The sequence below is a fragment of the Roseburia sp. OM02-15 genome, from assembly GCF_003481835.1.
GTDB lineage: Bacteria > Bacillota > Clostridia > Lachnospirales > Lachnospiraceae > Eubacterium_I > Eubacterium_I ramulus_A.
The window spans coordinates 581-58251 of sequence record NZ_QULX01000010.1; the positions used below are offsets into that span (position 1 = coordinate 581).

Consider the following 57671-nt stretch of genomic DNA (forward strand, 5'->3'; position numbering starts at 1 on the left):
TTTGCAATTCATCTCCCACCTGTAGAGGAAGGAGAATTCTTGCTATAATTTGTTAAAAAGGTTCAAAAAAATTAAATTTTTTATCAAAAAAAGCATGCATTACGCACGCTTTTTCTTTACAATGCTTCTTCCGCTATATAAGGAAGAAGAAATACCAATCATCCATATTTATTTCTTTGCAAATGCACCTGCTCCAAGAACCCTCTCTGCATTTTCCACGCGTTCTTTGGTCGGCGGTTTAATACCTTCCAACGGATACGGAATCCCCAGATTTTCCCATTTAAATACACCTAAGGTATGATACGGAAGCACTTCCACCCGCTCCACGTTTTTCAGTGTATGGATAAAATCTGCCAGACGATACAAATACTCATCTTTGTCGTTTCGTTCCGGCACAAGGACATGACGGATCCACACCGGTTTTCCCATATCGGACAACTCCCGCGCCATGGCAAGGATATTGTCGTTTGGCTGACCGGTCAGTTCCAGATGACCTTCCGGATCAATATGCTTGATATCCAGCAGGATCAGATCAGTATACTGCATCAGTTCTTTCCATTTGGAATAGAAAGGTTCTTTTGTGGTAAACGGATTTGCACTGGTATCTAATGTGGTGTGAATTCCCTTTTCCTGGGCCTTGCGGAACAGTTCTGTCACAAAATCAATCTGAAGCAGCGGTTCTCCGCCACTGACAGTAATACCGCCCTTCTGTTTCCAGTAAGTGCGGTATCGACAGGCTTTTTCCAAAAGCTGATCTGCTGTGTACGGCTGCCCGCTCTTCATTTCCCAGGTGTCCGGGTTATGACAGAACTGGCAGCGCATGGCACAGCCGGAAAGGAAAATCACATAACGCACTCCCGGTCCGTCCACGGAGCCGAAGCTTTCCAGGGAGTGAACGTAGCCTGTGATTTTTTCCATATTTTCCTCCTGTTATAAAAAACACCATACGAATTACTCCATGCTTCGCATTCCCGCAATTCTTCCCACCATTCGGATATCGCAGGATTTCATCCTGCTTTTATCCTCATGGTTGGGCGTGTTCCAAAGTATGTTTCCTGCTTTTATGCAAGCATAACGCAGGAAACATACTTTTGTCCACTGGTGTTTTACATATGATCGTGGCAAGTACGTGAGATTACATCCATCTGCTGCTCTCTTGTCAGATCGATGAATTTAACAGCGTATCCTGATACACGGATGGTGAAGTTTGCGTACTCTTCTTTCTCCGGATGCTCCATAGCATCGATCAGTTTCTCTACGCCGAATACGTTTACGTTCAGGTGATGTGCACCCTGATCGAAGTATCCGTCCAGAACATTTACCAGATTATCTACACGCTCAGCCTCATCATGTCCCAGAGCACCCGGGTTGATGGTCTGTGTATTGGAGATACCATCCAGTGCTTCTTCATATGGAAGTTTTGCAACAGAGTTCAGGGATGCTAATAATCCGTTCTGCTCTGCACCGTAAGATGGGTTTGCTCCAGGTGAAAGCGGAGCACCTGCTTTTCTTCCATCCGGAAGAGAACCGGTTGCTTTACCATATACAACGTTGGATGTAATGGTCAGGATAGAAGTTGTCGGCTCAGAATCACGGTAAGTATGGCAGTATTTCAGTTTGCTCATGAATGTGCGCAGTAACCATACAGCGATCTCGTCTGCTCTCTCATCATCGTTTCCGTATTTCGGGAAGTCACCGGTTGTCTCGAAGTCAACTACGATTCCGCTCTCGTCACGGATTGTTTTTACTTTTGCATATTTGATGGCGCTTAAGGAGTCTACGACATGTGAGAATCCTGCGATACCTGTTGCGAATGTACGACGTACATCAGTATCGATCAACGCCATCTCAGCTGCTTCATAATAATATTTATCATGCATGTAATGGATCATGTTCAGGGTACCTACATAGAGGTGAGCCAGCCAGTCCATCATAACATCATATTTCTTCATTACCTCGTCATAATCAAGGTACTCGGATGTGATCGGTGCATATTCCGGAGCAACCTGATCATGAGTTCTCTCATCCACACCACCGTTGATCGCATAAAGCAAGCATTTTGCAAGGTTTGCACGAGCACCGAAGAACTGGATCTCTTTACCTGTCTCTGTTGCGGATACACAGCAGCAGATGGAGTAATCATCGCCCCATACCGGACGCATTACATCATCATTCTCGTACTGGATGGAACTTGTCTCTACGGAAATATGAGCTGCATATTTCTTGAAGTTCTCCGGTAAATGAGACGAATATAATACCGTAAGGTTTGGCTCCGGAGCCGGTCCCATGTTCTCAAGTGTGTGCAGGAAACGGTAGTCTGTTTTTGTAACCTGGTGACGACCGTCCATGCCGATACCTGCTACTTCCAGTGTTGCCCAAACCGGATCGCCGGAGAACAGCTGGTTGTAAGACTCAATTCTTGCAAATTTTACCATACGGAATTTCATTGTCATATGGTCGATCAGTTCCTGTGCCTGCTCCTCTGTCAGAACACCGTTTTTCAGATCTCTCTCAATATAGATATCAAGGAAAGTAGAAACACGTCCAACACTCATAGCTGCACCATTCTGTGTTTTAACAGCTGCAAGGTATCCGAAATATACCCACTGAACTGCCTCTTTTGCATTTTTAGCCGGCTGTGAAATATCATAGCCATAGATTGCAGCCATCTCTTTCATGCCTTTTAATGCACGGATCTGATCTGCGATCTCTTCTCTTAACTGGAAGTCACCACGACGCATACCCTGACGGTTGGTTGCTTCAAAATCTTTCTGTTTGAACTCGATCAGTTTGTCGATACCGTACAGAGCTACTCGACGGTAATCACCAACGATACGTCCACGTCCATAAGTATCCGGAAGACCTGTTAAAATTTTGTTATGTCTTGCGACTTTCATCTCCGGTGTATAAATATCAAATACTGCCTGATTGTGAGTTTTGTGGTATTTTGTAAAAATCTCATGAATTTTTTCGCTTGGCTCATATCCGTACATTCTGCAGGATTCCTCGGCCATCTTAATTCCACCGTACGGCATAAATGCACGTTTCAGCGGTTTATCTGTCTGGAGACCAACAACCTGCTCCAGATCTTTTAATTCCTCATCGATGTAACCCGGACCATAAGCTGTCAGGGAAGTAACAACTTCTGTCTCCATGTCCAGAACGCCGTTTTTTGCACGCTCTGCTTTCTGTAACTCCTGAAGTTTGCCCCACAGACGGTTGGTTGCCTCTGTCGGTCCTGCCAGGAACTCCTCGTCTCCCTCATACTGAGTATAGTTATTCTGGATAAAATCGCGGACATTTACTTCTTCTTTCCACAAACGTCCTTCAAAACCATCCCACTGCTCAAATTCCTTCATGATCGTCCTCACTTTCTGGTTAGCTATTGTTAATCATTTTTTACGACCATAGAATAACAGGTTTGTATACAAAACACAATACCTTTTTGTTAAATTTTTATCACTTTTATGGTTTGTTTCAAGAAAAAAACAACCTGAAGTTTACCTCAAAAAGTAAATTCAGGTTGCTTTTCCTATATTTTCCTATCCCTATATCAATTTTATCCAGTTTTTCTTCTGCTTTTATTGTTATTTAATTAACACTATATTTCATTGCAAGCGAATTCGCGGAAGGGGACGGAAATAAGCGATGCAGGATACCTAGAAAATAGTCCGTGTCTGCGTACATGATTTCAACATCTGCTCGAAACGTACGTCCTCAGAAACTCTTAAAAGTTGTCGTCAATGTAATCTGCGATTGCCTCACCAGCCATACGTCCGGAGTTAATAGCAAATCCCATGGTGTTTCCGCACAGTGTAAAGTTATAGCTGTCACCATAGATTGTGTTTGCATCAGATCCAGCACTGTAAAGTCCCGGAATTGGTTTCAGATTTGCATCCATAACTTCGCCGTATTTGTTGATTCTGACACCGCCGACTGTTCCATAAGCAGCAATGTAGTATTTACCTACCAGGTAGCCACCCTTACCTGTGATTGGATGCAAATACTCATGCTTTTTGTGGAACTGAGAATCGTATCCCTCATCACACATATCATTGTAGTCATCCAGAGTCTCCTCCAGTTTGTCTGCATCAATGCCAAGTTTCTCAGCCAGTTCTTCGATGGAATCTGCGCGGATGAATCCGTCATATCCTTCTTCCTCTGCACGGTCGAACTCAGCGTCAACTGCCAGGAATGCATCTTCCGGATGAACGATATCGAAGATATCCGGACCGTTTTTCTTGTAGTTTTTCAGGATTTTGCCATCCATGATGCAGTATCCGTAATGTCCCGGCTGAAGTGCAAGTGCGTTTCCTGTGTAAGTTGTGTTACCCATCATACCCTCGTTCATGAAACGGTCACCATTCTGGTTGATCAGAAGGTTTGGCTGACGAAGAACTGCGTCTAACAGGAACCAGTTCATGTTGTCTTTTAACTGATAGATCATCTCGATGTTTGCACCGAATTTCTGTGCGCCTGCATCCCACATCATGTTCAGACCGTCACCGGTTGTACCCGGAACGTTGAATGGGAAGTAGTCCTCCCAGAGGTTGTAACCAAAGTTATCTTTGATCATCTCTTTGTTTGTACCGAATCCACCGGTTGCAACTACAACTGCTTTACCGCGTGCTTCGATCTCTTCGCCGTCTTTGTCAACCGCTTTTACACCAACGCATTTTCCGTCTTCCATGATCAGTCCGGTTGCCGGTGTCTCAAGGTAGATTTCTGCGCCAAGCTCTTTTGCTTTCTCTGTCATGGCACGAACCATCGGTCCTGCTGCACGTGGTCCGATGACACCGTTCTCCGGTTTTACGATATGCCATGTTGCCTCAGACTCTCTGAAGTAACGGAATGCACCTGCAAACTCAACACCCATGTCTTCCAGCCACTCGATGGTATCAGCGGATTTGTTGAAGTATGTCTGAACCAGGTCGCTGTCTACACGGTAATGTGTATACTCCATATGTTTGTTCAGAGCTTCGTCTACTGTGATGTCGCAGAATGCTTTTTTCTGGTATTTTGTACCGATTCCAAGCGGTCCCATACCCATGTTTGCTGCTCCACCTGTTGTGTTGGATTTCTCAAATACGATTGCTTTCAGGTCGTTCTCACCTGCTGTGATTGCTGCTGCAAGACCTGCAGGACCTGCTGCTACTACAATTACATCTGCTTCCATTGTTTTCATAATGAAATACCTCCTGTTTTTATAAAAATTAATTTTAGTGACGTTTTTTGAATTTACCGCATTTTGTCAGACGGGTCGGCAGCTTCGGCAGACGACCGGTTGTCTGAATGATGGCATCATTCTCACATGCAGAAATACATTTTCCACACTTGGTACATTCGAATTCATCGATCATGTGAATGTATCCGTTCTTGCCCTCAATGGCGTCAGCCGGACAGACATCCGCACATTCCTCGCAGCCCTCGCAGAGGTCCGGATCGATGTAAATGCTCATAAATGCGGAACATACGTTGTTTGCACATTTTTTCTTCTTGATATGATCTTCGTACTCATTTGCAAAATAGTTCAGGGAACCCATCGCGAAATCGGATGCGGTCTGTCCCATGGTACACGGAGTGGAGAATGTCATTGCCTCTCCGATCTCTGTCATCATATCGGTAAACTCTTTTTTGCCCTGTCCTTCGGTAATTTCTTTTACCATGGTATGAAGCTGGATCAGACCTTCACGGCAGAACGTACATTTTCCACAGCTCTGCTTGCGCTCTGCCAGCAATACTTCCTCTGTCTCATGGATCATACAGCATTTGGAACCGTAAACAGTGATCACACCGTTTCCGATCTGGGTATCTGCTTCGATCACCAGATCCATAGCGGATGCGTCGTACAGTTTTGTACCGATGGCGATGGCTTTCACATCTGCGTCTCCTACCAGATCTGCTACTTTTGTACCAAAAGATACTTTCTGAAGCTCACCCATTTTTCCGTCTTTGCAGACTGCCATGTAAGTGCACGGCTCATAGCTGTCTGTAAAAATATCTGCCAGTGCAGCCATGGTCAAAATATGGTGGAATGCACCGCCGCGGCTTGCTCTGCGGTTGATGATTCCGGTCTGGATCTGGATGCCGTACTCAGCAGCCTGTGCTTCCAGCTCTTTTGCATACTCAGCTTCTTTTGCCGGAATGTACAGATACATTTTCTCTGCATTGACTGCCAGCGCTGCAATCGCCATACCTTCCATTACTTTTTTCGGGTCAGCTTTCAGTACTTCCAGCTGAGCCTCTGCGATATCCGCATTATTTAAACCTGCAACCACGCGAATCGGATTTGTCTGAAATTCACGTTCTGCATTTACCTGATTCCATTTTTCTGCCACTGCTCTGCGCTCTACACCGAATTCGATCAATCCGGAAGCAGCAGTTTTTGCCAGAATATCTTCAACACTCATGTTTTTTGCATTTTCTAAAGCACTCATCTGTCTTACGCCTCCTTCTGATTAGAATACTCGGTCCACAGTCTGGACGGATGGATCTGAAGTCTTAAGTCACACTGCAGGCAGCGGCTTGCCTCGCCGCAGATATCCGCGTCGCAGATACCGTGGTCTACTTCATTGAAGTTGTCCTGTCTCTCTGCTGCCGAAGTTACCTGAGTCTTGGTACGTCCAAAGTAACCAAAGCCTTCTACTTTACCGATCTTCGGATCTGCATGCTGCTTGGGAGCAAGTGTCTCGCTGATGTCTCCATCGCCACCCAGATATTTATCAATTTCAACCGCTGCATCACGGCCGGATGCAATGGCAAGGATGACGGATTTTGTTCCGTATACAACGTCGCCTGCTGCAAATACGCCTTCGGTCTCGGTTGCAAGGGAATTTTCTTTTACTACAATGCTGTTTGCTCTGCCTAAGGTCAGACCTGCTTCTTCTGTCAGATCCGGACGCTGACCTGTTGCAAAAATAACAGTGTCTGCATCAATGTGATGCTCGCTGCCTTCCTCTTTCTCGATGATGGCTCTGCGGTTCTCATCGAAGGTGAAGGATTTTACGTTCATAAAGTCAACACCTGTAACAGCGTCAGTTCCTGTGATACGCTCAAAAGTCTGTGCCGGATGTACGAAGATGCCTTCTTCTTTTGCCTGCTCGATTTCTTCATCGTCTGCAGTCATAACTTCTCTTGCTTCCAGACAGGCCAAATGAATTTCCTCTGCGCCCAGACGTTTTGCAGTTCTCGCACAGTCGAAAGCTACGTTACCACCACCGAGAACGATGATGCGTTTGCCCATTCCGGTCTCCTGACCAAGACTTGCATTACGCAGGAAATCAATATTTAACAGAACACCCGGAAGTTCGCTGCCTTCCATCGGAAGACGGACACCTTTGTGTGCACCGATGGTCATTAAGACTGCATCGTACTCTTTCCGTAATTCAACCGGTTTTTCCACTTTTGTATTTGTCTCGATGACTACGCCCTGATCCTCGATCACTTTTGCTTCCTGTGCAACGATCTCACGCGGGAGTCGGTAGGACGGGATTCCGTAGGACATCATACCGCCAACGGTCGGAAGTGCCTCTTTTACGGTAACGGCGTGTCCCTGTTTTCTCAGGTAATATGCTGCGGTCAGACCTGCAGGGCCTCCACCGACAACACATACTTTCTTGCCGGTATCCGGAAGCTGTTTTCCTTTGCCTTTCCAGTAACGGCCAGTGTCATGCTCTGCCGCATAACGTTTGATGTCGCGGATGGACATTGCCTCGCTGACTTCTTTTCGTTTGCACTCCAGCTCACATGCATGGCTGCAGACATGTCCCAGTGCGTTCGGGAACGGTACTTTTTCACGGATGACCGCTACGGCTGCATCATAATCGCCCTCTTTTACAAAACGGATGTAACGCGGGATATCAGTATGCGCCGGACAGGCGGTACGGCACGGAACCAGTGCCTCTTCTTTTTTCAGGTTGGTTGTCAGAAGCTGTAATTTATCACGGATGGAACCGGTCGGACAGACTTCTGCACAGGCAGTACAGAAACGACAGTCTTCGTCTTTCAGTAATTTGCCATGTAAGGTTCCTACATATGTCTCAAGGTCTTTTTTGTTATACTGTAATACACCTACACCTCTCAGATTGTTGCAGGCACGTACACAGCGGCCACACAGTACACAACGGTTCATGTCGTGGATGAGCAGCGGGTTGCCCTCTTCCATCTTGATACCTTTGATACGGGTACGCATACGCGCGTTGTTTGCACCGATGTACTGGATCAATGTCTGAAGCTCACAGTTTCCGTATTTCGGACATGTGGAGCAATCTTCCGGATGTCCTGCAAGCAGCAGCTCCAGTGCTAATGTACGGAGTTTGTTGATCCGCTCACTTGTGGTATGTACGACCATGCCATCCTGAGCACGCAGGGTACAGGATGTGGTTACGCCTTCCTGACCTTCTACTTCTACAATACACATGCGGCAGGAACCATTTTCCGGCAGATCCGGATGATGGCAGAGATGCGGAATATAAATTCCGGCTTCCAGCGCACATTCCAATACATTTTTATTCTCCGGCACTTCCAAACGTGTGCCGTCAATCGTAATGACTGCCATGTTTTTCTCCCTTCTGTTCTTCTTCATTCAACAGTTGTCGTTCTGATTTTCTTTCTGTTTTGTTCTCATTTTTCAGGAACGTCACACATTCCTGATGTTTTGTTCAAGAATGCTCCGGCATTCTTGTTGCGAGGTGCACGTCATGCAATTGCATGACATACTTCAACTGCGCACCTCTGTAATCCTGCCGGAGGCTATATCAGATGGGGGATTGGCTCCCACCACTGATACTAGCTTGTTTCTCACCACCTATAGAGGTGGGAGTCATCTCCCATCTGATATATTTTTGACGTGCACGGTACTGTTATGGTACACTGTCGTTATAATCACTGATAAAATTATAACATGCAGACCACCGGAAAGCTTCCGACAACTGTTGAAAATCTGCTATCCTGTTTTCTTTATTTTCAACAAATGTCGAATAAAAAAATCGGTATCCATACACAGGGAGATGCTTATGATCACCTTACAGACTTTACTTGAAAAACTACAGGAAACATATTCCTGCAGCATAAAAAATGGCTATGATACCAATCGTTTTATCAGTCGTGTAGATGTGCTTCAGATTGATACGATTCTTGATGAAAATACGCTGTATCTGTGTCCGCCAGAAGTGGCTTCTAATCCCGAAATGCTGTGCAGATATGCTGCTTTACAGACACAGTTTGCACAGATGGAAAAAGATCCGATGCTGTCTCCGGTTATTATGATGGAAATGCCTGACAGCGGTTGTTCAGATCATGAATCTATCTGCAGCGTTTCATCAGAAGATACAGTTTCATCAAAAAATATGGATTCATCAAAGCATATAGATACCGCTTTTATGGAAAGCTCTATCCTTTTTGTGACGCATATGCCGGATATTTCAGAATTGTTTTCCTTTTTGAATCACCGGCTGAACTTTGAATTCCGCTTGCAGCAGGAGATCAACGACCTTTACCACCTGCTTTACAGCGGTCGCGGACTGGAAGATCTGATTATCCGTGCAGAATCCTTTCTGCACCGCCCCATGTCCGTTCTGGATGCCAGCTACAGTCTGATCGCGATCTCTCCGCTGATGCATCAACTGCCCTTTGGTATGGAAAAAAATAAAGAAGGAACGTTTTTAAGTTCTCAGGAAGTAGAAAGTCTGCGCCGTCTGCAGATTGAGCACCAGATCTACCAGAACAATCAGGCATTTTTTATTCAGACAGAGGATCATCCGGATACAAACTGGATTTTCTGTGCCATCCGCATCCAGCATGTTATGACCGGTTATGTGGCACTTTGTCTGCCGGATCAGGCGGATGCCAGCGAACACGAACTGCGCCTGATCACCGCTTTTTCTGATATCTGTGCCATTGAAATGCAGAAACATGAGTTTTTTGTGCAGAATACCGGTTTGCAATATGAAACGTTTCTGACAGAACTTTTAGAAGGACGTTTTAACGATGTCAATGTCATTGAAGCCAGACTGAAACTCTTAAACCGCCACTTTGGAAAATTTTTCTGTCTGGCGATCCTGTACTGCCCTCATCCGCATAACAGTGATCTGTTTAACAAACGGCAGATGGCAGCACTGCGGCAGGTCTATCCAAATGCCATGTCCGTAGTTTATAAAAATAACATTATCCTGCTGATCAATCAGGATACGCCGGTGCAGTTAAATGAAAAACTAACGGATCCATTGGAGCGGTTTGCACAGCGCAATCAACTGAAAGTCAGTCTGAGCCAGCCTTTTGCTGATGTACTGAAAATCCGGATTTTTTACAATCAGGCACTTCATACACTGGAATTGTCAGATTTGCAGACACCGGATCAGTATCTGTATTACAGCACGGATGCGCTGCCGGAATATCTGTTTTCCAACTGTGATTATCAGGGACTTGAAGTGGGGATCCACTATCACATTTTTCAGCTTCAGGATTATGATAAAACGTATCATACGGATTTTATTGAGACGCTGCGGGCATATCTGGATCACGATCGGAATGCAGCGAAAACGGCGGAATTTCTGCATATTCACCGCAGTACGTTCTTTTATCGGGTAAAAAAAATAGAAGAGCTGCTGGAGATTTCACTCACAGACAGTCATCTTCTGTTTTTGTATGAGTTGTCCTTCAAGATCTGGGATTATTTGTGTAAGTGATGAAGTCTTTTGTGTCAGAAATTTAGGTTATGGAAAATTTCTTATGTGGCTATGATTTAAGTTATGAAAAAATCCACAGATATGATCACGCGGGCTAAGACGCCCCTCTTAGATAATATCTGTGGATTTTTTATTTCAGTTTTTTTACCACTCTAATAATTTTGCCAGACGCAGCAATGTCAGACGGTTTCTGACATATGGACTGCTCTGCAAAGTCAGCTCTACGGTATCTTTATCAATACCAAGTGCTGAAACCTCATGCATGCATCCTGCATCATGCAGTTTTGCATACATATCATCCGCATCCGGAAGGTCATCGATCAGATCTTCGATCTGTGGAAGCTGTTCTTCTAACTGCTCTAAATCAATATCCTCTAACGGATTCGGTGTATTTTCTGCCAGAATTCCTTCTAACAGTCCTTTTTTTCCAAATGTATGTTCCAACAGACTCATTTCAAGTCCTTTGGCGGTTTCTGATTTGACCGTTACTCTTTTATGGCGGATCGCATGTGCCAGACGTTTGTAATAGTCTGTGATGATCAGCAGACCAATTCCAACCTGCTCACCATGCAACGCCTTTGTATTTTCATTTAATACATTCAGATCCCACATATGGGATACCATATGTTCTGCTCCAGATACCGGGCGTGGGCTGTCTACCATCTGCATACACAGTCCGGACAGGATCAGTGCATACATCAGTTTTTCGATCGCCTCTCTGTCTCCGAAACGGATATCATCCAGTACGCGGCTTACATCCCTCAGTGCTTTTTCCAGCAGATCACATACTTCCTCACAGATATATTCGTCTGTGATCAGATGCGCGATCTTCCAGTCCAGAATCGAAATATATTTTCCAAGAAAATCTGATACTCCGGATGCCGTCAGTCTGGACGGTGCTGCTGCAAAAATATCAGTATCCGCAAGAATCCAGCGTGGTGAAACACCTGCAACGGTTTTCTTTAATCCGTCCAGTGTCAATGCTGCCACATTTGCCGCAAATCCATCCACACTTGCTGCTGTCGGCACCGATACAAACGGAATATCATACTCGGTTGCCGCATAGCGGGTCAGATCATGAATGGTTCCTGCTCCGATTGCCACCAGCACATCTACTGACACACTGCTTAAGCCTCTGTCACAATAATCCAGCTGCTTCATCACTTTGTCCACACCACGGTTATCTGCCTGAAGTCCTTTCGGATTCAGCTCAATGACCGGATAATCTTTAAATTCTTCCTCTAAAAACGGTTCCGCCGCCGCCCTCGTATTGCTGTCACATATAAATACCGGATTCTGAAATGCTTCCAGAATGTCTGTCAGTTCTCTGACTGCTCCGGATTCGATGCTGATCTTCCCAACGTCAATATTATGTGCTTTTCCGCAGGCGCACGGCTCTCTTAACTGCCCAAGGTCTACGTCCATCTATCTATCTCCTTCACTTTTTTACCTGTGTTCATCTCGCTAAAGCAATTTCAACTCAAATAAGAAAATCTGCTGCATTTCGCTACCTGTAGAAGCAGACATAACAGCTTAAACAGAGATGAATACACAATTATCTCTTATTCTCTCATATCTTTGTGCAGAACACAAGTAAAAAGTGAAACTTTTATCCGCGAAGTCAGGCATGATAATTTTCCATCAACTTTGTCACCACTTCATTTTTTTCAGACCAAACCGCAATAATGTCAATCCCACGCTCTCCCGGAAGCGGAATGCTATTCAATTCTTTACTTCCCTGTATGATATTTTCAGAAAGAAAACAATACCCTCTTCCAAGTTTTACATAACTAATCTGCGTTCCGATATTATCCACGACTTCAATAATCCCCTCATCCAGATGCAGCAATTCCATGGTGTCTAACGTATGTTGAAACATCCCCGGGCTCTGACTTTTTTTCACCAGAATGCATGTCTCATCCTGAAAATCTTCCCAGGAAAGCTTCTCTTTTTGACCAACCTGCAATTTTTCAGAATAAATCAAAGCACCTTTTCTCCATGCGATTTTCTTTATTAAAAATCCCGGTCTGGTCTGCCAGGACGGTTCCAACGTCAGCCACAGATCAATTTTTCCTTTTTCAAGATACTCCTGTCCCTCCAGAAAATTGCATTTGTGAATCACCAGCTTCTGATTTGACGCAGCATTCTTCAAATATTCATAAACCGTTGGAAGGAAATCATCTGCATATGCGCCATCAAAACAGCCCATATTTAGCAACGGTTTCTGTGCGCGACCTGCCAGTACCGCATTTTTCTTGGCATTTTCCAATTCTTTTAAAATATTCTGCAAATCCTTCTGAAACTGCATACCAGCCTGTGTCAGCACCACCCCGCGTGCCTGACGTTCAAACAGCGGCAGACCGATTTCCTGTTCCAAAAGGGTGATCTGTTTACTCAGAGCAGGTTGTGAAATATAGAGTGATTTTGCAGCCGCAGTAATATTTCCATGCTCTGCCACACGCAAAAAATACGTAATCTGTTCCAACCTCATAACTACTTCCTCCCTTTAAAACACAAGTCTACACTGTTTTCTTTTCAGACGCAATAATCCCGGGGAAATTAAATCCCCGGGACTATTGTATTTATCCTAAGTTCAAGAATGCTCCGGCATTCATGATCTCTCTGATCGATTAGTCTGCTGTCTTATAAGTTCTGTAAGAGAACAGTGCATCAGGACTAGCCATGTTCATCTTATTTCTGGCAGGTGTCAACTCAAAGGAAATTGTGCCTGCCGCCATGTTGTAATCTGTAAATACCGGACGACATCCCTGTTTCAACTCGATAGAGGAAAACTGCGGATCTCTCAATGTACTGGCAGCTACAGCTGGAATATTATCAATTGCACCATGTAATCCCCAGCCAATTGTCACAGATGTATCACTGTCATACTGTACGCTTCCACAATGACTGGTAATATGATATTTACCATTTTTGCTTGTTAAATCTGTACCGTTGATCGCATTGTAAACCTTAGCAGTTCCGCTTGTTTCATTAATACTTACTTCAATGGTACGTGTACGTGTCGCATAAGCATTTGGTCCTAATGCAACGCTGACAAAAGGTGCTGTACCAGTCTGATTATCAAATACGCTGATCTGTGTATTTCCGCTGATCATACCTTTCGCATTTTTGTTTGTGTAACGTGCAAAATGCTGTCCGAATGTCAGAGCTTTAAAGTCTTTACCATTATCATCCTTACGGTCAGTGGTATATCCTTCATATCCTTTCAGAGTAGAAGCCTTGCCACCAAGAATCCAGTCGATCGCGCCTGTATCAAAATCAAACTGGTAAACTGCACTCTGATCACGCATGGAAACAAGAATCTTGTCTGTATTGCCGTTTGCATCTAATGTATAGTCCACACTGTTTACATGAACATAATCTTTTACGCCTGCCGCAAAGTTATGATCCGCATGATCTTTCTGACCAACAGATGCATATGCACCATCCAATGTACTCTCATCATAATTGATAGACTCTACAGCAGAATCATATAATAACGGATAATCACCTGTGTTGATCTCTTTGATTACTTTTCCGTCTTTCACTTCCTGAATGATTCCCACCCATACATAAGCAGTATTTCCACCGTCAAGACCTTTTACAGTCTCCGGAAGGTTGTCTGCCAGTACCGGTGTATAGCTGAGGTTGATGTAATGATTTTTTCCAAGTACGACAAACTCATGCTGATCCAGATATCCCTGACCATGATAGTGTTTTTCGTCACTGTTTGCTTTTAAAGTAGCCTGATCAATATCTACATAATTATCATCCATTACAAGATAATAACCACTTGAGAAGCCACCCATAGCATTTCTGAATGTCGGCTCAAGCTCGATGAATGCAGTATAGTAACGGCTTCCATCAACAGCATCCTGCGCTGCAAAGTTCTCTGCCATATTTTCAGCATCACCGCTACGATCATCTACTGTTACTTCATACTGCGGAATATAGCGATAATATACTAATTCTCCATCTGTATTTACACGAAGGAAGAAATGATCCAGTGCAAATGTGTATACACCTGCATCAGAGGCTTTCACACCTGTTCCTGTAATGTCCATTCCCGGAAGCAGCTCATTTACAGTATGTACACGATACTTTTTACCATCTTCCATGGTTACTGTGATAACTTCATCTTCTGGAGTATCTGCTTTGATAGCAGCCGGTGTAAAGGATACGTTTCCATCAACCACCTCAAGATCACCTGTTTTATCACTTACGGCAGATGCTACTTTGTTGTCGCCTGTTGCTGTCAGATTGATCTTGTCTCCGGCAACTAATGCATTCAGATAGTAATCACCTTCGGATGTTTTAGATGCTGTCAGTACAACGCCAGAAGCACCATTCTCGTCTGCTGCTGCGATATCAATGTTTGCAGCTTCCGGATTTACCGGATAGTTGTTCATCTGAGCGGCAATTTTCTCTGAATAATCAAAATACTGTGCGGTATTCTGTTTTGCATTCAGGTAATCAATGTCTGCTACAAGGTTATCATTGACTTTGCTGTTTTCAATGACATATCCTTTGCCTTCTGCATCCATGTAAGCACCGTTATAATGGAATGTTACTTTACCGTTTTCGATCATCCACTGACCGTTTTTGTTGCTTGCAAGTCCGTTATAGCCAAAGTCTACTTTTCCGCCTGCCAGATACCACCAGCCATTTTCATTTTTTTCTACGCTGTTGCAGTCAAAGTTTACTTTTCCGTTCTCGATTCTCCACCAGCCGTTTTCGTTTTTCGCGATTCCGGTGTAACCAAAATCTACTTTTCCGTTGATAATCTTCCACCAGCCGTTCTGGTTTTTCGCTACGGTGTTTGCAGAGAAGTCTACTTTACCGTTGCGGATCAGCCACCAGCCGTTCTGATTCTTTGCTACGGTGTTTGCCGTGAAGTCTACTTTACCATTGCGGATCAGCCACCAGCCATTCTGATTTTTTGCTACTGTATTTGCAGAAAAATCAACTTTTCCGTTCTTTACATACCACCAGCCATTTTCGTTTTTTACTACGTCTGTACCACTTGTTACTTTCTGTCCATTTTTGTAATACTGCCAGTTACCTGCTGAAATTCTTTTCAGTCCGGTATAACCTGCTGCCTGAGCCGTTGTTGTCAGAGCAGAAGGTGCTGCCACACCTGTAAAAGTAAGGCAGGCAGCCACTGCGATCAATGCAGCCATTACTTTTTTCTTTTTCATAGAAAAAATCCTCCTTCTTCATTGCCGAACCCCTATGTCCGATGGCTTTATTATACGGTGTTCACACTTTCTTCACAAATACAGAAAAGCTATCCATCCATAACCGCAAGTTATGGATGGATAGCTTTTCTCTTCATCTTATAATTCAAGAATGCTCCGGCATTCTTGTTGCGAGGTGCGCGTCATGCAATTGCATGACATACTTCAACTGCGCACCTCTGTAATCCTGCCGGAGGCTATATCAGATGGGGGATTGGCTCCCATCTGATATATCAAATCACTTTTTTACTTTCTTCTTAGCCCCAGACTTCTTCTGCGATCTCTTTTACTAATTTCAATTTCGCCCACTGTTCTTCTTCTGTCAGTTTATTACCAATCTCACAGGAAGCAAATCCGCACTGCGGACTCAGATACAATCTCTCCAGCGGAATGTATTTTGCCGCCTCATAGATTCGGTCAATAACTTCTTCTTTGCACTCAAGTTTCGGTGATTTTGTAGTAATCAGTCCAAGAACCACTTTTTTCACACCGGATACTTTTGCTAACGGTGCAAAACCGCCGGAACGCTCATCATCAAACTCCAGATAATAGGCATTTGCATTTTCCTCACCAAAAAGGATTTCTGCCACCGGATCATAAGCGCCGCTGCTTGCATAGGTGGAGTGGAAATTGCCGCGGCATACGTGCGTATTGATTACAAGATCTTTCGGTGCATTTGCAATGACACGGTTATTGATGTCTTTGTACACTTTCTGGATTTCTTTCAATCCTTCCTGTGTCGTGCCATACATTAAATGACCTGTCTTATCTGCAAACATCCCCCAGGTACAATCATCCAGCTGCACATTGCGGCAGCCTGCTGCATACAGATCATCGATCACTTTGCCATAACCTGCAACGATATCATTTACCAGTTCTTCGTCTGAATCATAATATTTCTCTGTCTCCTCACGGTTAAACGGCATGGTAAACTGTGCCAAAAACTGTGCCGGAGACGGAATGGTCTGTTTTGCAATTGTCTTCTCATCCTCAAACTGTTTTACAAAACGGAAATGGTCTACAAATGGATGTTCACCGGATAAACCAACTTTTCCAGTGAGGTAGGTATCATCGATCATCGCCGACTCTCCGTGGAATGGCAGACCGGTTTTGGTCGGTACATGTCCGATTCCGTCAAATCCCCACATAAAATCCAGATGCCAGGTTGCACGGCGGAACTCTCCGTCTGTGATCACATGATAGCCAAGCTCTTTGATCTTCCCGATCAGTTCTGTGATAGCTTCATCCTCTACTACTTTCAACTCTGCATATGGGATTTTTCCCTCATCAAACTGTCTTCTCGCCTGTTTTAATTTTTCCGGACGCAGGAAACTTCCCACATAATCATATCGAAACGGTGTCTGTACATTGCTCATCGTTATTTCCTCCAAACTCATGATTTTTATTTTCGTTGCACTTGATGGTCTTTATTATAAGTTTGAAGATCGGTTTTGTATAATACATGAAAATGCAGGTTTGTTATAGTTTTAAGCTATGGCGAACCTGCATTCACTAAATTGATCCCCTTTTTATTAATATTCAAGAATGCTCCGGCATTCTTGTTGCGAGGTGCGCGTCATGCAATTGCATGACATACTTCAACTGCGCACCTCTGTAATCCTGCCGGAGGCTATATCAGATGGGGGATTGGCTCCCACCACTGATACTAGCTTGTTTCTCACCACCTATAGAGGTGGGAGTCATCTCCCATCTGATATATTGCAGGAAGCTGACACAGATTTTTATCAAATTTGAAAAAAGAACATTAATGTTATCCCATGTACCATTTACTATGCAGAAACTTCTTTCAATCTTTCAGATATTCCTTTAAAAACGCTAAGTAGGTTTCTCCAAGTCTGCTGCGCATTCCCCTTCGATGCGTCAAATATCCAATCTGCATCTCACTTTCATCCTGAAGCGGAACCGCAATAATATCTTCTCCATTCAGATTCCGGTCGATCACACCACTGCAGACGGTATATCCGTTCAATCCGATCAGCAAATTAAAAAGCGTCGCCCGGTCACGGACACGAATGTTTTTCTTCCGCTCCGTCGTGGAAAAAATTTCTTCCGAAAAATAAAAAGAATTGTGTTCTCCCTGCTCAAAGGAAAGATACGGATACGCTTCCAGTTCTTCGTTCGTAATGATCGTATGATCTGCTAGCGGATGTCTCCTGCTGATAAACACATGCGGTCTCGCCGTAAACAGTGGGTGAAATTCCAGATCATTGGCTTTCATCAGTTTTCGGAGTACTTTCTCATTAAATTCGTTCAAAAACAGAATGCCGATCTCGCTTTTCATTTTTGCCACATCTTCAATGATCTCGTAAGTCTGCGTTTCACGTAAACTAAAATCATACTCTTCCTGACCGTATTGCTGGATCAGATCGACAAATGCATTGACCGCAAAGGAATAATGCTGCGTGGACACACAAAACTGCTTTTTTCCTCCGCTTCCATTTTTGTACTTGTCTTCCAGAATCGCCGCCTGCTCCAACACCTGTCTGGCATAGCCAAGGAAATCTTCTCCTTCCTTGGAAATATCAATGCCTTTATTTGTCCTGTGGAAAATTTCTACGTTCATTTCTTTTTCCAGATCATGGATGGCATTGGTCAGACTCGGCTGTGAAATGTAAAGTTTTTTCGCGGCTTCCGTGATGGTTCCTGTCTCTGCCACGGTAATCACATATTTTAATTGTTGCAGTGTCATATGTATCTTCCTCCATAATCGTCTCTCGGAACTATCTAACTGCCCTCGTAAGGTTGCAGGATTTCTCTACACATTCAAGTCTCACGTGCGTTCGACTCGAATACAGAACAAGTGTTCTATTTTGCTTTTTATATTTATTTTTGCAATTCATCTCCCACCTGTAAAGGAAGGAGAATTCTTGCTATAATTTGTTAAAAGAAAATTGAGGGGGCTAATCTCTAAAATCAATCGCATCCTTTGAAAAGCCAGCCCTTACCATAGTTCCTTCTCCTACTTCGGACTGTACCTGAATCGTATGCCCCAGTTTTTGCAACACTTCCCTGCACAGATACAGTCCAATTCCTGTGGAACGTTTGTCCTCATGTCCATTAAATCCGGTATAACCTTTTTCAAACACCCGTGGAATATCTTCACTGCGGATACCAATGCCCGTATCCCGGATTTCCAGCCAGATGTGCTGTGGTTCTTCCTGCACTTCAATGGAGATTTCACCCTCCGGCGTATATTTCACAGCGTTAGACAATAACTGCTCTAATACAAACGAAAGCCACTTTTCATCAGAGATAACCGTTGCTTCTGTTTTTTCATAATGCATCCGGATTTTGCGGCGGATCATGATTTTCGCATATTTGTGAATCACTTCGCGAATTACTGTATCTAGTGAAATCTGTTTTAAAATATAATCATTTGCGGTGCTGTTGATCCGCTGATACTGCAATGCCATTCCCACATATTCTTCGATACGAAACAGTTCTTCCTCAACATCCGTCAGATTCTGAAGCTGCTTTACATAAAGTTCTTCTGTAATCTCATCCTTTGACTCTGCTTCTTCCAGTTCACTGCGCTCCATCTGCAATAAAAGCTGAAGTCCCGCGATCGGCGTCTTGATCTGATGCACCCATTTCGCGTAATAATCCTTCATCTCGGATTGCTGTCTGGCTGCGGTATTCAACGTCAGTTGACGCTCAATATTCGCATTTTCCACAAGCTGTCCCAGCAGTTCCTCTGTCACATCCTCCGTCTCCGGCAGTTTCATTTCACCGGAAAATGGCTGCTGCAACATATCTTTCAGATACCGCACTTTCCGATCATAACGAATATACGCAATGCATAACGCAAACGCAATAATGCACAAATCCAGTATTCCCGCATAGATCAGATCCCCCTCAGGGTGTCCAATCAAAAACAAATAAAGTACATGCATGCAAAGCATGACAATTGCCAGAATCAACCACTCTATATTTCGTTTGATAAAACTTTTTCCGGTTTTCATCCGATTCGATACCCGATTCCTTTCTTGGTCAGAATGAAGTCATCCAGTCCAACCGAAGATAACTTTTTCCGCAGACGATTGACGTTTACCGACAATGTATTTTCATCTACATAAGCATCGCTTTCCCATAGTTTTTCCATCAGTTCTTCCCGACTGACAATTTTTTCCTTATGTTCCATCAACGTCTGCAAAATCTTCAGTTCATTTTTCGTCAGTTCGATCTGTTGACCGTTCCAGATCAGACTCGCATCCAGCAGTTTCAATACTGCACCTTTATGTTCTAACATACTGCTGCTTCCCGCAAAGTCATAGCTTCTGCGCAGTAACGCCTGAATTTTCGCCGTCAGCACTTCCAGATCAAATGGCTTCGGGATAAAATCATCCCCTCCCATATTCATCGCCATGACGATATTCATATTGTCTGCCACAGAGGACAAAAAAATCACCGGCACTTTCGACACTTTGCGGATTTCCGTGCACCAATAATAGCCATTATAAAAAGGAAGTCGGATGTCCATCAGTACCAGCTGCGGATCAAATGCCGCAAACTCTATCATGATCTGGCTGAGATCTTCTGCCACATGCACCTCAAAATCCCATTTTTCCAGATGCTTTTTTATCATTTTTCCGATGGTCTCATCATCTTCCACACAAAAAATTCGATACATAACTGCTGCCTTTCTGATTTTTTATCTATACATTGCTTTTTCTATCCTATTTGTCTGATACAATCTGCTTCTTGCATATTCATCTACTTCTTGTCATATTAAGAATACTTTTTCCCTATTGTAACAGATTTTTTCTTGCTGTGTGGAAAAATTATGGTATCATAATCTATGATTACAGTGTCAAAAGGTCTGAGTCCACCTGTGCTTGCACAAGGGTGGATGAATGACCTTGGGGCACGCCCCGATATGAGCATAAAAGTGGGATTTTTATCCCACGATATGCGAATAGCGGAAAGGATTGTGGGAGTGCAAAGCACGGAACAATCCGTGTAATCAAAATTTTGGTGTCAAAACACTGTATACAAAACGATATTTACGCCATAGAAAGGATGACAGCACAATGGCAAAGACACATCATCACACAATGGAAAGTCGAAGTAAAACAAAAAACAGCATCAAGCGTCTTTTTTTCTGTCTTCTGGCAATTTTTCTTCAGATTGCCTTTTTTCTGTCTATTGTAAAACGTCTGAATACACAGATGCCATGGATCAATGCCTTAACAAAAATTCTCGTACTGATCCTCATTTTATATATTTACAGCAAAAATAAAACATCTTCCCTGAAAATGCCATGGATCATATTAATTCTGATCATGCCGGTACTCGGTGTCTGTCTGTATCTGATGTTTCAGACAAACAAAGGTACCCGCAATATGCGCAAACGTTATCAGGAAATCGATGCCATTTTGCTGCCGTGTCTGCCGCAAGATCACGATATTTCACATCGCCTGAAAAAACATTATGCACCGGCCGGAAGTATTTCTGACTATCTGTATCGAAATGCCGCTTATCCTGTTTATCAAAATACGGATATTACCTATTACCCGGAAGCTGTACAGGGACTGGAAGCACAACTTGTCGATCTGGCAAAGGCAGAAAAATTCATTTTTATGGAATACCATGCCATTGAAAATGCTGATGCATGGGAAAAAATCCAGGATGTACTGATAGACCGGGTAAAGGCAGGTGTAGAAGTCCGGGTATTCTATGACGATATTGGTTCCATCAGTTTTCTGAATCACGATTTTACCAGACAGCTGGAAGCTCTTGGCATTGCCTGCCGCGTATTTAATCCCTTTGTTCCGGGTGTCAATTTATTTCTGAACAACCGTGATCATCGCAAAATTACGGTCATTGATGGAAAAGTAGGATTTACTGGCGGTTATAATCTTGCAAACGAATATTTTGGATTTTCTCACCCTTATGGAGAATGGAAAGATACCGGCATCCGTCTGGAGGGAGATGCAGTCAGATCTCTGACCATCACTTTTCTGGAAATGTGGAATGCGATTAAAAAGAGTCTGCCAAGCGATCGTTCTTTTGAACCTTATCTGACAGAGTACCAATATAAATCGGTTCAGCACGGATATGTCCAGCCTTATGCTGATAGTCCTCTGGATGATGAGCAGGTGGGAGAAGAAGTCTATATCAGTATGGCAAATAAAGCGGAGCATTACTGCTGGTTTATCACGCCGTATCTGATCCTTACCGATGAAATGTCACACGCTCTGTCTCTGGCTGCAAAACGTGATGTGGATGTCCGCATTATCACACCCGGAATCCCGGATAAAAAGATGGTTTACAGTGTTACCCGCTCTTTTTATCATCAACTGGTGTCCAATGGTGTCCGTATTTTTGAATGGACGCCCGGATTCTGTCATGCGAAAATGAGCATTGCCGATGATCGTATGGCTACCTGTGGTACCATCAATCTGGATTACCGCAGTCTGTATCATCATTTCGAAAATGGCTGTTTTATGGTGGACTGTCCAGCGGTTGATGAGATAAAACGTGATTTCAAACATACATTTTCACAATGCCGTGAAGTGACTGAAAAATACAAAGCCGGGCTCGGTGCGCACCTGCGTCTGGGGCAGTTGATCTTACGGTTATTTGCTCAGTTGATGTAAAATTCACTCAGTTAATTTGCTGCAGTAAGGAAAATATATAGATGCAATTTGATTGCAATTTTTCCATATAAAAACATATTTACAAAAGAGGTTCAATATATTATGCATGTAGGAAAGAAAACACAGAAAAGAGAAAAATCAGCGATGACACTGTCTCTGTACGGCAGTCTCGTCTTTGCCATCGTGGAAATCGGCATGGCTGTTTTCTCCGGTTCTCAGGCGGTTCTTCTGGATGCGGTTTACGACAGCGTGGAATTTTTTATGATGCTTCCATCGATTTTTCTGATTCCGCTGATTTACCGCCCTGCCAATGAACAGCATCCATTTGGTTTTACTCAGGTGGAAACCGGATTCGTGGTGGTCAAAGGTGCCATCATGGCGGCGGTTACCTTTGGGTTGATTTTTAACAATATTCATCTGCTGCTTCATGGTGGACATATCGTATCTTTTAACACGATTTCGGCTTTTGAGCTTTTTGCCTGTGCCCTGAGTCTGACCATGGCAATCTGTCTCTTTTTTAAAAACAAACATATGAGTTCACCGATCGTGAACATTGAATTACAGACCTGGAAGATTGACTGCGTGGTTTCCCTTGGAATGGCGATTGCCTTTTTACTTCCGATCATCGTTCCATTCGCATGGTTCCAACGTCTGACGCCGTATCTGGATCAGATCATCACCATCGTACTGTCCGCATTTATGCTGCCGACACCGATCAAAACGGTAATTACCGGACTTCGTGACCTGATGCTCTGGCCGCCGGAAGCAGAGACCGTAGATGATATTAAAGCCACGGTAGAACCGATTATTGGTGGTTACGGGCACAAAAATCTGTATTACGATATTGTCCGCACCGGACGGAAACTCTGGATTAGTGTATACATTACCTTTGACAGAGACATTATCTCCCTGTCAAAATTCCAGATTCTTCAGACAAAATGCATTGCTGCTCTGGCAGAAAAATATCAGGATTTTTATTTTGAATTACTGCCGGATATTCAGTTAGACAGCGTAGATGAGGAAAAAATCAAGGCTCATACAGAGGAAGGGGATTGATTTTTGAAATGAAATATGAAAACGTTGTAATGGGCACTTTTGTCCGCCGCCACAATCGTTTTGTGGCAGAAGTAATAATCAATGGTTCCTTAGAAACCGTACATGTCAAAAATACCGGTCGCATGGGAGAACTGCTTTTTCCCGATGCAAAGGTAGCTCTGACCTGTTCGGACAATCCGAACCGCAAAACAAAATATGATCTGATCAGTGTATACAAAGAATCCCTGGGCTGGGTGAATATCGACAGTCAGGCTCCGAACAAGGTCGTTGGAGAATGGCTCGCCACTAAGGATTATACATTTATCAAACCGGAATACAAATACGGCGATTCCCGTCTTGATTTTTATATGGAGAAAGGCGAAGAAAAATATCTGATGGAAGTCAAAGGCTGTACGCTGGAAATTAATGGCATCGGATATTTCCCAGATGCGCCAAGTGAACGTGCAGTCCGTCATGTAAAAGAACTGCTCCATGCAAAAAAGCAAGGCTACCATTGTATCCTTGCTTTCGTGATTGCTATGCCGAACGTTTCTGTTGTCCGACCAAATATGTCCACACACCCAGCTTTTGGCGAAGTTCTAGAGGAAGCTCTGAGGAATGGCGTGGATGTGTGGTATCTGACATGTCAAATCACCCCTGACAGTATCTGTATTATTTAAACTGATCCTCATAGCTTACTGCATCCTCATACTGATTGGACTGCAGTATTATTTTAACTGTATGGTATACACAGCGTTTCAGTTCCCGGATATCCAGAGAACCATCCTCTAATGCCTGACGGATGCTTGCATGATCCCGTATATCACCCGGCATAACCATATCATTTCCGGCTTTCATACAACCTGCTGCCGTACATTCGCCGGCGGTAGAATCTGTGGTCGTTGTCCAGTCTGTCATAATGGCACCTTCAAATCCCCACTCGTCACGGGCAGCTTTTGTACAGATATCATAACTGTTTGCCGCATGCACACCGTTGATCAGATTGTAAGAGGTCATCATCGCCATCGGCTGTGCGTTGCAGATTGCAATCTCAAATCCTTTCAGGTAAATCTCACGCAAGGTTCGTTCTGACAAAATGGAATCGGAACCCATACGGTTGTCTTCCTGATTGTTGCAGGCATAATGTTTGATGGTTGTGCCGCATCCTGGTACCGACTGTACGCCAAGTGTCATGGCAGAAGCCATCCTGCCTGCCAACAGCGGATCTTCGGAATAATATTCAAAGTTTCTGCCGCACAGCGGATTCCGGTGCAGACTCATACCCGGTGCAAGCCACAAAGTTACTTCAAATTCATTCATTTCTCCGGCAATCATCTGACCAAGTTTTTTCATCAGATCCAGATTCCAGCTCTGTGCCAGTAAAGTACCAACTGGGATTGCGGTACAATACTGATGATATACCGTTCCGGTCGGCTCCTTCGGCTCCGCAAAATAGCCATTTTCAAAGCCATCCAGAAAATCTCCGCCGTCAATGCTTCCATCTTCCCGCACCTGATACTCGCTGCGCAGACGTAAGCCCGCCGGTCCGTCAGCAAGCACGATACTTGCCACATTATAAGGATCTTTTTCCGCTACATTGACTGTTTCTGCCGCTGCACCCGGAACGGTCTGTCCTGCGGAACCAAGAGCACTTGCCCCCTGATCTTTTGCCGGATCTCCAGTGGCTAAAGCGATCAGTTCATCTGTAGACAACTGATCTACAATCTCGCCGGCTCTGCCCGGATAATGATCCTGCAATTCCTGATATATAATAGTAGCTGTCGGAAGATTTTCTGCCCAAATCCGGAAGTATGGCAATTGTTCCTTATTTGCTTCCTGTATCCAGGCATTCTGCTTTTCTTCCAGTTTCTCCTTATCCGGCTGCACTTCTTCCAGTTTTTCTTTTAACGGGCAAATATGTTCACACTGTACCAGTATTTTATCCTCATTCAACCGAAATCTGCCACAAAGAACCGCTTCGGATAACGAATTTCCAATCCAGATACCATAAATGCCTTCTTCCAGCATCCATGCTGCCTGTTCTTCTGAGTAGGATGCAAGGTGATATAAATCTGTAATCAGTTCCAGAGACTGTGTTTCACCCGGCGCCAGAAGTTTTGTTTTTTCAAAAGCGGTCAGACGACGAAATTCTTTGTGCAGTTTTCCCTGTGGACAGGAAACATACACCTGCACAACCTCTTTTCCAGAATATGTAGCGCCAATATTTGTCACATCAACAGATACGGAAAAAGATGGTCTTCCTTTTGATGATATCTTCTTTGAAACATCTGTTACTTTTATGTCAAAATCGGTGTAAGACAATCCATAGCCAAAACTGTAGCGCACCGGAACGTCAAAGGTATCGAAATACCGATATCCGACATAAATGCCTTCCCTGTATTCTTCCCGGTAAACATCGCCGCTCTTGTGACTGAAATATGCCGCATTCGGATAATCCATATAGTCCAATGCCCAGGTATCCGTCATTTTTCCGGAAGGAGTCACTTTGCCGGAAATCACATCTGCCAGCGCATTACCGCCTTCCTGACCAGCCTGCACAAACTGCAGGATTGCTGTGATATTGGAAAATTCATCAGTAAAAGCAAGATCGATCAAACCACCGGTATTTACCACCAGAATAACTTTTTCATAGGCTTCACATAACGCCGCGATCTGTGCCCGCTCTTCTTCTGTAATATAGTAATCCCCCGGCTCGTCCCGGCGGTCTGCATTTTCTCCCGCAATCCGGGCAAGAACGTAAATACCAACCTCGGCGCCATCTGCTTTTGCTGCTTCCGCATCAACTGGCTCTCCTGCCGGCATGGAAAACGGCGTTGTGGAATAGGCTTCAAAAAAGTTTCCATTGCACTCTTCCTTCAGTTTTCGGAAAATTTCTGCTTTCCAGCTCTCCCGCGCCTGCATATAACCGCTGTCATATCCGTCAAGCCAATCTCCACTTGTAATCTCAAATCCTGCATTTTTCAATCCGTCATAAATATTGACATTATATCGGTTATTGACATCTCCGGAACCAGTTCCACCTTTGATGGTGCGTACCGCTCCCGCACCATACAGACCAATTTTCGTTCCCGGCTTCAAAGGCAGCGTCTGTGCTTCATTTTTTAATAGTACAAATCCTTCCGCTGCCGCTTCCCTTGCAAGAATGGCATTGTCTTTTTCACGCTGTGACATTTCTGTGGATGTCGTTCCTACGTACCCTCTTTTTCGCAGTTTCATGATAACCCTCCTTAAAACAGAGAAAGCGCAAATATGCCGAAGCATACTTACGCCTTCTACTTGTATGCTATGCACACACTTTATATTCTTATTTTGTACCGAAAATACGATCTCCTGCATCGCCAAGTCCCGGGCAGATATAAGCATGATCATTTAATTCACGATCAAGCTGTCCGATGTAAATCTGAACATCCGGATGTGCCTCATGCAGTCTCTTAACACCTTCCGGTGCAGCGATAACAAACATGCATTTGATATTTTTTCCACCATGTTTTTTGATAAAATCTACGGCTGCCACAGCAGATCCACCGGTTGCAAGCATTGGGTCTACGACTACGATGAGACGCTGGTCGATCGGATCCGGCAGTTTGCAGTAATACTCATGCGGTTCATGTGTCTCAGGATCACGGTACAGACCGATATGTCCGATCTTTGCAGACGGAACCAGAGTTGTTACACCATTTACCATTCCAAGACCTGCACGAAGGACCGGTACGATCGCCAGTTTTTTACCGGAGATCATCGGACTTTTGCATGTCTCGATTGGAGTCTCGATCTCCACATCCTCGGTTGGCAGATCGCGAAGTGCCTCATATCCCATCAGTACGGCAATCTCCTCGATCAGTTTACGGAACTCATTTGTTCCTGTATTTTTGTTGCGGATCATTGATATTTTATGCTTGATCAGCGGATGATCCATGATAAATACATTTTCCATTTTTTCCATCTAAAAAACCTCCTGGCCAGACTTCTCGTTTCTTCAAGGATAACGGATTGCAGGTGATAAGTCAACCGCATCATTGCAGTTCACACGCGCCATTCGCAAGATTTTCTTGCTCTCTTTTTTGTTTTCCATTATACTGATTAGTCAGGGTCTGATGTATGAGTGCTTTGTATACCAGATGAGAGATGACTCCCATCTGATATAGCCTCCGGCTGGATTGCAGAGATGCGCAAAGGAAATATGTCATGCATAGCATGACGCACATCTCGCAGCAAGAATACTGAGAGCATTCTTGATCATCAGAACATGTAACCATAAAATCGTTATAAAAATAGTAGGAGAATGAATTTATGAAAACAAACGAAAACGGCATCTATGATGCCAGAACGCTTGGGCTTCCGAAAATGCTGATCCTCGGTCTTCAGCATATGTTTGCCATGTTCGGTGCAACGATCCTTGTCCCGGTTCTGGTAAACACCTATTTCCACGGCGAAGGCTTATCCATTCAGGTAACACTGTTCTGCGCCGGAATCGGAACTCTGCTGTTCCACCTAATGACACGTTTTAAAGTGCCTGCATTTCTCGGTTCTTCCTTTGCATTTCTGGGTGGTTTCCAGACTGTTGCAAATCTGGATACCGGAATTTTCGCAAACATGAGCTACGGTGAAAAACTTCCATATGCATGTGGTGGTGTCCTGATCGCCGGTCTGCTCTACCTCGTTTTATCCCTGATCATCAAGGTCATCGGTGTACGCCGGGTTATGCGTTTCCTTCCGCCGGTTGTAACCGGACCGATCATCATCTGTATCGGACTGAGCCTTGCACCTTCCGCGATCTCCAATGCCTCCACCAACTGGCCGCTGGCACTGATCGCCCTTGCTACCGTTATTATTTTCAATATCTGGGGCAAAGGAATGTTCAAGATCATCCCGATCCTGATGGGTATCATCGTATCCTATGTGGCTGCCCTGATCATGAACGCTGCAGGAATGACCTGTGCAGACGGAAGTGCCATTTTAAACTTCAGCGGTGTTGCTGACGCTGCCGTTATCGGAGTACCGCAGTTCTTCCTCTGCAAGTTTAACATTACAGCCATTCTTGCAATGGCTCCGATTGCCATCGCATCCATGATGGAGCATGTCGGTGATATTTCTGCCATCTCCGCAACTGTTGGTGAAAACTTTATCGAAGATCCGGGACTTCACCGCACACTGCTTGGTGATGGTCTTGCAACTGCTCTCTCCGCTCTGATCGGTGGACCAGCAAACACAACCTACGGTGAGAATACAAGTGTACTGGCGCTGAGCCGTGTATATGATCCGAAGGTTATCCGTCTGGCAGCTTTTTATGCGATCATCTTAAGTTTCATCCCGAAAATGGCAGAGATTATCAGTTCTCTTCCGGCTGCGATCATCGGTGGTATCAGTTTCATCCTTTATGGAATGATCTCCGCTGTCGGTATCCGCAACGTTGTTGAAAATAAGGTAGATCTGACAAAATCCCGTAACCTTGTTATTGCAGCATGTATCCTTGTCTGCGGTCTGGGTTTCTCAGACGGTCTGACTTTCCATGTTGGAGGCACAGCAATTACACTGACCAGTCTTGCTCTGGCAGCGATTGTTGGTATTGTATTAAATGCGATCCTTCCGGGAAATGAGTACAGCTTTGAAAGCAGTACAAAACAAAACAAGAAAGTGTGCTAACACACACTTACGCGAATAAAATTATTAATAGCACATCTTTCTTGCTCGCGCCGAACACGATTGCGAAGCAATAATTTCTTCTCGTGTGAGTGTGCATCGTCTGCACGAAGTGCTTTTATTTGATAGGAAATTCATGTAATTTCCTATCAAATAACAAAAAAGTCGCTGACATTCTTTTTTAAGAGTGCCAACGACTTTTTTTCACGTACTTTCTATCTTAAGATTTCTCAGCATTCTATCAGCATTTTCCAAACTCAGCATTTTTTATTACATTGAAAGCTTTCCGATTTCTTTTGCATATTCTAACAGTTCCCTGTTTGCTTCATTCAATGGTCCAAATGCCTCCATCGGCAAAGTACAAATGCAGGTTTCACACTGCTCCATCCACTTTTTTGCTTCCTCAATCTGCGCCTTTTCTATCGGATAAAACGCTTTCTGTGAAACCACCTCTGCCGCCAGCGCTCTGGCAGTCGGATATTCCAGATCATTTTTCTGCAAAATACCTGCCACAAAAGGCACATTTTCCCGCTGCAGGCGGTTATATGCCGCAATACCGCTTCCACACCCGCCGATAACAAACACCTTCGGCTCTGACTTTGCTCCCTGCAAAAAGACCTCTCCTGTCACCGGATCAAATGCCGTCTCTGTCACACCGTACAACTGTTGTACATAATCCCCGGAAAAGATCTCCTCCGGTGTACCGATACGATCGATATGGTCTCCTTTCACACAGGCAATGGTATCAGACACCTTCTGCGCCAGATCCAACTCATGTAACGACATGATGATCGCCAGATTCCGCTCTCTGGCAAGCATCCGGATATTTGCCAGAATATCCAGCTTAAATCCCATATCCAGATAAGACGTCGGCTCATCCAGTAACAGAATATCCGTATCCTGACAGATCGCCCGAGCAAGCATCAGACGTTGCCGCTGACCGTCACTCATTTTCCGAAAATCCTGATCCTGCACATCCTGCGCATGCACCAGTGCAATGGCTTCGTCTACTTTTTCCCAGTCCTCTTTGGCTAAAATGCCAAACCTGCCGGTGTAAGGATAGCGCCCGGAAGCCACCACATCCCGTCCTGTCAGGAGTTCCGTCTGCAGACGTTCCGTCATAACCATAGAGAGACTTTTCGAAACATCGCTGTCCCGCATGTTATTCATGGATTCCTGTCCCAGATAGATCGTTCCGCCAATGCGTTTCAACTGCCGGGTAATGGTTTTTAAAATAGTAGATTTTCCGGCACCGTTTGGTCCGATCAGTGTCAGTACCTGCCCGGAAACAACTTTTAAATTTACATCTTTGATCAGTGGTGTTTTATCATATCCTACCACAAGATTTTCTGTTCTCAGTTCCATCATCTGTTCCCCTGCTTTCTCAGCATTGCTGCAATGACCACCGGCACCAGAAATATCGCCGTTACGGAACTGATGCTGATCTCCGTCGGTGCAAATACCGTCCGGGCGATTCCGTCACAAAACAGTGTCACCACCGCGCCGCACAGGAAACATCCCGGTATCATAATGATTGGTTTTGCCGTTTTCGTGATCAGTTTTACCAGATGCGGCACTGCGATTCCCACAAAGGAAATCGGTCCGGCAAACGCGGTTACACAGGCAGATAACATACTGGAAAGTAAGATCAGACCGATCCGTAACGCTTTGATATTTACGCCCATATTTCGAGCATAAGATTCTCCTAGCTGATACGCTCCGATCGGTTTTGCCAGAAAAAAAGTGACCGCCATCGTAACTGCCACAATCCACAGAATCATCCGCACATTATCCCAAGTCATTCCGGAAAAACTTCCCAATGACCAGTTGTGCAAGTTTACGATATTGGAATCATCTGCAAAGGTCACGCAAAAATCGGTAATTGCGGAACAGATATATCCGATCATAATACCACAGACTACCAGCAGCGACATTTTCGACACCCGAAAGGAAATCAGCAGGACAAATCCCATGGCGATCAGTGATCCCACAAAAGCTGCTGCCACCATTCCGGCAGAATTTAACATGATGCTTCGCTGCAGGCAGACAATCATCGTCAGTGCCACCACCAGTTTTGCGCCGGAAGAAATTCCAAGCACATACGGACCTGCGATCGGATTCTGGAAGAAACTCTGCAGCAAAAATCCGGATACCGATAAAGCCCCGCCAAGTAAAATCGCTGCCACAATACGCGGAAGGCGGATTTTCCAGATGACCTGATACAAGGTGGAATCGCTGCCTTTTCCGAAAATCTCCGGCAGATCAGACAGGGAAAGTTCTACCGTTCCCACACCCACATTCCACAAGAATAATCCGATCAGGGCACATATTAAAATGATAAAAGATATCGTATACCGTTTTTTCACGCTTCGTTCCTCACAAAATCTTATTGAATATGCTTCAGAAAATGATAATCCGTATCATCACTTCCGATCAGAACCTTATTCAGATCCTCAATAAAATCACAGGTCATGCTTGTCTGCTGATAAAAGTTACTTCCAGTGGTATACACCTGTCCGGATTTTACCGCTTTAAAATCGGCAAACAGGCTGTTTTTTGCGATCAGTTCGTCTACAGATGTCAGTTCTCCCTCAATGGTTCCGTTATAGATCAGGATATCCGCATCTTTCTCTGCCACATAGAAATCTTCCATCTGCATTTTCATCGTAGACAAAGCACTGTCTTCTTCCGGCAGATAACCGTTCAGGGAATAGTTACCGCCTGCCAGCTCGATCATGGAAGATACATAATCGTTCGGTTTGCGTACTGTAATAGTTCCATCGGAAGATACCGCAAAAAATGCCACCGACAAACCGGTATTTTCTTTTTCCAGAATCGGCTGGACACGCTCTGCCTGCTCTCTAAAAAATTTATTTGCCTGCTGCTCCTGATTAAATAATACACCGAACAGACGAATCCATTCCAGACGTCCAAGAGGATGTTTTTCATAACTGGAACGCTCGATCATCACAGGAATTCCAAGTTCTTCCAGTTTTTCCTTTACTTCCGGGTTATGGGTGATCATCGTATTTTCAATGACAAACTGACAGTTATTACTCAAAAGCAGTTCGTAATCCGGCGCGCTGTATTTGCCCGCATAGATCAGTGCGCCTGCTTTCATAGCATCCGCTGCCTCCTGCACGTACCAGTCCTTTTCCTTTGTTCCGGTAAAAGAAATATGGGAAAGCGCTCCTGCCTTGCTCACCAAATCCATCACCGCACTGGAAACCAGATACACATTCTTCAACGGTTGCTGCAAAACAACAATGTCCGATGGCACATCCTTCGGAACCGATACTCCCTTTGGAATAAGCAAAAAACGACCGCCATCCACGATCGTTACTAATTTATATGCTCCATATTGCTCTACGCTGAACTGATCGGCATATGAAAGATCCATACGCCCCTCACTGTTCAGCTCATTGAAACTCACATTCGCTGGAAATGAGAATTTCAATGTATAATCGATTTCATGCGGTGTGCTCATAGCAGTGGTATCCCCTACCACATCCATCTCACAAGGCACGCCATCAATCGGGAAAGTAAAGGTAGAGTTGCCACCTTCATTTTCATTCATATATTTTTCTCCATCTACGATCATGTAATCGTAATGGGTACTGCTCCAGACGATGGTTGCCATTGCCTGACCGTCCGTCACGGTTACGGTTGCCGGAGAATCCACGGTTGCTCTGCCGCTGCCGCCACTCAGCTCCACGTTTACACTGTAAGTGCCGTCTTCCAGAACATTCGCATCTTCCGCACTGCTGTCTGTCGCTGCACTGTCTGCTTTTTCTGCATCCGCACTAACTTCGGTAGTTGAAGACGCATCTGCATCAGTCGTATTTTTCTGACCACATCCTGCCAGCATGCCAGCGCCTAAAACCATAGATAAAATAACTGCTGCTATTCTTTTTTTCATACACTATCCTTACTTTGCATTTTACTTTCTTCATTGATGAAATACAGGGAAAGCATGATTTTTCTACTCTCCCTGTATCTTATCTTCTCAATATTTTACCGCTGATCTACTCTGCTTTCTGAGCGTCAGATACGCTTACTTTGTGATCATACCATGTTCCCTTTGTTCCAAGGATTGCCAGATCAAACTCCTGATCCAGTGCTTCCACCGGCACATCAAATGCGTATACTTCTTCCGTTGTTCCGTCACTGTAAGTAACTTCCTCAGATGTCGGCTGTAACAGCTCTGCACCATCTTTTTCTGCATCCGCAGCGGTTCCAACATACAGATTTACGATCTTTTTGGAAACCAGTCTGATATGCATGGTCATTTTGCCATCTTTGACTGTTAATGTACCACAACCGTTATCTGCCTCATTTACATGGAACATGCTGCTGTCTGTGTTAAATTTTGCAGTATAAGTACCGTCTTCCAGCGCAGATGTTGCTGTGACTGCATCGCTTGATGTTACAGCATCACCCAGAGATTCAATGGCAGCTTTTGTATGTGCTACATAAATCTGCTGAATTTCCGGAATCTCACCAAGACCTGCGATCTGTGTATCTACTTTGTCAAAATATCCGGCAGCTTTAAACAGGCTCTTCCATGAATCGCCATCATCGCCAGCCATATCGTTGTTTGCATGATCTCCTGCAACAACCATTAACGGTCTTAAGATTACATTTTTATATCCTGCTGCATGTACTTCTTCGATTACCTGCTCATGAGCGGTCTCTTCCGGCTCACCTTCTACGGTTCCGATAAATACGTTATCGTATCCAAGATCTTTCATCTGAGCTGCCATCTGGCTATAGCTGATTTTTGCTGTATGGGATGTACCATGTCCCATGAATACAAATGCTGTACTGTCTTCTTTTGCTGCCTCTAAGGAATCATATCCGGCTGTCTTTACTGCCTCTGCTGTGATGTCCTGTGCTACAGCTGCTTTATCTTCATTGACAGTTGTGGCATCTGTACCAACTTCACCAAGTAACGGTTCTGCTACAGTAACTGTCTCAAATTTATCTTTGTAATTATCCAGAGTATCAACTAACTCATCATACTCTGCACCATGCATTAAATGTGTCGGCTGTACCACCAGATTTTTTACACCGTTATCAACGGCTCTCTGTAAAGCCTGCTCTACGTTGTCGATTTTTTCACCATCTCTTGCCTGAACGTGATTGATAATGATCTGTGCGGTAAATGCACGTCTTACAGACCAGTCCGGATATGCAGTCTGAAGTGCTTTCTCAATACCGCCGATATCTGCTGCACGGCTGTCATTGAAGGATGTACCAAAACTTACTACCAGAAGTTCGTTCTCACCGATTCCGTCCTCATTTAACGGATCGTCTTTGGACGCATCTCCGGTATCTCTGCCGAAGTAATCCGGATCTGCATTTTCACCCTCTACCAGTGCCTTCTGTGCATCGGTCAGTTTATCCCATGCTTCTTTTGCTGCTGCACACTGCTCATCTGTTTTGTCTGTACGCTCCTGTACATAGATGGCATCAATCAGAGCCGCTACTTTGTCTGCTGCTTCCTGATCTGTCTCTGTCTCACTCTGCGCGCTTGTTGTGTTTGTGTCTGCATTCTTGTTTCCGCATCCGCCAAGCAATCCGACTGCCATGGTGAATACTGCCATTAAGGCTACAATTCTCTTTTTCATGTTTATTCTCTCCTCGTATAATGAAAATAAGTGATTTCTTCCACAGGGTACGGTATCCACCCGGAAATAAAATCATTTCCACCAAAACAAAACTCCGCTTAAGATTCTCAAGCGGAGTAAATGCCATTCAAAGGAATTCAAAACTGACTTCCAAAACAGTACGACCAATTACTCGTGATCATGGGATTCACCCTGTACCAGACAAATGGCAGGTTTCCTGGCTGAAAGATCATCATACAGATTCTGCCTTCCCAATGCACTTGCATCAGTGACAAATCATCGAATCCATACTCCCTTATCACAGTGACGAGATCGTACAGGAATCACACCTGTTTCCCTTTTAACCGTTCCACGCCTCCAATTTACAACATAACCTGTCGTAAAGCTGCATCGCTACTTATTTTTCCAAATCTGTTTCAGCAGTTTTTCAGAAACGGACAGCACCAATTATCTTTCTCTATGAAATTGTACTTATACTATCACATCTGAAAAACAGATACAACCCTTTTTCCATAATGTACGCTCAGAATTCATCGTTTTCGAAAGACTCCGAGAGTACATCATATTCTGCTTTTACATGTGTATCTCAGAAAAAGGAATTCCTTCTTCTCTCAGTACTTCTGCCTCCATCTCCCTGCAGGTAAAAAGAAAAATCTGATTCTCCTGCCTGGCAAGCCAGCGTAACGTCTGACGCAGACGCTCCGTATCATAACCTGCAAAAGCCTCATCCAGCAAAAACGGCAACGCTTCTTCTTTCGCTAGCAGTTTTCCTGCTGCCATACGATAGGCAAAATATGCCTGCTGCTTCGTTCCCTGACTGTAGGCTTCCGGCGCACGGCTCTTTTGATGTTCCGACAATACGATGCCCTGTTCTTCGGAAACCTGAAGCTGCCCATGTGCATTTCCGGTAATCTGTGATAAAATCTCCGACATTTCCCGATTCAGCACATGCTCCAGCGTTTTTGACATTCCAGATGCCAGTCGCTGCATCGTATCCGCTGCCAGCGCAAGCGCCTGAATATCCTGATCTGCTGCCTTCTCCTGCGCCGTCTGAAACTGCAGTTCCTGCAGCTGTTCTGTCAGATTTGCAGCCTCCACTTCTTTTTCCTGTATCTGACCAATGATCTGATCCCCGGAACCTTCCTGCCTTGCCTCCTGCATCTGAAGTGCTTTTTTCTGCTCCTGAAAGGTTTCTATCTGCTGTTCCAATGCAGATTTCTTCTGTTGAAACGACGCAAGCTGCTTTGCAATCTTTTGGTATACCTCCTCATCACCGTATGCTACTCCTGCATCTTCCTCTGCTGCTTCTGTTTCCGCTTCCTGAACTTTCTTTTGTCTGCCATATGCCAAAATAAGTCCCGCCAGAATGAAAGCAATACAGATCACATTCAAAATCGGTGCTATTTTTTGAAATCCATCCAAAGACGCCCTTAAAATCGGAGCCAGAATCAAACCGGCAACGCCCAGTAACAAAAGCGGAGAAAAGCCTGCACGATGTTCTGACTTTTGCTGCTGCCGCTGCTCCTTTTCTTTCTTTAAATGCTTTCGCCCGGTATTTAACTGCACCTGTCGAACCACTTTCTGCAATTCCTGTTCCCGCCGACAGACGGTACGATATTCCGAAAGCACCGGCTCTGCCGCCTGTTTTAGCTGCTTTACCTGTTCCTGCACATTCTGTTTTCGCGTTCCCTGTTTCTCCTGCTGTGCTTTCAGGGCAGCTATATCCGCTTCCATCATCTGTTGTTTTACTTCCAGTTGTCGGATATCCGCCAGTCGCTGCTGTTCCAGCTCCTTTTTCTGTTTTTCTTTGCTTTTCCGCTTCTGTTCCAGATTCTGCAATGCCTTTGATAATGAAAAATCACCGCTTCCGGTCTGCGCCAGATTGCTGCGCTCATCCTCCAGAAGCACCCCAAGCTCGCGTCCCGGTACTGATTGTTCCTGACCGATACAAAAGGTATTTTCGTAAGCACCGGCGCTGACATTTCCAAGCAGCATATCCAGATCTCCGCATTCCACCGAAAGTTCTTCTCCGTCACGAATGTTTACCAGACGTGTACTTTTTTCTTTATAATAAAAATTGCGTTCCAGAAGAAACTGCTGTTCCCCGGTCTCAAAAACTATGGAACCGGCAAAATACGCCGGCGCATCCCAGGGTTCATATTTTTTATAAGTATCCAGCGTTTTTCGAACCCGGCTTTTCTCCAACCCATACATCATCGCCTTCAGAAACTGCATTAAGGTACTTTTTCCAGATTCGTTCGGACCATAGATGATATTGATCTGCGGGGAAAAACGATACTGCTCCTTTTCCAGTTTGCCAAATTTTTGAATCTCTGCCTGTCTGATGATCATCCTATCCTCTCCCGCCCTTCTTCTGCGGTATCCAGCATTGCCTGAACGCCGTAATACAATGCTTTTTTCCGTAATTCCAGATTCGGGCATTGCTCCATCACTTCGATATATTTTTGCAGTAACGTGCCGTCGTATTTCTGTTTTAACAGGTCAAACTGATAATCCGGTTCTGTCTCATCCACCACGCGCACTACACGCTCCATCTCTGCGATTTCATCCAATGGCAGCTCTGTCTCTGCATCACGATATCCGCGCAAAATAACATGTGAGATCTGATACGGCTTCCGACTCTGCAATTCTTGCCGCACCAGTTCTGACACCGCATAGGCAGACAGTTCCGGTGTCACATTGATTTCCTGCTGAATGTATTCACATTTTTTGATCGGATAAAAAGAAACGGATGTGCCACGTTCTGTCAGTTCCCCCATCCAGAATCCGTGTGGACCGAAATCATTACAGTCTGTGGGTTCCAGAGAACCCGCCATCACCACTTTTCCCGGAATCAGTTGCGCCACTTTGTGAATATGACCGAAAGCCGCATAGTCAAATCCAGCTTCTGCGATGTCATTTGCACGAAATGGATGATGTCTGTCATCGCCGCCGTGTCCAAGCAGGATCTGAAAATTTCTCCGCCTGTGATCTACCTGTCCTGAATCTGCGAATCGCTCAAATGCTCCTGTTCCACGCATGAATGGCACATCATACTCTGCCTCTCGATGATTTTTCACCGTATTCGCATTCTGCAACACTTTTTGCAAAATATCTCTATGATATACCGCTCTGGTATCTTCCTGATTCCAAAAACTGCATCCCCATACAGTGGTGTGAATCCGCTCCAGAGAAACGGCTGACAGATCCCGCGTTCCAATAAAATGTACATTCTCCGGCCATTCAAAGCTGCGATAATAAGACTTCGGATGCAGATAATCATGGTTTCCCGCGATCAATACGATTTCCGTATCCGGGATTTCTGCAAACCATGCCGCAATCTCTTTTAATTCCCGCTTTAACGGCTGCCGGTGAAACAAATCTCCCGCGATCAAAAGCAGATCTGCCTGCTGTCTGCGCGCCTGCTCGATCATAAAACGAAAACTATTCCAGATGTCCCGGCTGCGTGTCTCACTCCAGGGCATTCCTGCGTCCGGTGTGACGCCCAGATGCACATCTGCGATATGTATAAATTTCATAAAATAGTTATCTCCTTAAAAACGTCTGTAAGACCATACCAAATGTTTGTTCGTATTTTATACTAACACAAAGAGCACATCTTTTGTTATAAAACAATTTAAAAATAACACTGTTTTTCTTGTTTTAAGGAAATTCTTGTTTGTCGTTTAGGGAACAAGTTTGAAAAAACTCCAATGCAGGCACGACCGATTTCCTATCTTCGCTGCGCCGCCTATCTCCGACCGCTTCCGCGAACTTGCCAACAGCAAAAACAGCTGTTGCCTCAAACACACTCCCGCGGTCGGGCTATGCTCGCTCCGATAACGGAAATCAGTCTACCGCCTTGCCTTGGAGTTTTTTCTAACTTGTTCCATTTACACAGACAGACAAGATTTACTGTTCCACCTGTTTCGCCAGAAACACCGCTGCCGCCTGCGCCAGCTTTCCTTGCACTTCTCCGACATGATCCGGCATTTCCGCACTGCACAATGCCACCGCACCAATGGCATCTCCCTCACAGATGATTGTTGCCAGCGCCTGCGTCTGATACTGCATATTATCGTCAAGTGTCAGCTTCCGGCACTCTTTTTCCTGCGCACCTGTCACCTGACACCCCCGTGATTCAATAAATTGTTCCAGTTCCCGACTGACCGGCTTTCCGTCATAATTCTTTTTCCCATTTCCAGCTGCCGCAATGATATGATCCCGATCCATCACGCAGACCAGACTTCCTGATGCCGCCGCAAGTCCCTGTGCATATTGCCCCGCAAACGTACTCAGATCTCCGATTGGAGAATACTTTTTCAACACGATTGCCCCGTTTTGATCTGTAAAAATCTCCAACGGGTCGCCCTCCCGGATACGCAGGGTTCTTCGGATTTCTTTCGGAATAACGATACGCCCAAGGTCATCGATCCGCCGTACAATTCCTGTTGCTTTCATATTTTTCCTCCATGATTCGTGTGCATGGATGTTCTTTCTTCACATGCCATATTTTGCTTGTAATGCTATTATGTGAAAATGGAAGAAAATTATTCTAATAAAAGCAGAAATATATTTATCTTCAGCAATGCAGGCAAGTATTTTCTTCATTCCGCTCTTGTATTTCCTGCCTGCTCCTGTTCGACAATCCGTTTTCCTACATTTTTATCTATGCTTCTGCCAGACTCTCTGTATCTTTATGTGTCCGATGCACATGCCGTCTTACAAAATAGAAGCAGATCACCTGCATGATGATCGTCAGAATCCATGACGCCGGATAAGAAATAAATAAAATTGACAGGGATCTGTGTGTCGGGAAAATACCGTAAATCCATAAGATTCGCGTTCCTACCGTTCCAATAACAGACAGGATCATCGGCACCGCAGAATGCCCCATGCCGCGCAGCGCGCCCGGGAACAAATCCATCAGACCGCAGAAGAAATACGTTACCGTTGTATACAGCAAAATCTCCATCGCACACTGAATTACATCCGGATCCGTCGTGTAAATCTGCAGAATCTCCGGTCCAAACACATACACGCCGACACCAATCACCAGTGACACACTCACCGTCAGAATGATGCAGTCACGCAGCACACGATCCATTCGTTTCAGTTTTCCAACACCGTAATTCTGACTTGTAAAACTCATGCACGCCTGTGTCACAGAGTTGACGGATACATACAAAAATCCAAACAGGTTGTTTGCCGCCGTGTAACCTGCCATCGCTGTAGAACCAAAAGAGTTTACGGATGACTGCAGCAATACATTTGACAGATTAATAACAGTACTCTGGATTCCCGCCGGGATTCCAACCTGAAAAATCTGCAGCATATATGCTTTTTTGATCTTCAATTTTGAAAAATACAGTCGATAGCTGCTGTCCGTATTATGCAGACACCGCAAAACCAGTACACAGGAGATCAGCTGTGAAATAACGGTCGCAATGCCGACACCTGCCACGCCCATATCAAATTTGATGACAAGCAGCAGATTCAATGCCGCATTCATACAACCGGAGATCAGCAAAAAGATCAGCGGCCGCTTCGTATCTCCCACCGCACGCAGAATCGCTGCACCATAGTTGTACAACATAAAAAACGGCATTCCACAGAAATAAATCCGCATATATAACGTGGATAAATTGATGACATCATCCGGTGTTCCCATCAATTCCAGTGCCCCTTTTGCAAAGATCACGCCGACAAATGCCATCACGATTCCACTGATCAGCGCCAGCATAATTGCCGTATGTACCGTTTCTGACATTTCTTTGTCACGACCTGCCGCATAGAAACGGGCAGCCAGTACATTTGCCCCCAGTGAAATTCCAATAAATAAATTTGTAAAAACTGCGATCAGCGCTGTCGTAGAACCTACCGCTGCCAGCGCCTGACTTCCGCTGAATCTTCCCACTACAATAATATCCACTGCGTTGAACATGAGCTGCAAGACGCCTGACAACATCAATGGAAGTGCAAAGGAGATCAGTTTATCCATGATCGTGCCATTGCACATATCAATCTCATACTTATTTTTCTTCACGCTATTCTCTTCTTTCTAAACTGACTAAACCTAATTTCAAGAATGCTCCGGCATTCTTGTTGCGAGGTGCGCGTCATGCAATTGCATGACATACTTCAACTGCGCACCTTTGTAATCCTGTCGGAGGCTATATCAGATGGGGGATTGGCTCCCACCACTGATACTAGCTTGTTTCTCACCACCTATAGAGGTGGGAGTCATCTCCCATCTGATATACACCTATTAATCTTATACTTGAGATTCCAAAAATTTCTGATGAATCTCCTTCTAAAATGCAGCAAAAAATAACTGCTTTTCTACTCATTTCACATTTTATCTAAATTTCCATATCTGACCGGATCGCCCAACGCATTTTTGTGGAACGGGCACGTCCATTCTGTGCACATTCCTGTGCGGACGGACGAATGACATCCTTCGCGTAATCCGCATAAATACCAGTCTTATACCCATCCTTTAAGGCTTTCTTCACCAGACGGTCCTCCCCGGAATGGAAGGTCAGAATTGCCACACGTCCACCCGGTTTTAAAGCTCCCGGAAGTTTTTCCATAAATTCATACAGCACTTCAAATTCCCGGTTTACGTCAATGCGAAGTGCCTGGAAAACTCTCTGGCAGGTCTTTTTCACCGTATCTTTACGCTCTTTTTCCGGCAAAAATTCCAATGTTTTCTCAATGACCTGCCGCAGTTTTGTCGTTGTATCGATTCGGTTTCCCCTGCGAATTTCCTTCACGATTGCCTCTGCGATCTCCTCACAATACGGCTCATCGGAATTTTCATCCAACATGCCCGCCAGCTCTTCAAAAGAAATATTGTCCAGACGTTCTGCCGCACTGATTCCTTTTTCCTGATTCAAACGCAGATCCAGCGGTCCGTCTACCTTGTAAGAAAAACCACGCTTTGGATTGTCGATCTGCATGGAAGACACGCCAAGGTCTGCCAGAATAAAGTCAAAACCACCGACTTCTTTTGCGATCTCATCAATGGTGCAGAAATTCTGCAATTTTACGGTCAGCATGTCCTCACCAAATCCCTGCTCTGCCAGACGTTTTCTGGTCTTTGCAGATTCTTCCGGATCTACATCCGTGGCGTACATATGACCTTCTCCCTGAAGGCACTGCATCATCGCCTTTGTATGACCGCCATAACCTAAAGTCGCATCAAAACCAACCTGTCCCGGTTTGATCTCCAGAAAATCCAGTATCTCTTTTACCATAATAGAAATGTGCATGCCCGCAGGCGTATTACCCTTTCGGATGACATGCTCAATGGTATCCTGATATTTTTCCGGTTGTAATTCTTTGTATTTTTCCTCAAATTTCTTTGGATATTTTCCTTTATAACGCACACGTCGCTTGTGCGGTGTCTGTGTTTCGTTCTCCATAAAGTTCCTTTCTGATTTCTTTCCCTTCTGGTTTTATTGTACATTTTTCTAAAAATCTAAATTCTCACCAATTATCATATGCAAAATTTTCAACTAACACTGTTAGTCTTTTGCGTACGGATACTTTTTCGTGGTTATGCTCATTATACCGAAGTCCCGTAAGCAAATCAAGAACCGCATGTTTACATTTCAAGTCGAACGCACGTGAGACTTGGTGCGTGATTCTGGTCAGCGCAAGCTGACATCTTCTTTTCAGAATCACTGCACTGTACACTCCGTTCCAGTCGGCGCAAACCCATTGTCTCCCAGACAATGTGCGCCCTCGCGGAGCATTTATCTCAGTCGGAGATTGAACTCCCACTGAGAAATACTTGTTACTACTCACCACTTGCAGAAGTGGGAGTCTCAACTCAGACTGAGATAAAACGCATTTTGTGAATGACACGTGCGAACTGTAATCCCCATTTTACACGAATGACGTATTTTTGTGCATGAATGACAGAGAAAGCCAGTAGCTTTTTATCCCTGCTACGCGTATAATTTAACTTAAGCAAGAATTAACTTAAGCAACAAATAGATGATTCCTATTCCTTACTTGCTGTAGGGGATATTCACCATAAATATATGGTACTAAATACGATTAACAAAAGGAGGGTAAAGATGAAAATCGCAATCTGTGATGATGACAGACAGGAGCTATCCCATATATTGTCACTGCTGGACAGTTATCAGGCACAGCAGCATGTGACATTTACCATCTGCCCGTTTCACGATAGCCGTAAGTTGGCAGACACTCTTTCCGAAACGCAATACGATCTGTATCTGTTAGATATCATTATGCCGGAAATCACTGGTATGGAGCTGGCAAAAGAAATCCGCAGCTTCGACAAAGCCGCGGACATTATTTTTCTTACTACCTCTCCTGAATACGCGGTAGAAAGTTATACGGTTAAAGCAACCAATTATCTGATGAAACCAATTGTGCCTGACCGCTTTTATCAGTCATTGGATGAAATCCGGGAAAAACGGGATCAGGAACAGGGCAGATCTCTTGTTCTGAAAAGCAATATCGGTGTACATAAAATCCCGTTAAATCAGCTTATGTATGTGGAAGCACAGGGAAGGAAAGTACTTTATTACCTTGCAAACGGAGAAGAAATTGTTTGCACAGACCGTTTTTCCCCCGTCTGTGACCAGCTGTTACAATACCCGGAATTTATTCTGGCGCACCGTTCATTTCTGGTAAATATGAATTATATCCGCCTGATCAGCACTTCGGATATGCAGCTTCAGAACGGAACGCTTCTGCCTCTGGCACAACGAAGAGTTGCAGAGATCCGAAAACATTATCTCGCCTTTCAAATGGAGGAAATGCCATGACAAACCTGCCAAACACCTTAAATCTCATCAATTACGCGTTTGTACTGTTTTTTGGCATTACTGCATCCTTATGTCTGGCAGATATTTCTTTTCGGAAGCATCGCAAAACGTATCTGCTGTCTTACCTTTGTTTTGGCATCGGGCAGGTAATCTTTTACCTGGTACTTGGGGAGAATCGATTATATCAGTGGTACCCGCTGCTGATCCATCTGCCACTGATCCTGCTTATTTATTTTGGACTGAAAAAAAGCATTTACGTTTCCATGGTGGCAGTTTTGTCTGCCTATCTGATGTGTACTCCGCGAAAATGGGTAGGCACATTTGTATCCAGCTTTTTTGATTATGATCCATTGATTGCCGATGCGGCAACGATCATTGTAACACTGCCGCTTCTGTTCCTTGTCGTAAAATATATGGCACCCCATATCATAAAATTAAAGCACGAAAACAAGACCATTCTGACACTGTTCCTGCTGCTTCCGTTGTCCTACTACATTCTGGAATACGCTTTTACTGTGTATACAGATCTGATGTACACCGGCGGTCCGGTTATCATTGATTTTATGGACAGTTTTCTTGTGCTTTTGTATTTTATCCTGTCGATTCTGACTATTGAATTTTCCAGTCAGAGGAATCAGGCAGAACGGGAAAATCTGCTTTTGAATACCGCTGCTGCTCAGGCACAAAAAGAGATTGCGCAGCTGTCTCTGGCAGATAAAAAATCTTCCATCTACCGACACGACCTGCGCCACCACCTTCATTTCCTTCAGGAATGTATCCGGGAAAACCAGCTGGAGCAGGCAATGCAGTATATGAAAGAGATCTGCGATGATCTGGATAAAATCCCAGTGAAAAAGTACTGTCAGGACAAAGCTCTTAACCTGATCTTATCTTCTTATCTGGAGAAAGCCACAGAGCAGAATATTCAGACCATTGTATCTGTAACTGCCACTGATTTTTCCAGATTTCAGATTCCGGATCTGTGCAGTCTCCTGGCAAATGCACTGGAAAATGCGATCCATTCCTGTGCAGAGATCACCGATCCAAACGCCCGTTATATCCGGTTGAAGATCTATGAGAAAAATCATCAGCTCTGTATCAACATGGCAAACAGCTACGGTAAAGAACCGGTGTTTGAAAATGACATTCCGATCTCACATCGCGCCGAACATGGAATCGGCGTGCAGAGCATGATCTCTGTTGTGGAAAAATACCATGGAATTTATGGATTTTTTGCCTCAACGGGAGAGTTTCGTTTTCAGACGACATTATAATGTATACAGGAATGTTCACCTCCTTTCTTTGTAGGGTAATTCAAATTCAACTCAGACTGAGATGAATCTATACCTTCATCGCCGGAAATCTCCTCATTCTAGTTGAACGCCTGCACAATGGCATCCTGCACGGAAATCGTTCCCGCGGTCACCTGCATGCCATCCTTTTCGTCCTGAATCATCTGATCCACTTGCTGCACCTGCAGATAACGTACGATCTGATCTTTCACATTTTCATATGCAATCTGACCATCGGCTTCTTTTTCGATACATTTCATAACACAGATTTTTCCACTATCTTCGTAAGGACCGTATACTTCCCCTGCGGATAATCCTTTTGCGATCTCCCAACGATTCCGGTACACGCCACTCATGCCTTCCTGCGTATCGAGAGAATTCAGTTCCAGTGCCTGTACATCCGCGTAAGTGATATTTTGCAGATCATCTTCATTGGTAGCTTTCTGCATTGCCTCTGCCAGTTCTTTCCCCTTGGCTTCCGCTTCCACAACCTGATCCGTATTCTGCTGCGTAATCTCTGCATACAAAATCTGTACGTCATCCGTATATGTAAAATCCGTCAAATGCTCCGAATAATACTTCTTACAGTCGGCATCTGAGGCTTTTACACTATCTGCTGTCAGAGCATTGGTAAGCTGTGTCTGCAGATTTGAATACCAGTAGCTGTAATATGTACTCATGTCAAAATTATTCAATCCATAAGTCGTATCATTATTAGAATCGTCCCCACGGGAAGTATTTTCCTGCTCCATTTTATCAGTCAGATCTGCATAGGTGTAATCATCCGTCACCTGTTCTACCACAGCCAGATGTTTGATGGCATAGTATTCCTGTAATTTGTCCTGCACGATTGCTGCCAGCGCATCCGCAGGTGTCTCTCCGTCGATCTCTGTCGTCCAGAAATCCGGCTGGTTGACCTGATCCGTAGAATATTTCATCATGATCTGGTTTTTATACTGCTGCGCCAGCATCGCATATTCTTCCTGTGAAACAGGATCTCCATCCAGATACAACACCGGGTTTTGTACTTCATCTGCTTTTGTTGGCACATATTTCGCAATTTTGCCTGAACCTTGTTCCGATGCCTGCTCCGATGTCAATTCAGAGGTCTGTTCCGACACCGTTGATCCCGCTGTCTGATTCTGTGTATTTGTCCCGCATCCACCTGCAAAAAGCAATGCGGCAGTGAGGATTATCCCCACTGCCGCATGTCCTGCAGGAGTTCTCTTTTTCATTCCTAACATATAAAACTCCTGTCAAATATTACTTTCGTATGACTGTATCTAGCCAACTACTTTTCCGTTTACGATATGATAGTTAATTCCATTATATCTGGTATAACCATTATAAGAGAAATCTACCTTACCATCGCGGAGATACCACCAGCCGTTTTCGTTCAATGCGATACCGTTGAAGTTGAAGTTTACTTTGCCGTTTTCAATTCTCCACCAGCCATTTGCATTCTTTGCAACTCCTGTGTAGCTGAAATCTACTTTTCCGCCGCGGATGTACCACCAGCCGTTTTTGTTCTTCTCTACACTGTTGCAGTTGAAGTCAACTTTACCATCGACAATTCTCCACCAGCCGTTTGCATTCTTTGCAATTCCTGTGTAGCTGAAGTCTACTTTTCCGCCGCGGATGTACCACCAGCCGTTTTCGTTCTTCTCTACACTATTGCAATTGAAATCAACTTTACCGTCTACAATTCTCCACCAGCCATTCTGGTTCTTTGCTATTCCGGTGTAATTGAAATCTACTTTTCCGTTTGTAATCTTCCACCAGCCGTTTGCATTCTTAGCTACGGTATTTGTGTAAGTAACTTTGCTGTCCACTACATAATACCAATTTCCTTTGCCTAATGCTCCGGTTGTGTCTTTGATCACATCGTTTACGTTAAATTTAACGGTTCCGTCTACTACATACCAGTCACCATGCTCATTGGAAGCAAATCCATTATATTTGAAATCTACTTTTCCATCTCTTACATAATACCAACCATTTACATTTTTCGCAACGGTTGTTACGTCTGTAGCAATCTTGTTATCTTTGTAGTAGTACCAGTTGCCGTCTGCTGCCTTGCTGTCTGCAAGTCCATCCGGATGTGTCTCGATCGGTTTCTGATTTTCTTCAGATGCTGCTTTTGCTTTTGCTACGATGTCATCAATCAGTGCCTTGGCGATCTCAACTGCACCTTCCGGATCGTTCTTGAGATCTACTTCTACCTCGTCTGCGACATTGCTTACCTGGCTCTGGTAATCGCTGATCTCATCTGCACTTAATCCTGCCAGCTTGCTGATTACTTCATTCTGAGCCTCGATATATGCAGCAATTTCATTTCTTGCAGAAGTTTCTTTTGTAATTACCTCATTTGCACCAATATCGATTTTTCCATCGCTAAGTGCTGTTCCATAGTAATCTACGGTTGGAATTGCAGCTTCATTCTTAACAAGCTCTTTACCAAGTGTATCATCTGTGTAAGATGGTGCTTCCGGAAGTGCTCTACCAGCATCAATTGCCGGGGAATCTTCCTGAATCTTGAATCCGTCTACAGTTCCAAGTGTTGTCTTGCCATCTGCCCATGTTCCAGTTGTAAAATCTTCTGTATTTACAAATTTCGGATCTGCATAAACTGCATTTTCATCATTTGCATTTGCTTTGTATACATTCTGTGCACTTCCATCATTACTATATACCAGGTTGTTTGCATAAGATACTTTAGAACTCATGCTATTTGCTTTTGCCGGTCCATAGAAAATATTGTTAAATACAGTTACATCTTTGATGCTTGTTCCTTCCCATGCGGAATCCGGTGTCAGAGCCATGGTGTAACCACCATTGTTCTCCCAGTACATGCTGTTATTGTAAATCTGGATACCAAGAGAACCATATTTACCAGTTCCCATACGGATCATTGGTGCACCATCGTATTTACCGTCATTTACGCTGACATTGTAACGTGCAATGTTGTTTACAGATGCTCCCGGTCCCGGGCAAAGCATCAGGAATCCGCCCAGATTGTCATGGCTGTAGTTGTACTCATATACACAGTTCTGTACGCCATAGTCAAAGTCAAATGCCATACTGTCGTTTCCTACTGCGGAACCGATAGAATGTTCAGATGTATTAAATGCTTCATTGTAACGGAAAGTTACATTGTTGCTATCCCATGACCAAAGTGCTGCATGGTTCGGGTTTGCACTGTAATCCCAGTTGCTGTCTGCAGAATTGTCGATCAGGTTGTACTCTACCGTTGCATCTGTTGTGTTGATCGGTACAATACCATCACCAGCTACATCATGTACATAGTTGTTGTTGATCTCTACATCACTGCTTCCGATCCAGTTACCATTTCCGGCATTCTGGTATCCGGTGTCACTGCTGCTTCCACCAACCAGTGTACGGCTTGCCCATACGCTCTCCATATAGATTGCCTCGTGGCAAACATTGTAAACTTCGTTTCCGTCAATCGTTAATCCTGCGTAGTAAGATTCTACTTTTCCGGTGTGGTTGCTGCCATCGCCTGTTACCAGAACGATCAGTCCGCCTGCACCTTTATCTGCTCCACCTGCCATCTTACCATTGACATCATGGATCTTATTATTTCGAATTGTTACATTTGCAAGTTCTCCTGCATCGCGGTTTTCTACTACCAGACCGGATAACAGCTTGCTGCTCTGTTTGTAAGTTCCAATCTCACCTGCAGATGCATCCCAGTTTGTAATATCCAGATTCTCTACTACGATATTCTGGCTGTTCTTGATATGAACGGCTGCCAGATCTTCTTTTGTAGCATAAGTCCAGTTTGCACCGTTACCGTTGATGACAGGTTTTGCACCTTCACCATAGCTTCCGATAACAACCGGATTTTCTGCAGTACCTTCTGCATTTTTAACAAGTAACTGCTCACCATTCCATGTGCATCCTGCTTTCAGTAAGATTTTGCCACCTGCGGTAAGTTTGCGGATAGAAGAAGCTTTTCTTAATGTCTTCCATGCTGTCTCTGGAGATGTTCCATCGTTATCATCATTACCATTTTCTGCATCTACATAGTAAGCCACATCACCAGTCGGCTCATTGATGGAGATTAATTCCTCCTGTGCCGCTTTTACTTTGTAGATCATCTCACGGATCTCACGCTGTTTTGTTGTATCAGTTGCATTCTGCTTGAATGCTTTTGCTTCTTCTACAACTTTCTGGAATTCATTCCAGGAATCTGCTGTCCAATCTGCTTCTTTTAATGCTTCTACTGCTTCCAGTGTTTCATCAAACTCTGTCCAGTCAAGTGCGCTTTCTACTTTTACCAGTTTTACCTTGTCTAAGTAACCCTGCGCACCATTATCTGCCCATGTAAAAGCATCTACCGTTGTAGCATCTGAAGGTGTTGTAAATTTAACTGTAAAAGATGTCCAGTCCGTTCCATTTGCGACCTGACCAACAGTCAATTTTTTATCTGTATCTTCTTTGTCTGGCAATACACTGTCTGAAGAATATACAACATAATTTTCTTTACCCTCGGTGTTGCTCGTGCTCTTTACGCGTGCACCAACAAAGTAATAAGAACCTGAGTTTCCGCTAACTTTTGCAGTTCCGGTAAGAATATAATCTGTATCCGGTTCTACCGCAATACCAGACTGGCTACTTCCGTCACCCCAGCTATGTGTATTTCCATTATCTTTCAGATAATGTGAGCCTTCCGGAGCCTCTGCATCTTCTACAACAGTTGTTCCTTCACCAATACTCCAGTTGTCACTTCCGTTTTCAAAACTTCCGTTCTGAACCATATTTGTGCTCTCAACAGCATTACTTTCTGTCTGAGTGATACCAATCCAGCTTAATACCGGATCGGAACCGGAAGCTTTTGTAACTGTTACAAGAATGTGATCGGAACCTTCCGGTACTGTCACATCAATATTGCTTCTATCCTGTGTCTTGCTGGAAGAAAGGCTTGCGCTTCCTGTATTCAAGACAGTTTTTGTGCCTTCTGCGTCTACAGAAGAAACTGTGATTGTAATACCTCTGGTACTGCTCCACCATTCATTAAATCCTGTAGAAACGGTATATTTTCCCGGATCCAGTTCAAAACCATATTCAATCTTTCCAGAGCTGGTTGCCCACCAACCTGTGTCGAAGAAATCTCCAGATCCTTTGCTTCCCATATCTTCAGAACTGCTTCCGCCGGATGCACCTGTTGTACTTGTATAACCCCATGTTACACCTTTGTCATCGCTATATGCCTGATCTGATACGGTATTCAACAGATCATCTGCATTTTCTGCAAATTTGGCAAAAATATCGGATGTATTATCTCCATTTGTATAGCAGTCTGCAAAATATACCAGTTTCTTCGGGCAGCAGAATACCTGAATTGTAAAGCTTCTGCTCAGATCTGTCAGTGTACCTGTCACAGTTACATAACCAAGTGTAAGGTCTCCTGCGCTTTCATCCATGCTCCAGGTTACCTTTGCATCTGGTGTATTGGTATCTCCAATCGTTACATCAATGGTCGACGGTAATACTTCTTTTAACTGTGTTAGATTTTCTGCTGTTTCCGGCAGTTTTGTATTAAGAGTAAGAGCTCCTTTGTTATCCAGTTCTTTTTTTGTCCAGTTTGCATAGTTCTTAAGCGCAATTGTATTATTTGCACCAAATTCAATTGGAAGCCATACATATCTGGAATCACTCAGATCTTTTCCATTATCTGGATTATACCAGCGGTCTCCCATGTAAATGAATTTTCCATTCTCAGCATCTACCGGGATTACACAGGTACTCTGTGTATCAAAAGTTGTACTGGAAGTATCTCCAATACACGGATCACCCATTCTGGTCCAAGGTCCTAACGGGCTGTCAGCAACTGCATAAGCAGCTTGATTCGGTGCCCATCCAGTACATCCTGATGTGATCAGATAATATTTATTCTGATACTTAAACATGGCAGGACCTTCTCTGGAATCGGTACTGCTGATGCAGAAATCTTCTCCCAGTTTCATCTCTGATGCATCTTTTGCAAGTCCTGTATACTCATCATTCAGTCTTGCAATATACATTACTGCATTTCCTTCAGAAGAATACATTACATATGCTTTTCCGTCATCATCTTTGAACAAGTTCATATCACGAACGTGTCCGCCCACAGAATCGAATCCATGATTTGTACGATCCGGATCAGATGCCAGCATATAACTTCCCAACAGTTTATATGGTCCGTTTACATTATCTGCAATTGCAATACCTGCTTTTGCTTTTGCATAGTTGGAACTGCTATCGGAAGAATACGGACTTGTTCCATCTGCGTGGAACCAGATCACATATTTTCCTGTCTTTTCATTATAAAGCATCTTCGGACGCTCCATAACGCAGCCTTTGGACCAGAGGTCAACGTAGATATCTTTCTTCTGTTCATCAGTCAAATTGCCGTACAGACTCTTGAAATAATCATCTGTTTCAAACTGGTCATAACTATCCATTGTTTTTAAAACAACACCTTCGTCTTTCCAGTTGTACAGATCTTTGGAGGAATACATATGTACACCCGGCATTGGTCTGTAGCCATTGGTTCTGTCCTCACCGATCCAGTAATAAGTATCACCGATCTTCTGTACCTGACCACCATGTGCCTGAACTGCCACACCGTTGTCATCGTAAATACGGTCTGCATTTGTACCGGTAAAAGAAGTATAGTTCTCTATATGTGCTTCTACCAGTGCATCGTATGCTGCGATAAGTGCTTCTTTTGCATTTGCAAGCACAGTCTCATCTGTTTCATTATCATCAATCAACTTCTGGGCTGCTGCAAGTGCATCCTCAAATGTCTTCTTTGACTTTTCTGTATAAATCACATCAGAATTGTCATATTTATCCTGATATTCTTTTACTGCTAATTTCAGTACTTCTAACTGATCCACGTCATCTGTTACTGCCTTAACAATGATATAGCTGACCATCGGATCTTCCGCAGCACTACTTCTCTTGGAATTGTAAACTTTTACATTTAATTCTCCATCTGTAACATCTACATCATAAGTTTTCTCTACCGTAGCACCTGTGGATGTCTTTCCTTTTAAATAAATCTGTGAACCTACCTGTTGATCTTCCAGATCAATATCAACACTTCGATTATCCCACCATGCAGGAACACGAAGGCCGACTGTTACCTCATACTTGGTACTCTTATTTGCACGATCCGGCAATTCAAAATCATATTTGAATCCACTGTTTGCTGCATCGTATGTCCATCCTGAAGATGGCATATACCACGCTGAATTAAGCAATTGTGATGTACTTACCGTTTGGTCTGTAGATGATGCCCACGCCTGATAACCGTTATTGTCATCTTTTACATAACCCCAGGTATATCCAGTTGTAGCATCTGCTCTTTTTTCCTGATCCACGTTAGACTGATAAAGTCCCAACTTCGTATCAGAAGGTGTCACTGTCGGATCTGCCGTACCACAGTTCGCAACATACAAAATGTCATCATTTGCTGCAATCTCTGCTTCACTTGGAACCACTTTTTTCTCAGTCTCATCTGCTTGCGTATCTGCTGCCAAAACTGTCATTGGCTGCAGGATCATTGCAGCTGACAAAACACCTGCCATGAGCACTTTACCGTTTTGCCATCGCTTACGCTTGTTATTCTCCATGTTCTCTCCTCCTCCTCTTTGTGGTGGGTTTATACTTTCTGGGGGAAAGTCATAAACGTTCACCGCTTACCACCAGTATAAAGTAAAAAACGGCCAAGATATATCAAATATCTTAGCCGTTTTTTATATTACTTAGATTTTTTTTATGATTCTGACAGACCTAGATCATTGCTTTTCCATTGACGATTTTGCATCTGACACCACGGATGTTTGCATAACCATTATAGGAAAAATCTACTTTTCCACCGCGGATGTACCACCAGCCGTTGCTGTTCTGTGCCATGCCGTTGAAATTGAAGTTTACTTTACCGTTTTCAATTCTCCACCAGCCATTTGCATTCTTTGCTACTCCTGTGTAGCTGAAGTCTACTTTACCGCCGCGGATGTACCACCAGCCGTTTTTATTCTTCTCTACGCTGTTGCAGTTAAAGTCTACTTTTCCATCAACAACGCGCCACCAGCCGTTTGCATTTTTTGCAATTCCTGTGTAGCTGAAATCTACTTTACCGCCGCGGATGTACCACCAGCCGTTTTCGTTTTTCTCTACGCTATTGCAGTTAAAGTCTACTTTTCCATCAACAATGCGCCACCAGCCATTCTGGTTCTTTGCTATTCCGGTGTAATCAAAATCAACTTTTCCGTTTGTGATCTTCCACCAGCCGTTTGCATTCTTTGCTACGGTATCAGTATAAGTAACTTTGCTGTCCACTACATAATACCAATTTCCTTTGCCTAATGCTCCGGTTGTATCTTTGATCACATCGTTTACATTAAATCCAACGGTTCCCTCTACTACATACCAGTCACCATTTTCATTGGAAGCAAATCCGGTATAGTTGAAGTCAACTTTTCCGTTTTCTACATAGTACCAGCCGTTTTTGTTCTTTGCGACTGTTGTTACATCGGTTGCTACTTTGTTGTCTTTGTAGTAATACCAGTTGCCATCTGCATCTTTTACATCGGAAAGACCATCTGCATGTTTCTCACCCGGTGTCGGCTCAACAGGTTTCTTAACCAGACCATTTACGGCATTAGTCAGTTCGGATATCGCATCTGCCACATCTTCTTCTGTTGCATCATCGTTGGCAAGAACTGCTTCTGCTGCTGCAAGTGTATCTGTGTATACTTTGTAGCTGTCTGCAGTATAAGCATCGCCTGCGATATCTTTATTCTCATTATAGAGACTTCTTAATTCACTGATATCTACTAAACCTTTTACTGCATCCTGCAGTTTTGTAGCTGCTGCATCAATTTCTGTCTGAATTGTCGGATTCTCAAGTAAGCTTTCTGCTTCTTTTAATGCTGTCTCATATGTTGCATAGCTGCCTGCTGTATAATTTGCTTTATTTTCCCGGTATCCTTTTGCTTCATCATAAGCTTTCTGCAGTTCAGTAGTATCACGTTTTGTTACATCTGAAATACTGATCCAGCTTAAAATCGGATCATCATTTGCTGCTTTTTTTACCGTCAGCGTTACAACCGATTCTTTATCCAGAGAAATCGTTCCCTGTGCACAGGACTCTGCATTCTTTACTGCATCAAAATCACAGAGTTTTGTTTCATCAGAGCCGTTTACGGAATAATATACATCCATCTCACGGTTCATATTCCACCAGCCGGTACTTCCAAGCATGATCTCATGGTCACCTGCCGGAAGTGTTACCTGATAGGTAATGTTCTTTCCGCTGCGTGCCCACCAGCCGCCTGTATATGGATTGGATACACTTGACTGACTGAAGCCTTTGATATCTCCGGAGTCACCAACAACACTTGTGTAGCCCCAGCTGTTATCCTCTGTCTTAGCCTGATCTGCAGCATCTGTATTCAGCAGTTTTTTGCTTACAGATTTTACATTCTGCCATGTAGCAGATTCTGTATTATTACTGTCGATCATGTACTCTACATTTTCCGGAATCATCTGAACGCTTGCTGTTGTTGTTTTTCCATTCTCTGTTGTTCCGTTAACTGTTACATAGCTATACGGATTTACATCAAAGTTTACACCATCCAGGCTCCATGTTACAGCTACCTGCTCGTTTCCGCATTTTACAGTCTCCGGAAGTTCAGGTGTCTCACCAAGTGTTCCTACAGTATTCACTGTTTCCGGTGTACCATATGCTTTCATGATTGCATTGTACTCTTCTGTTGTTACACGAATCGGTGTACCATGTCTTGCACGGCTTGGCATTTTGTATGTGCCGGCATCTGGTTTTGTGAATTCGCCACTTTCCAGATCTGTTGTGATCAATGGATAATATCCGCTGCCACCAAAATCATCTACCAGCAGACACCATTTGTCAGTACCATTTGTATCATCCTGATTCAGTTTGAAGATGGTCGGTCCCTCAACATACTGATTGCTGTTCAGGGAATCAGATTTGATCTGTGTAAATGTACCTAATACACTGTCGCTCTTCTCTAAGAAGATTGTTTTTGTCAGTGCACCAAGCTCATTTGTGCTGCCACCCTCGTTTTTCGTAAATCTGTAATAAGTACCATCATTCTCGATCATTGTTGTATCAATACTGGACTGATCATAATCGATATATACCTGTGGATCTGTAAATGTATAGAAATCTCTTGTCTTTGCATAGTACAGACGCTGTTTTGTATCTTTGTTTGGTGTTCTGGATGCCCAATATACAACATACTCACCTGTCTTTGCATCGTAAGTTGCTTCCGGTGCCCAGGTACAGCCTGCCTCAATTTTAGCAGATACTTCTACCATTCTCTGATCAGACCAGTTTACCAGATCAGTAGACTCCCAGATCATCAGGCTCTGGCTTCCGCTGTTCTGTGCAGCATCCCAGCCGTTTCCGCCATTGATCTTCAGATCTGTTGCGATCAGATAGAATTTGTCGCCTTCCGGTGAACGGATAATGAACGGATCACGTACACCTTTTTCACCCAGTGTAGAAGTAAGTACCGGGTTGTTGTCATTCAGATCATCCCAGTTCATTCCATCCTGGCTGGATGCAAAATAAATCTGCTCGCCATCGGAATAGCCTTCTCCTGCAAAGTATGCAAAGAAGTAATCGGTATAATCAGAATCTTTAATTTCTTTTGCGGCTGCTTTTACTTTGATCTCAATTTCTTTTTTCTCTGTTTTTCCTTTATAGGAAAGAGTTGCTGTCATTTTGACAGTTGTATCTTTTTCCGGTCTTGTAACAGTACCTGCCGGTGTTGCATTATAGTCCTCATTGTCATGTGAAGCTACATCTACGATTTCCGGATGATCTGTTTCCCATGTGACTGTTACACCATTTTCTGTTTTTTCCGGAAGTGTGATATTTCCACGTACATCATCTTTGTTCGGGATATCTACACTTGCAAGTGCTTCGTTCATGGTGGATTCTATGTTCTCACCTGGAACTTTCAGGCTAATGCTTGCAGTCTGATCGCCATAAGCGACTTTAAGGCTTACATATACATCATCATCCTGAGCTGTTACTTTTCCATTGGAAGTAATTGCTGCATTTTCCGGAACAGTCCATGTCAGATCATATCCGTCGATGGAAGTTGGTAATGTGATGTCTTTTGTTACTTCTGATGCTGAAGCATTTCCGTTTAATACAGCTTTGCGGATATCTGCCAGAACCATTTTCTTCTTCTCTGCTGTGGTCGGAAGAACTTTCTGTACAGCTTCTTCTGTTAATGCTGTATTCCAGAATTTCATATCGGCTACGTTTGCTTTCAGTAACGGATCTCCGTTATACAGAGATTTTCCGATATATCCAAGGGCATCATCTGTTGGAATTGTTTTTGTAATATCTTTTCCATGGTTTTCAAGAGTAGATACTAATGTTCCATCCATGTACATATACAGATTGGTTCCATCAGATACAACTGTAATTGTTGTATAACCTGCACCCGGAGTGGTAGACGGTGCCGGCATTCTTGACTCACCACCAACACTGACTGCTGCAAGTGTATTTCCTTTGTAATTATCCTGTGCAGAATTTACACCAACAAATACATAATTATCAACGTCTGGCCAGGAAGCAACCGTTCTTCCGAAGCACCACAGCCAGTGGTTTGCCTGTGTCTGTGTACTGAAAGTTGCCTGAACAGTGAATTTACCGTCTGTTCCAACTAATCCTGCCGGAATGTCTGCATATCCATCTTTATTAAACTGTAATACGCTTTCTTTTCCGTATGTAGCCACGCTGCTCTCATCAATATCATGTAAGGTTGCATCGTTGCCTTTTCCAGACACATCTGTTAATTTTCCGTCTGATACGGACATATCATAATGTGCTGTCATACTGGTTGCAATTGCATCTGTCAGCTTATATACTTTCAACTCTGACAGGTTACAGTTACCATTTGCATCAACGGAATATTTAATGTAACGATAGGACGGTACTCCCGTTGTCTTGAAATCGGTATAGTATACCATAGTATCTGTCTTTTCTGCCGGTGTGGAAGAAATGGTATACAGTTCTGTCCAGTTTTCTCCGTCATTTGATCCTGAAATCACGGCGCCAACACAGCGGCTTGCATAACCTGTTCGCGGTGCATAAGCGATGGCACCAATCTGTGTCTCCTGACCCAGATCTAAAGTAACATATCCGCTGCTAACACCATCAAAGAATGTACCATAATTATTATCTACAACATTAGATGCAACATCTGTGGTACCATTATTCCACGGTGCACTTCCGGTTACCTGATCTTTTGCAATTGTAATCTGGCTTACTTCCGGATTTTCCGTTGTATTATCATCTGAAGTGTCTTTGATTCCATTCACGCCTTCTACGATATAAGTAGTAATGGAATTTCCTTTCATCGTTGCTGTAAAGCACTGCTCATCTGCGTCTACAACGATGTTATCACTCTTAGTTACGTCTTTCCAATGTTCACCGGTCTTCAGATCCCCGCTTGTACGGATTGCGGTAACCTTGCTGCCCATTTCTTCGAAACCGGACAGATCAAATTCCCAGTTCTGATCGGAGCTTGATGTATTGATCGCAACGATGATTGCTTTATCGCCATCTACGTCATAAGCTGCCAGTGTTTTTCCCTCCTGGTCGGAACCAATGATGGTATCGCCCGGACGGA

32 protein-coding genes, 1 pseudogene and 1 riboswitch (1 of these 34 cut by a window edge) are annotated in these 57671 nt (G+C 44.0%); of the genes and pseudogenes, 7 read left to right on the forward strand and 26 right to left on the reverse strand.

The genetic code is table 11. The annotated features are described in order from the left end of the window. Positions 1–168: 168 nt before the first annotated feature. The 5 genes from pflA to DXB15_RS10495 form a co-directional block, all read right to left on the reverse strand. Positions 169–918 carry a pyruvate formate-lyase-activating protein gene (gene pflA / locus DXB15_RS10475; protein WP_109214895.1) on the reverse strand — a complete coding sequence of 250 codons (750 nt, stop codon included), beginning with the start codon at positions 916–918 and terminating at the stop codon, positions 169–171. Positions 919–1106: 188 nt separating this feature from the next. Then, positions 1107–3359, reverse strand: a complete 2253-nt coding sequence (pflB, locus tag DXB15_RS10480; protein ID WP_109214894.1) for a formate C-acetyltransferase — start codon at positions 3357–3359, stop codon at positions 1107–1109. Positions 3360–3727: 368 nt separating this feature from the next. After that, the gene (locus tag DXB15_RS10485; protein ID WP_109214893.1) at positions 3728–5185 is read right to left on the reverse strand and encodes an FAD-dependent oxidoreductase; all 1458 of its coding nucleotides are present in this window, start codon (positions 5183–5185) and stop codon (positions 3728–3730) included. 34 nt (positions 5186–5219) lie between these two features. Further along, positions 5220–6437 (reverse strand): NADH-ubiquinone oxidoreductase-F iron-sulfur binding region domain-containing protein, encoded by a 1218-nt coding sequence (locus tag DXB15_RS10490; RefSeq protein WP_118702923.1) that lies wholly within the window; start codon positions 6435–6437, stop codon positions 5220–5222. A 5-nt stretch (positions 6438–6442) separates the two neighbouring features. Continuing rightward, positions 6443–8557 (reverse strand): FAD-dependent oxidoreductase, encoded by a 2115-nt coding sequence (locus tag DXB15_RS10495; RefSeq protein WP_118702924.1) that lies wholly within the window; start codon positions 8555–8557, stop codon positions 6443–6445. 457 nt (positions 8558–9014) lie between these two features. Between DXB15_RS10495 and DXB15_RS10500 the strand changes: the two genes are divergently transcribed. Then, positions 9015–10685 carry a PucR family transcriptional regulator gene (locus DXB15_RS10500; RefSeq protein ID WP_158582250.1) on the forward strand — a complete coding sequence of 557 codons (1671 nt, stop codon included), beginning with the start codon at positions 9015–9017 and terminating at the stop codon, positions 10683–10685. Positions 10686–10829: 144 nt separating this feature from the next. Here DXB15_RS10500 and DXB15_RS10505 read toward each other — a convergent pair whose 3' ends face one another. From DXB15_RS10505 to DXB15_RS10540, 7 genes are all read right to left on the reverse strand, one after another. Further along, a complete protein-coding gene (locus DXB15_RS10505; RefSeq protein WP_109214889.1) occupies positions 10830–12110 on the reverse strand; it encodes a sn-glycerol-1-phosphate dehydrogenase in 1281 nt (426 codons plus the stop codon). Between the two features lie 196 nt (positions 12111–12306). Beyond that, positions 12307–13176 carry a LysR family transcriptional regulator gene (locus DXB15_RS10510; protein WP_118702926.1) on the reverse strand — a complete coding sequence of 290 codons (870 nt, stop codon included), beginning with the start codon at positions 13174–13176 and terminating at the stop codon, positions 12307–12309. A gap of 139 nt (positions 13177–13315) precedes the next feature. Beyond that, positions 13316–15883: an aryl-sulfate sulfotransferase gene (locus DXB15_RS10515; protein WP_118702927.1), complete on the reverse strand. Its 2568-nt coding sequence runs from the start codon at positions 15881–15883 to the stop codon at positions 13316–13318. 296 nt (positions 15884–16179) lie between these two features. Beyond that, on the reverse strand, positions 16180–17298 hold the full coding sequence (locus DXB15_RS10520) for a 5-methyltetrahydropteroyltriglutamate--homocysteine S-methyltransferase (protein ID WP_109216678.1): 1119 nt from the start codon (positions 17296–17298) through the stop codon (positions 16180–16182). A 431-nt stretch (positions 17299–17729) separates the two neighbouring features. Beyond that, the gene (locus tag DXB15_RS10530) at positions 17730–18632 is read right to left on the reverse strand and encodes a LysR family transcriptional regulator (protein WP_109216635.1); all 903 of its coding nucleotides are present in this window, start codon (positions 18630–18632) and stop codon (positions 17730–17732) included. 211 nt (positions 18633–18843) lie between these two features. After that, positions 18844–19905 (reverse strand): sensor histidine kinase, encoded by a 1062-nt coding sequence (locus DXB15_RS10535; protein WP_118702929.1) that lies wholly within the window; start codon positions 19903–19905, stop codon positions 18844–18846. Further along, the gene (locus DXB15_RS10540) at positions 19902–20573 is read right to left on the reverse strand and encodes a response regulator transcription factor (protein ID WP_118702930.1); all 672 of its coding nucleotides are present in this window, start codon (positions 20571–20573) and stop codon (positions 19902–19904) included. The genes DXB15_RS10535 and DXB15_RS10540 overlap by 4 nt, the downstream gene beginning before the upstream one ends. A 400-nt stretch (positions 20574–20973) precedes the next feature. On the opposite strand from DXB15_RS10540, the gene cls reads away from it, so the two are divergent. The 3 genes from cls to sfsA all read left to right on the forward strand — a co-directional run bounded on the left by cls (position 20974) and on the right by sfsA (position 24257). Beyond that, a complete protein-coding gene (gene cls / locus DXB15_RS10545) occupies positions 20974–22542 on the forward strand; it encodes a cardiolipin synthase (RefSeq protein WP_109216632.1) in 1569 nt (522 codons plus the stop codon). 102 nt (positions 22543–22644) lie between these two features. Continuing rightward, complete coding sequence (locus tag DXB15_RS10550; protein WP_109216631.1) at positions 22645–23598, forward strand: cation diffusion facilitator family transporter; 954 nt, start codon at positions 22645–22647, stop codon at positions 23596–23598. Positions 23599–23606: 8 nt separating this feature from the next. After that, a complete protein-coding gene (sfsA, locus tag DXB15_RS10555) occupies positions 23607–24257 on the forward strand; it encodes a DNA/RNA nuclease SfsA (protein WP_109216638.1) in 651 nt (216 codons plus the stop codon). Here the strand turns inward: sfsA and DXB15_RS10560 are convergent. Then, on the reverse strand, positions 24250–26814 hold the full coding sequence (locus tag DXB15_RS10560; RefSeq protein ID WP_118702931.1) for a glycoside hydrolase family 3 protein: 2565 nt from the start codon (positions 26812–26814) through the stop codon (positions 24250–24252). The two genes, sfsA and DXB15_RS10560, sit on opposite strands and share 8 nt — an antisense overlap. A gap of 88 nt (positions 26815–26902) precedes the next feature. Continuing rightward, complete coding sequence (upp, locus tag DXB15_RS10565) at positions 26903–27532, reverse strand: uracil phosphoribosyltransferase (protein ID WP_109216637.1); 630 nt, start codon at positions 27530–27532, stop codon at positions 26903–26905. A 356-nt stretch (positions 27533–27888) separates the two neighbouring features. Between upp and DXB15_RS10570 the strand changes: the two genes are divergently transcribed. Continuing rightward, positions 27889–29241: a uracil-xanthine permease family protein gene (locus DXB15_RS10570; protein ID WP_109216629.1), complete on the forward strand. Its 1353-nt coding sequence runs from the start codon at positions 27889–27891 to the stop codon at positions 29239–29241. Positions 29242–29508: 267 nt separating this feature from the next. Here DXB15_RS10570 and DXB15_RS10575 read toward each other — a convergent pair whose 3' ends face one another. The 9 genes and pseudogenes from DXB15_RS10575 to rsmH all read right to left on the reverse strand — a co-directional run bounded on the left by DXB15_RS10575 (position 29509) and on the right by rsmH (position 42295). Next, positions 29509–30606: an ABC transporter ATP-binding protein gene (locus DXB15_RS10575; RefSeq protein ID WP_118702932.1), complete on the reverse strand. Its 1098-nt coding sequence runs from the start codon at positions 30604–30606 to the stop codon at positions 29509–29511. Then, on the reverse strand, positions 30603–31604 hold the full coding sequence (locus tag DXB15_RS10580; protein WP_118702933.1) for a FecCD family ABC transporter permease: 1002 nt from the start codon (positions 31602–31604) through the stop codon (positions 30603–30605). The genes DXB15_RS10575 and DXB15_RS10580 overlap by 4 nt, the downstream gene beginning before the upstream one ends. A gap of 20 nt (positions 31605–31624) precedes the next feature. Further along, a complete protein-coding gene (locus DXB15_RS10585) occupies positions 31625–33157 on the reverse strand; it encodes an ABC transporter substrate-binding protein (protein WP_118702934.1) in 1533 nt (510 codons plus the stop codon). Positions 33158–33680: 523 nt separating this feature from the next. Next, positions 33681–34868, reverse strand: a pseudogene (locus DXB15_RS10590) (sirohydrochlorin cobaltochelatase); the annotation flags it as partial. Positions 34869–35058: 190 nt separating this feature from the next. Continuing rightward, a riboswitch (cobalamin riboswitch) is annotated at positions 35059–35261 on the reverse strand. Between the two features lie 180 nt (positions 35262–35441). Then, positions 35442–37220 carry an ATP-binding protein gene (locus DXB15_RS10595; RefSeq protein WP_158582251.1) on the reverse strand — a complete coding sequence of 593 codons (1779 nt, stop codon included), beginning with the start codon at positions 37218–37220 and terminating at the stop codon, positions 35442–35444. Continuing rightward, complete coding sequence (locus DXB15_RS10600; protein ID WP_109216623.1) at positions 37217–38407, reverse strand: metallophosphoesterase family protein; 1191 nt, start codon at positions 38405–38407, stop codon at positions 37217–37219. Before DXB15_RS10600 ends, DXB15_RS10595 begins: the two co-directional genes overlap by 4 nt. A gap of 373 nt (positions 38408–38780) precedes the next feature. Continuing rightward, positions 38781–39329 carry a stage V sporulation T C-terminal domain-containing protein gene (locus DXB15_RS10605; RefSeq protein WP_118702937.1) on the reverse strand — a complete coding sequence of 183 codons (549 nt, stop codon included), beginning with the start codon at positions 39327–39329 and terminating at the stop codon, positions 38781–38783. A gap of 208 nt (positions 39330–39537) precedes the next feature. Beyond that, positions 39538–40887, reverse strand: a complete 1350-nt coding sequence (locus DXB15_RS10610; protein WP_118702976.1) for an MATE family efflux transporter — start codon at positions 40885–40887, stop codon at positions 39538–39540. 343 nt (positions 40888–41230) lie between these two features. Continuing rightward, positions 41231–42295, reverse strand: coding sequence for a 16S rRNA (cytosine(1402)-N(4))-methyltransferase RsmH (rsmH, locus tag DXB15_RS10615; RefSeq protein ID WP_109217039.1), 1065 nt, complete (start codon positions 42293–42295; stop codon positions 41231–41233). A 660-nt stretch (positions 42296–42955) separates the two neighbouring features. Here rsmH and DXB15_RS10620 point away from each other — a divergent pair. Further along, the gene (locus DXB15_RS10620; protein ID WP_158582252.1) at positions 42956–43675 is read left to right on the forward strand and encodes a LytR/AlgR family response regulator transcription factor; all 720 of its coding nucleotides are present in this window, start codon (positions 42956–42958) and stop codon (positions 43673–43675) included. Further along, the gene (locus DXB15_RS10625; RefSeq protein ID WP_118702939.1) at positions 43672–44949 is read left to right on the forward strand and encodes an ATP-binding protein; all 1278 of its coding nucleotides are present in this window, start codon (positions 43672–43674) and stop codon (positions 44947–44949) included. Before DXB15_RS10620 ends, DXB15_RS10625 begins: the two co-directional genes overlap by 4 nt. Positions 44950–45047: 98 nt before the next feature. On the opposite strand, the gene DXB15_RS10630 is transcribed toward DXB15_RS10625, so the two are convergent. The 3 genes from DXB15_RS10630 to DXB15_RS10640 form a co-directional block, all read right to left on the reverse strand. Next, the gene (locus DXB15_RS10630) at positions 45048–46211 is read right to left on the reverse strand and encodes a peptidyl-prolyl cis-trans isomerase (protein WP_118702940.1); all 1164 of its coding nucleotides are present in this window, start codon (positions 46209–46211) and stop codon (positions 45048–45050) included. Positions 46212–46250: 39 nt separating this feature from the next. Next, positions 46251–52610, reverse strand: coding sequence for a family 43 glycosylhydrolase (locus DXB15_RS10635; protein ID WP_118702941.1), 6360 nt, complete (start codon positions 52608–52610; stop codon positions 46251–46253). A gap of 160 nt (positions 52611–52770) precedes the next feature. Then, positions 52771–57671, reverse strand: partial view of an immunoglobulin-like domain-containing protein gene (locus DXB15_RS10640; protein ID WP_118702942.1) — the 3' portion only. It continues 1975 nt past the right edge of the window; the window shows 4901 of its 6876 coding nt (coding positions 1976–6876); its start codon lies off the right edge, out of view; it ends in the stop codon at positions 52771–52773.

Bases quoted from the DNA above. Each gene is read 5' to 3' on its own strand.
- pflA (WP_109214895.1), bottom strand. From the start codon at position 918: ATGGAAAAAATCACAGGCTACGTTCACTCCCTGGAAAGCTTCGGCTCC.
- pflB (WP_109214894.1), bottom strand. From the start codon at position 3,359: ATGAAGGAATTTGAGCAGTGGGATGGTTTTGAAGGACGTTTGTGGAAA.
- DXB15_RS10485 (WP_109214893.1), bottom strand. From the start codon at position 5,185: ATGAAAACAATGGAAGCAGATGTAATTGTAGTAGCAGCAGGTCCTGCA.
- DXB15_RS10490 (WP_118702923.1), bottom strand. From the start codon at position 6,437: ATGAGTGCTTTAGAAAATGCAAAAAACATGAGTGTTGAAGATATTCTG.
- DXB15_RS10495 (WP_118702924.1), bottom strand. From the start codon at position 8,557: ATGGCAGTCATTACGATTGACGGCACACGTTTGGAAGTGCCGGAGAAT.
- DXB15_RS10500 (WP_158582250.1), top strand. From the start codon at position 9,015: ATGATCACCTTACAGACTTTACTTGAAAAACTACAGGAAACATATTCC.
- DXB15_RS10505 (WP_109214889.1), bottom strand. From the start codon at position 12,110: ATGGACGTAGACCTTGGGCAGTTAAGAGAGCCGTGCGCCTGCGGAAAA.
- DXB15_RS10510 (WP_118702926.1), bottom strand. From the start codon at position 13,176: ATGAGGTTGGAACAGATTACGTATTTTTTGCGTGTGGCAGAGCATGGA.
- DXB15_RS10515 (WP_118702927.1), bottom strand. From the start codon at position 15,883: ATGAAAAAGAAAAAAGTAATGGCTGCATTGATCGCAGTGGCTGCCTGC.
- DXB15_RS10520 (WP_109216678.1), bottom strand. From the start codon at position 17,298: ATGAGCAATGTACAGACACCGTTTCGATATGATTATGTGGGAAGTTTC.
- DXB15_RS10530 (WP_109216635.1), bottom strand. From the start codon at position 18,632: ATGACACTGCAACAATTAAAATATGTGATTACCGTGGCAGAGACAGGA.
- DXB15_RS10535 (WP_118702929.1), bottom strand. From the start codon at position 19,905: ATGAAAACCGGAAAAAGTTTTATCAAACGAAATATAGAGTGGTTGATT.
- DXB15_RS10540 (WP_118702930.1), bottom strand. From the start codon at position 20,573: ATGTATCGAATTTTTTGTGTGGAAGATGATGAGACCATCGGAAAAATG.
- cls (WP_109216632.1), top strand. From the start codon at position 20,974: ATGGCAAAGACACATCATCACACAATGGAAAGTCGAAGTAAAACAAAA.
- DXB15_RS10550 (WP_109216631.1), top strand. From the start codon at position 22,645: ATGCATGTAGGAAAGAAAACACAGAAAAGAGAAAAATCAGCGATGACA.
- sfsA (WP_109216638.1), top strand. From the start codon at position 23,607: ATGAAATATGAAAACGTTGTAATGGGCACTTTTGTCCGCCGCCACAAT.
- DXB15_RS10560 (WP_118702931.1), bottom strand. From the start codon at position 26,814: ATGAAACTGCGAAAAAGAGGGTACGTAGGAACGACATCCACAGAAATG.
- upp (WP_109216637.1), bottom strand. From the start codon at position 27,532: ATGGAAAATGTATTTATCATGGATCATCCGCTGATCAAGCATAAAATA.
- DXB15_RS10570 (WP_109216629.1), top strand. From the start codon at position 27,889: ATGAAAACAAACGAAAACGGCATCTATGATGCCAGAACGCTTGGGCTT.
- DXB15_RS10575 (WP_118702932.1), bottom strand. From the start codon at position 30,606: ATGATGGAACTGAGAACAGAAAATCTTGTGGTAGGATATGATAAAACA.
- DXB15_RS10585 (WP_118702934.1), bottom strand. From the start codon at position 33,157: ATGAAAAAAAGAATAGCAGCAGTTATTTTATCTATGGTTTTAGGCGCT.
- DXB15_RS10595 (WP_158582251.1), bottom strand. From the start codon at position 37,220: ATGATCATCAGACAGGCAGAGATTCAAAAATTTGGCAAACTGGAAAAG.
- DXB15_RS10600 (WP_109216623.1), bottom strand. From the start codon at position 38,407: ATGAAATTTATACATATCGCAGATGTGCATCTGGGCGTCACACCGGAC.
- DXB15_RS10605 (WP_118702937.1), bottom strand. From the start codon at position 39,329: ATGAAAGCAACAGGAATTGTACGGCGGATCGATGACCTTGGGCGTATC.
- DXB15_RS10610 (WP_118702976.1), bottom strand. From the start codon at position 40,887: ATGTGCAATGGCACGATCATGGATAAACTGATCTCCTTTGCACTTCCA.
- rsmH (WP_109217039.1), bottom strand. From the start codon at position 42,295: ATGGAGAACGAAACACAGACACCGCACAAGCGACGTGTGCGTTATAAA.
- DXB15_RS10620 (WP_158582252.1), top strand. From the start codon at position 42,956: ATGAAAATCGCAATCTGTGATGATGACAGACAGGAGCTATCCCATATA.
- DXB15_RS10625 (WP_118702939.1), top strand. From the start codon at position 43,672: ATGACAAACCTGCCAAACACCTTAAATCTCATCAATTACGCGTTTGTA.
- DXB15_RS10630 (WP_118702940.1), bottom strand. From the start codon at position 46,211: ATGTTAGGAATGAAAAAGAGAACTCCTGCAGGACATGCGGCAGTGGGG.
- DXB15_RS10635 (WP_118702941.1), bottom strand. From the start codon at position 52,610: ATGGAGAATAACAAGCGTAAGCGATGGCAAAACGGTAAAGTGCTCATG.